This is a genomic window from Streptomyces sp. PTY087I2, assembly GCF_001687325.1.
Lineage (GTDB): Bacteria > Actinomycetota > Actinomycetes > Streptomycetales > Streptomycetaceae > Streptomyces.
The window spans coordinates 113,619-163,873 of record NZ_LZRD01000022.1 but is presented as its reverse complement, the minus strand read 5'-3'; the positions used below and the strand labels follow the sequence as shown (position 1 = coordinate 163,873).

General features: G+C 72.2%; 45 protein-coding genes, 1 tRNA gene and 3 pseudogenes (1 of these 49 only partly in view). 25 read left to right on the top strand and 24 right to left on the bottom strand.

The genetic code is table 11. From position 1 onward, the window contains the following. The 3 genes and pseudogenes from A3Q37_RS24610 to A3Q37_RS24600 all read right to left on the bottom strand — a co-directional run. Positions 1-369 (bottom strand): annotated as a pseudogene (locus A3Q37_RS24610) (cellulose-binding protein); the annotation flags it as partial. A gap of 225 nt (positions 370-594) precedes the next feature. Continuing rightward, the gene (locus A3Q37_RS24605; protein ID WP_065487809.1) at positions 595-3,222 is read right to left on the bottom strand and encodes an SUKH-4 family immunity protein; all 2,628 of its coding nucleotides are present in this window, start codon (positions 3,220-3,222) and stop codon (positions 595-597) included. Continuing rightward, on the bottom strand, positions 3,219-4,196 hold the full coding sequence (locus tag A3Q37_RS24600; protein WP_079137964.1) for an SMI1/KNR4 family protein: 978 nt from the start codon (positions 4,194-4,196) through the stop codon (positions 3,219-3,221). The genes A3Q37_RS24605 and A3Q37_RS24600 overlap by 4 nt, the downstream gene beginning before the upstream one ends. 235 nt (positions 4,197-4,431) lie before the next feature. Between A3Q37_RS24600 and A3Q37_RS24595 the strand changes: the two genes are divergently transcribed. Next, the gene (locus tag A3Q37_RS24595; protein WP_065487807.1) at positions 4,432-4,956 is read left to right on the top strand and encodes a YwqJ-related putative deaminase; all 525 of its coding nucleotides are present in this window, start codon (positions 4,432-4,434) and stop codon (positions 4,954-4,956) included. Positions 4,957-4,966: 10 nt separating this feature from the next. Continuing rightward, entirely contained in the window at positions 4,967-5,467 is a 501-nt protein-coding gene (locus A3Q37_RS24590) for an SUKH-3 domain-containing protein (protein ID WP_065487806.1), read from the top strand. Positions 5,468-5,616: 149 nt separating this feature from the next. Here A3Q37_RS24590 and A3Q37_RS24585 read toward each other — a convergent pair whose 3' ends face one another. After that, positions 5,617-6,951, bottom strand: coding sequence for a sensor histidine kinase (locus A3Q37_RS24585; protein WP_065487805.1), 1,335 nt, complete (start codon positions 6,949-6,951; stop codon positions 5,617-5,619). A 243-nt stretch (positions 6,952-7,194) separates the two neighbouring features. Here A3Q37_RS24585 and A3Q37_RS24580 point away from each other — a divergent pair. From A3Q37_RS24580 to A3Q37_RS24555, 6 genes are all read left to right on the top strand, one after another. Next, positions 7,195-7,267 (top strand) — tRNA-Gln (locus A3Q37_RS24580). Positions 7,268-7,376: 109 nt separating this feature from the next. Then, complete coding sequence (gene glmU / locus A3Q37_RS24575; RefSeq protein WP_079137963.1) at positions 7,377-8,825, top strand: bifunctional UDP-N-acetylglucosamine diphosphorylase/glucosamine-1-phosphate N-acetyltransferase GlmU; 1,449 nt, start codon at positions 7,377-7,379, stop codon at positions 8,823-8,825. A 120-nt stretch (positions 8,826-8,945) separates the two neighbouring features. Then, complete coding sequence (locus A3Q37_RS24570; RefSeq protein WP_006125162.1) at positions 8,946-9,923, top strand: ribose-phosphate diphosphokinase; 978 nt, start codon at positions 8,946-8,948, stop codon at positions 9,921-9,923. A 206-nt stretch (positions 9,924-10,129) separates the two neighbouring features. Beyond that, a complete protein-coding gene (locus A3Q37_RS24565; protein ID WP_065487803.1) occupies positions 10,130-10,723 on the top strand; it encodes a 50S ribosomal protein L25/general stress protein Ctc in 594 nt (197 codons plus the stop codon). Between the two features lie 133 nt (positions 10,724-10,856). Then, on the top strand, positions 10,857-11,450 hold the full coding sequence (pth, locus tag A3Q37_RS24560) for an aminoacyl-tRNA hydrolase (protein ID WP_065487802.1): 594 nt from the start codon (positions 10,857-10,859) through the stop codon (positions 11,448-11,450). A 197-nt stretch (positions 11,451-11,647) separates the two neighbouring features. Continuing rightward, positions 11,648-12,118, top strand: a complete 471-nt coding sequence (locus tag A3Q37_RS24555) for a hypothetical protein (protein WP_065487801.1) — start codon at positions 11,648-11,650, stop codon at positions 12,116-12,118. Positions 12,119-12,146: 28 nt separating this feature from the next. On the opposite strand, the gene ppc is transcribed toward A3Q37_RS24555, so the two are convergent. Beyond that, the gene (ppc, locus tag A3Q37_RS24550) at positions 12,147-14,876 is read right to left on the bottom strand and encodes a phosphoenolpyruvate carboxylase (protein ID WP_065487800.1); all 2,730 of its coding nucleotides are present in this window, start codon (positions 14,874-14,876) and stop codon (positions 12,147-12,149) included. 397 nt (positions 14,877-15,273) lie between these two features. On the opposite strand from ppc, the gene A3Q37_RS24545 reads away from it, so the two are divergent. Both A3Q37_RS24545 and A3Q37_RS24540 read left to right on the top strand, forming a co-directional pair. Next, a complete protein-coding gene (locus tag A3Q37_RS24545) occupies positions 15,274-16,257 on the top strand; it encodes a fatty acid desaturase (protein ID WP_065487799.1) in 984 nt (327 codons plus the stop codon). Next, complete coding sequence (locus A3Q37_RS24540) at positions 16,254-16,940, top strand: TetR/AcrR family transcriptional regulator (RefSeq protein ID WP_065487798.1); 687 nt, start codon at positions 16,254-16,256, stop codon at positions 16,938-16,940. The genes A3Q37_RS24545 and A3Q37_RS24540 overlap by 4 nt, the downstream gene beginning before the upstream one ends. 12 nt (positions 16,941-16,952) lie before the next feature. Here A3Q37_RS24540 and A3Q37_RS24535 read toward each other — a convergent pair whose 3' ends face one another. Further along, a complete protein-coding gene (locus A3Q37_RS24535; RefSeq protein WP_065487797.1) occupies positions 16,953-17,336 on the bottom strand; it encodes a VOC family protein in 384 nt (127 codons plus the stop codon). Further along, entirely contained in the window at positions 17,336-18,148 is an 813-nt protein-coding gene (locus A3Q37_RS24530) for a trans-aconitate 2-methyltransferase (RefSeq protein WP_065487796.1), read from the bottom strand. The genes A3Q37_RS24535 and A3Q37_RS24530 overlap by 1 nt, the downstream gene beginning before the upstream one ends. Before the next feature lie 88 nt (positions 18,149-18,236). Between A3Q37_RS24530 and A3Q37_RS24525 the strand changes: the two genes are divergently transcribed. Then, positions 18,237-18,734, top strand: a complete 498-nt coding sequence (locus A3Q37_RS24525; RefSeq protein WP_065487795.1) for a MarR family winged helix-turn-helix transcriptional regulator — start codon at positions 18,237-18,239, stop codon at positions 18,732-18,734. Here A3Q37_RS24525 and A3Q37_RS24520 read toward each other — a convergent pair. Beyond that, positions 18,690-19,478, bottom strand: coding sequence for a response regulator transcription factor (locus tag A3Q37_RS24520; RefSeq protein ID WP_065487794.1), 789 nt, complete (start codon positions 19,476-19,478; stop codon positions 18,690-18,692). The two genes, A3Q37_RS24525 and A3Q37_RS24520, sit on opposite strands and share 45 nt — an antisense overlap. Before the next feature lie 271 nt (positions 19,479-19,749). On the opposite strand from A3Q37_RS24520, the gene A3Q37_RS24515 reads away from it, so the two are divergent. Next, a complete protein-coding gene (locus A3Q37_RS24515; RefSeq protein ID WP_065487793.1) occupies positions 19,750-20,190 on the top strand; it encodes an N-acetyltransferase in 441 nt (146 codons plus the stop codon). A gap of 44 nt (positions 20,191-20,234) precedes the next feature. On the opposite strand, the gene galK is transcribed toward A3Q37_RS24515, so the two are convergent. The 3 genes from galK to galT are packed head-to-tail and all read right to left on the bottom strand — an operon-like array spanning position 20,235 to position 23,424. Then, positions 20,235-21,410 carry a galactokinase gene (gene galK, locus A3Q37_RS24510; protein ID WP_065487792.1) on the bottom strand — a complete coding sequence of 392 codons (1,176 nt, stop codon included), beginning with the start codon at positions 21,408-21,410 and terminating at the stop codon, positions 20,235-20,237. Further along, entirely contained in the window at positions 21,407-22,384 is a 978-nt protein-coding gene (galE, locus tag A3Q37_RS24505) for a UDP-glucose 4-epimerase GalE (protein ID WP_065487791.1), read from the bottom strand. Before galE ends, galK begins: the two co-directional genes overlap by 4 nt. Beyond that, complete coding sequence (gene galT / locus A3Q37_RS24500) at positions 22,381-23,424, bottom strand: galactose-1-phosphate uridylyltransferase (RefSeq protein ID WP_065487790.1); 1,044 nt, start codon at positions 23,422-23,424, stop codon at positions 22,381-22,383. Before galT ends, galE begins: the two co-directional genes overlap by 4 nt. A gap of 224 nt (positions 23,425-23,648) precedes the next feature. Between galT and A3Q37_RS24495 the strand changes: the two genes are divergently transcribed. Beyond that, positions 23,649-25,319: a sodium:solute symporter family protein gene (locus A3Q37_RS24495; protein WP_065487789.1), complete on the top strand. Its 1,671-nt coding sequence runs from the start codon at positions 23,649-23,651 to the stop codon at positions 25,317-25,319. Positions 25,320-25,334: 15 nt separating this feature from the next. After that, positions 25,335-25,643: a hypothetical protein gene (locus A3Q37_RS24490; protein ID WP_032787348.1), complete on the top strand. Its 309-nt coding sequence runs from the start codon at positions 25,335-25,337 to the stop codon at positions 25,641-25,643. Between the two features lie 29 nt (positions 25,644-25,672). Here A3Q37_RS24490 and A3Q37_RS24485 read toward each other — a convergent pair whose 3' ends face one another. The 5 genes from A3Q37_RS24485 to A3Q37_RS24465 form a co-directional block, all read right to left on the bottom strand. After that, positions 25,673-26,431 carry a response regulator transcription factor gene (locus A3Q37_RS24485; protein ID WP_065487788.1) on the bottom strand — a complete coding sequence of 253 codons (759 nt, stop codon included), beginning with the start codon at positions 26,429-26,431 and terminating at the stop codon, positions 25,673-25,675. A gap of 251 nt (positions 26,432-26,682) precedes the next feature. Further along, on the bottom strand, positions 26,683-28,650 hold the full coding sequence (locus tag A3Q37_RS24480) for a PQQ-binding-like beta-propeller repeat protein (protein WP_065487787.1): 1,968 nt from the start codon (positions 28,648-28,650) through the stop codon (positions 26,683-26,685). Between the two features lie 100 nt (positions 28,651-28,750). After that, on the bottom strand, positions 28,751-30,682 hold the full coding sequence (locus A3Q37_RS24475; RefSeq protein ID WP_065487786.1) for a PQQ-binding-like beta-propeller repeat protein: 1,932 nt from the start codon (positions 30,680-30,682) through the stop codon (positions 28,751-28,753). Positions 30,683-30,920: 238 nt separating this feature from the next. Beyond that, positions 30,921-32,576 (bottom strand): PQQ-binding-like beta-propeller repeat protein, encoded by a 1,656-nt coding sequence (locus A3Q37_RS24470; protein WP_065487785.1) that lies wholly within the window; start codon positions 32,574-32,576, stop codon positions 30,921-30,923. A gap of 75 nt (positions 32,577-32,651) precedes the next feature. Beyond that, entirely contained in the window at positions 32,652-34,472 is a 1,821-nt protein-coding gene (locus A3Q37_RS24465; protein WP_065487784.1) for an ABC-F family ATP-binding cassette domain-containing protein, read from the bottom strand. 165 nt (positions 34,473-34,637) lie between these two features. Here A3Q37_RS24465 and A3Q37_RS37975 point away from each other — a divergent pair, with 165 nt between their 5' ends. The 4 genes and pseudogenes from A3Q37_RS37975 to A3Q37_RS24450 form a co-directional block, all read left to right on the top strand. Continuing rightward, a complete protein-coding gene (locus A3Q37_RS37975) occupies positions 34,638-35,024 on the top strand; it encodes a response regulator transcription factor (RefSeq protein ID WP_255311925.1) in 387 nt (128 codons plus the stop codon). Continuing rightward, complete coding sequence (locus A3Q37_RS24455) at positions 35,021-35,434, top strand: hypothetical protein (RefSeq protein WP_065487783.1); 414 nt, start codon at positions 35,021-35,023, stop codon at positions 35,432-35,434. The genes A3Q37_RS37975 and A3Q37_RS24455 overlap by 4 nt, the downstream gene beginning before the upstream one ends. A 58-nt stretch (positions 35,435-35,492) precedes the next feature. Beyond that, positions 35,493-35,642, top strand: a pseudogene (locus tag A3Q37_RS35955) (type II toxin-antitoxin system prevent-host-death family antitoxin); the annotation flags it as partial. Continuing rightward, a pseudogene (locus A3Q37_RS24450) lies at positions 35,641-35,787 on the top strand (Txe/YoeB family addiction module toxin); the annotation flags it as partial. The pseudogenes A3Q37_RS35955 and A3Q37_RS24450, both read left to right, overlap by 2 nt. A 13-nt stretch (positions 35,788-35,800) precedes the next feature. Here A3Q37_RS24450 and A3Q37_RS24445 read toward each other — a convergent pair. The 6 genes from A3Q37_RS24445 to A3Q37_RS24420 all read right to left on the bottom strand — a co-directional run bounded on the left by A3Q37_RS24445 (position 35,801) and on the right by A3Q37_RS24420 (position 42,040). Next, entirely contained in the window at positions 35,801-37,144 is a 1,344-nt protein-coding gene (locus A3Q37_RS24445) for an acyltransferase (protein WP_065487782.1), read from the bottom strand. An 81-nt stretch (positions 37,145-37,225) separates the two neighbouring features. Beyond that, positions 37,226-38,125, bottom strand: a complete 900-nt coding sequence (locus A3Q37_RS24440) for a 4-(cytidine 5'-diphospho)-2-C-methyl-D-erythritol kinase (protein ID WP_107471586.1) — start codon at positions 38,123-38,125, stop codon at positions 37,226-37,228. Positions 38,126-38,205: 80 nt separating this feature from the next. Further along, a complete protein-coding gene (gene rsmA / locus A3Q37_RS24435) occupies positions 38,206-39,078 on the bottom strand; it encodes a 16S rRNA (adenine(1518)-N(6)/adenine(1519)-N(6))-dimethyltransferase RsmA (protein WP_065487780.1) in 873 nt (290 codons plus the stop codon). Continuing rightward, positions 39,075-40,370: a resuscitation-promoting factor gene (locus tag A3Q37_RS24430; RefSeq protein WP_255311928.1), complete on the bottom strand. Its 1,296-nt coding sequence runs from the start codon at positions 40,368-40,370 to the stop codon at positions 39,075-39,077. Before A3Q37_RS24430 ends, rsmA begins: the two co-directional genes overlap by 4 nt. 352 nt (positions 40,371-40,722) lie before the next feature. Further along, positions 40,723-41,589, bottom strand: coding sequence for a TatD family hydrolase (locus tag A3Q37_RS24425; protein WP_065487779.1), 867 nt, complete (start codon positions 41,587-41,589; stop codon positions 40,723-40,725). Between the two features lie 79 nt (positions 41,590-41,668). Beyond that, a complete protein-coding gene (locus tag A3Q37_RS24420; protein ID WP_065487778.1) occupies positions 41,669-42,040 on the bottom strand; it encodes a hypothetical protein in 372 nt (123 codons plus the stop codon). 464 nt (positions 42,041-42,504) lie between these two features. On the opposite strand from A3Q37_RS24420, the gene A3Q37_RS37345 reads away from it, so the two are divergent. The 5 genes from A3Q37_RS37345 to A3Q37_RS24400 are packed head-to-tail and all read left to right on the top strand — an operon-like array spanning position 42,505 to position 46,645. After that, positions 42,505-42,681 (top strand): hypothetical protein, encoded by a 177-nt coding sequence (locus tag A3Q37_RS37345; RefSeq protein WP_007455151.1) that lies wholly within the window; start codon positions 42,505-42,507, stop codon positions 42,679-42,681. Positions 42,682-42,691: 10 nt separating this feature from the next. Further along, positions 42,692-43,399, top strand: a complete 708-nt coding sequence (locus A3Q37_RS24415) for a hypothetical protein (protein ID WP_065487777.1) — start codon at positions 42,692-42,694, stop codon at positions 43,397-43,399. Beyond that, positions 43,396-44,589: a DUF6895 family protein gene (locus tag A3Q37_RS24410; protein WP_255311924.1), complete on the top strand. Its 1,194-nt coding sequence runs from the start codon at positions 43,396-43,398 to the stop codon at positions 44,587-44,589. The genes A3Q37_RS24415 and A3Q37_RS24410 overlap by 4 nt, the downstream gene beginning before the upstream one ends. Further along, on the top strand, positions 44,586-45,515 hold the full coding sequence (locus A3Q37_RS24405; protein ID WP_065487776.1) for a DUF6895 family protein: 930 nt from the start codon (positions 44,586-44,588) through the stop codon (positions 45,513-45,515). The genes A3Q37_RS24410 and A3Q37_RS24405 overlap by 4 nt, the downstream gene beginning before the upstream one ends. After that, positions 45,512-46,645, top strand: coding sequence for a serine hydrolase (locus A3Q37_RS24400; RefSeq protein ID WP_065487775.1), 1,134 nt, complete (start codon positions 45,512-45,514; stop codon positions 46,643-46,645). The genes A3Q37_RS24405 and A3Q37_RS24400 overlap by 4 nt, the downstream gene beginning before the upstream one ends. 28 nt (positions 46,646-46,673) lie before the next feature. On the opposite strand, the gene rsmI is transcribed toward A3Q37_RS24400, so the two are convergent. Continuing rightward, a complete protein-coding gene (gene rsmI, locus A3Q37_RS24395) occupies positions 46,674-47,552 on the bottom strand; it encodes a 16S rRNA (cytidine(1402)-2'-O)-methyltransferase (protein WP_218064570.1) in 879 nt (292 codons plus the stop codon). 53 nt (positions 47,553-47,605) lie between these two features. Here rsmI and A3Q37_RS24390 point away from each other — a divergent pair, with 53 nt between their 5' ends. Beyond that, a complete protein-coding gene (locus tag A3Q37_RS24390; protein WP_065487773.1) occupies positions 47,606-49,375 on the top strand; it encodes a dolichyl-phosphate-mannose--protein mannosyltransferase in 1,770 nt (589 codons plus the stop codon). A gap of 16 nt (positions 49,376-49,391) precedes the next feature. Here the strand turns inward: A3Q37_RS24390 and A3Q37_RS24385 are convergent, their stop codons facing one another. After that, positions 49,392-49,805 (bottom strand): DUF3592 domain-containing protein, encoded by a 414-nt coding sequence (locus tag A3Q37_RS24385; protein WP_065487821.1) that lies wholly within the window; start codon positions 49,803-49,805, stop codon positions 49,392-49,394. Between the two features lie 241 nt (positions 49,806-50,046). On the opposite strand from A3Q37_RS24385, the gene A3Q37_RS24380 reads away from it, so the two are divergent. Next, positions 50,047-50,255, top strand: the 5' portion of a protein-coding gene (locus A3Q37_RS24380) for a hypothetical protein (RefSeq protein ID WP_065487772.1). Its footprint extends 637 nt past the window's final position; 209 of the gene's 846 nt are visible here — the first part of the coding sequence; it begins with the start codon at positions 50,047-50,049; its stop codon lies beyond the right edge, outside the window.

The following is a 50,255-nucleotide window of genomic DNA, read 5'->3' as shown; positions in this document are numbered from 1 at the left end:
CTCGGCCGCCTCGCGCGCCGCGTCCCCGGCCGCCCGGCCCGCCGCCTCCGCCTCGTCCCGCAGGGCCCGGCCCGCCGCCACGGCCTCGGCCTCCAGCGCCTGCGCCTCGCTCTCGGCCAGGGCCAGGATCCGCTGCGCCCGCTCCCCCAGCTCGGCGTAGTCCTGCACGGGCAGCGTCGCGACGGTCTCCGCCAGCCGGGCCGCCTCGGCGCGCAGCTCCTCCACCCGGCGGTCCAGCCGTGCGATCTCGGCGAGCGCCCCGTCCCGCTCGGCCGTCAGGGCGGCCACCATGCGGTCCACCTGGTCCGGGCGGTACCCCTTCCCTCGGACACCGACGACGTCGAACGCGGACACCGGTCCAGCACGCATCCCTGAAACCTCTCTCCGACCCACCGATCCACCGCGATACGTCAAGGATGCGGCAATTGGTGCCGGAAGTCGGAATCGATCAGCGGCATTCAGGCCGGAAGCGACCGGCATCACAGATCCGGGCGAACCGGCACACAGCGAGGCGCCCGAACCCGGGAAGGGTTCGGGCGCCTCGGCCGGACCAGAAGGCCGGGCCGCCGGATCGGGCCGGCAGACCGGGTCAGATCAGATCAAGCCGTCCCACATCTGCTCCAGCAGCACCGACCACCAGCTCTCCGGCGACGCCAGCGCCGCCGGGTCCAGGGCCACCAGCTGTGCCTGGAAGTCGACGGTCCAACGGCCCGCCTGCTCCGGGTTCAGCCCGTACCGCAGCCGCCACATCCGGCCCAGCAGCGCCATCGACCGCACGAACTCGGGCAGCCCGGTGTTCACGAACTGCGGCGGCACCGGCTGCCCACCGGGACCCGCCTCCACCGGGACGGCCACGATGTTCGCCGTCCCGTACTGCACACAGATCGCCCGGCCGAAGTCCGTACCCATCACCAGGTACGACCCCGCGTCCGACGCCGGCTGCACCTGCCGCTGCGCGGCCAGCTCGGCCAGCGTCGGCACCACCGGCTGCCCCGGCTGCGCCCAGAAGAACGGCCCGAAATCGGCGGGCAGCCCCGCCCACACCAGGGTGCGCGCGACGACCTCGGGCACCCCCTGACGGGACACCGCCCGCTGGTCGAACCGGAGGATGCCCTGCGGACCGAACGCCTGTGCCAGCTCCTCGGCGATCGCCTCCGGCGGCAGCGCGGGCGCGGGCGGCATCTGCGGCAGCGGCGCCCGCACCGGCGCGGGCCGCGCCGGGCCGTCGGCGACCTGGTGCAGCTCGCCCTGGTGCGTCAGCAGATGCTGCATGCCCTGCTGGCGGCTGGCGTGATCCGTGCCGTACGGGGCGACGCTGGTGATCCGGACCTGCGGCCAGGTCTCCCGGATCATCCGCGCGCAGTACCCGCCCGGCAGCTCACAGGACTCCAGCTCCGTGTGGAGCTCGATGACCTGCTGCGGCGGTACGTTCATCGCCCGCAGCTCGTGCAGCATCTGCCACTCGGGGTGCGGGGTGCCCGGCGCCGAGCGGCGGATCAGCTGCTGCTCACTGCCGTCCGGGGCCCGGAACCGCAGCACGGCCTGGTAGCCGGGGCCCACGGTCGGCTGACCGGTGGGCTGCTGCGGATAGCCGTACGCCGCGGGCGGCGGGGTGTGCCCACCGGGCGGCGGACCGGGCGGGCCGGGCGGACCCGGCGGCTGCGGTACGGAACCGGGGGCTCCGCCCAGCGAACCGCCCGGTACTCCGGGCGGACCGGGCGGGCCGACCTGGCCCGGAGCCGCGAACATCGTCTCGGCGTGGTGCACCCCGGCACCCGGAGGCGGCGTGGCACCCGGCGGCGGGCCGGGGGGCCCGGGGGGCTGCGGAGCACCGGGGGCACCGGGCGGGCCGGGAGGCTGCGGGGCACCCGGGGCACCGGGCGGGCCCGGCGGCCTGGGGGCACCCGGGACGCCCGCGCCGATGCTGCTCCCGTCGGCGAGCATCGTCGCGGCATGGTGCACCCCGCCACCGGGAGGCGGCGTGGAACCGGGGGCCGCGGGCGGGCCGGGCGGAGCGGGAGGTCCGGGCGGCGGGGTGGAACCCTGCGGCGCACCGGGCGGGCCGAGCTGGGAGACCAGCTGCGTCGGTACGTACCCGCCCGCGGGGGCTCCGGGCGCACCCGGACCCGAAGGCGGCGGCGTCGCGCCGGGAGGCATGCCGGGAACCCCGGGCGCACCGGGCGGCGGCGGGGTCGACGGACCGCCCCCACGCGTTCCGCGCGGCGGCACCACGGCCTTGCTGGTGGCGGCGTCGGCGATGTCACCGGCCCCGTCCGACGCACCCTGCTCCGGCCGGAGCGCGGGCGCCACCTGCGTACGCGGCAGCTGACTGCCGCCCGACATCAGCGCGGTGGGCGCCTCCGCCGGAACGACCGGCGGCGGGGTCTCCTCGTCGTCCGTCCCCGACAGCGGCGGCGCGAACACGGTCGCGGGCAGCGGGACCGCCGCGTCGTCGGAGTCGGAGTTGGTGTCCGTACCGGCCCACGGGGTCGCCCCGGCGGGCACACCGTCGGAAGCCGTGGGCTCGTAGGCCGCGCCACCGTCGGCGGCGGGCCACGCCGGGGCGGAGCCTCCGGCGGAAGGAGGAGAGGGCGGCGTCGGCCCGGGGACGGGGGTCTGGCCCGACGCGGATACCGGCGGGGCCGGGGGCGCAGATGGTGCCTGGGCCGGGGGCGTGCCCTGCGACGGGGGCGGGAACGCCGACGCGGGGGCCGAGGCGTGCGACGCGGACGACGGGGCCGGGGGCGCGGCCTGCGACGAGGAGGGCGAGGCCTGCGCAGACGCCGGCGGCGACGGCTCGGCCGGCTCCGCGTCCCGGCGTTCCGCCCGGTGGTCCGGGATCCCCAGCTTGTCCGCCGCCTCCTGGAGCCACTCCGGCGGCGTCAGCAGGAACGACGTCTGGTTCAGGTCCACCCGCTGCGGCGGCTCCGGAGCGGCGGCCGGCGCACCCGCCGGAGCCCCGTACTCCTCCTCGTACCGCCGGATGACCTCACCCACCGGCAGCCCCGGCCACAGCGTCGCCTCACCGCTGTCCCGGGCGATCACCAGCCGCTGGCGGCCCCCGTCGGAGACAGGAGCCTCCGCCCGGTCCTCGGCCCACACCACGAAACCGAGGTCGAACTCACGGACGCGCACCTCACGGTGCTGGTACGCGGGTACGTCACCGTTGACCCACTCGTCCGCCCGCTCCTGTGCCTGCGCGAAAGTCACCACCGCGCTCACCCCTCCACCGGGACGGCGCGCGCGAAGCCGCCGTCCACCATCAGGTTCGCCACGGTCTCCAGCTCCGGCGGATTGCCCGCCAGCCGCTCGAGGAAGGCGTCGAAGTCCGTACCGCAGGGCAGCAGCAGCCGCTCCACACGCTCCTGGACGCTCCAGCCGTCCTGGTCCCGGGCATCGTCGTACGGGCAGAACCACACCGAACCGACATCCTGGCCGCGCACCTTCACGGCGAGAATCCCGCCCTGGACGAACGCGACGCCCAGGAAGTCCTTGGTGAAGTGATCCCGCAGACACTTGTTCACGTACACGAGGTCGTTCATCGCGGCTTCGTCACGCACCGTGAAGAACGGCTGGTCCACCAGCAGCCCCAGTTCGGCGTCGAGCGCCGCGCCCACGGGGGCGGCACCGCCCGCCGCCTTGAGGAAGGAGCGGTACGCGCCGGGCAGCCGGTAGCCGAGGTCCTCCTCGACGCCCTGAACCTGCTGCTCGGTCACCGCGCCCGCGCCCTTCGGGAGGCGGAAGTGCGCCGGGCGGGTCTCCTGCAACGGGCGCGTGCCGCGCCGGTTCTGGTCGACGTCCGTACCCGCGAGGCCACCGTGGTGACGCAGCAGCGCCTTCACCTCGACCGGCACCAGCTCCATCCGCCGGCCGCCGGGCACGTGGTGCCAGGTCCAGCCGTGCGGGGTCGCCACCGCGGGAATCGTGTCCCACAGGTCGTGCCCGCTCGCCGCCATCGCCGCGTTCGCCGACACGTAATCGGTCAGGCGCAGCTCGTCGATACCGAAGCCCGGAGGCGGGTCGGCGATCTCGGCCGCGGCGCGCGCGTACGGCGTAAGGACCGGGTGGCCGCTGCCGTCCATCCGCACCCCTCCGGGGTGCCGGGACGCCCGGACCGGATCCGGGAAATTCACGACCTGCCCGGCATAGGCGGCGTTCGGTGGCGCGGCTTGCTGCCCGAGCCGACCTGTCGTCATGGCTGATGCCCCCTGCTGCGTCCGGTGTTCCGCACAGCCTAAGCGGTGGGGCAACAGGGGGTCCCGTCCCGCCGGTTCCGTCACGAACGGTCACATCCGTGTGACGGTGAGGCGACGGTCCCGCACCTTCGGGCGACACGCAGACACGTTTCCCCGACCCAGCTTCCCCACCACCCGGCACATTTGGCAGGCTGTCCCCGCAACTCGGGGGATTGCAGGGAGGGACGTCAGCACGATGCATTCAGCACAAACCGTCACATCAGGGGATCCACGCCTCAGCTGGAGCAGTACCGGGACCAGCCGTACGCCCCGACTGATCCATCGCCGCGACGGGATCCTCCCCGCCGTGGCCGCCGCGCTGTCCGTCCGCGGCGAGACGCTGACCTGCACCGCGGGCAAGGGGGACCAGCCGCCGGTGCTGCACCCGCTCGTCCAGGACTTCCTCGACACCCTCACCAGCGGGCAGCGCGAACGCTTCACCGGGCGCTGCCCCGAAGCGATACTGCTCTCCCGTCAGCTCACCGCCGCCGAGACCGGGCGCTCCAAACGGGCGCAGCGAAAACCCCTGACCAACGGGGAGGCGCGGCGCGCGCTCAAGCACGCGCGGATCACCGCTCGGCGCATCCGCGAGGACGGTGACCCGCTGCACGGCAGTTACGCGCCGCCCTGCCGGTCCTGTTCCGCTCTCCTGTCCCACTTCGGCGTACGCCCCGTCGATCTGACCTCCACCGGCGCCGCGACCACCGCCGAGAAGGGCTGACCGCCCACCGATGCACGACCGCCAGCAGCACACCTCCACGACCCGTTTCTCCGTCGCCGTCGACGCCGCCCTGCGCGAGGCGGGCTGGCAGCCCGGGCGCTGGGACATCCGCCAGGCGGAGGAGTGGGCCGACGCCCTGCGCTCCCACGCCTCCCCGGCCGGCCACCGGCACGCGGTGTTCCCGGCCGCGGTCGAGGCGTGGGCCGAGTTCGGCGGCCTTCACATCAAGGCGTCCGCGCCGGGTCGGCAGATCGCGCCGACGGCGGTACGGATCGACCCGCTGAGCGGGCTGCACCTGGCCCGGACGCTGGGCGACCTCGGCCGGGCCCTGGAGACGGAGGTCAGTCCGCTGGGGGCGGAGGGGGAGGAGCAGGCGGTGCTGGCGATCGATACGGAGGGGCGGGTGTACAGCATCGATCACACCGGGGACTGGTTCCTGGGCCAGGACATCGACGAGGCGCTGGCCACGCTGGTAACAGGCACGCAACCGCCCCGCCTGACTTCGGCCTGAGCCACGCATCCAGCCCGTCCGGCGTTTGAGGACGGAACCGTTGCTCGGGACGAACCCGGCACCATCACTTCCCCGGACACGGAGGGGTCACCGGTCCCCACAGCCAGGGTTCCGTCCTCAATCGCCGGACGGGCTGAAAAGGCCGACCCTCAATCGCCGGACGGGCTTGAAACGCCCACCGGAAGCACCGCCGAGACGCGGAAGCCGCCCGCCTCCGTGGGGCCCGAGACGAATACGCCTCCCAGGCCCAGCACCCGCTCCCGCATCCCCACCAGCCCGTTCCCCCCGCTCGGCAGCCCCGCATCCGCCGCCGCCGCGTCCGAGGGCCCGTTCTCCACCTGCATCGCGACCTCGGCCTCCCGATGCGCGAGCCGTACCCACGTCTTCGCGCCCGCCGCATGCTTGTGCACGTTCGTCAGCGCCTCCTGGACCACCCGGTACGCCGTCTGCTCCACCTCCGGCGGATACGGCCGCAGCTCGCCGTGGACCGACAGCTCCACCACCATCCCCGCCTGCCGCGACTGCGCCACCAGCGCCTCCAGCTCGTGCAGCCGGGGCCCGTCCTCCGTCGCGGCGGAGGCGGCGGCCACCGCGGCCGCCTGCCGTACCGACGCCAGCGGAACCCCGCCCGCCGCGGCCGGCGCCGTCAGCGCCTCCCCCGTACGCAGCACCCCCAGCATCTCGCGCAGCTCCGTCAGCGCCTGCCGGCCCATGTCACCGACCAGCGCCGCGTTGCGCACGGCCTTCGCCGGGTCCTTCGGGGCGACGGCCTGGAGCGCGGCGGCGTGCACCACCATGAGGCTCACCCGGTGCGCGACCACGTCGTGCATCTCCCGGGCGATCCGGGTCCGCTCCTCCGTACGCGCCCACTCCGCCCGCTCCTCCGCCCGGTCCGCGAGCAGCGACAGCTCCCGCTCCAGCGAATCGGCCCGCTCCCGCAGGCTCTCCATCAGACGGCGTCTGGCCCCTATGTAGAGGCCGAGGAGGACGGACGGGGCCGTGAGCCCCACCGCCATGAAGACGGACATCAGCGGGACGTACCAGTCCCCCGGCCCGAAGTCGGTCTGCTCGGCCACGCTCTGCCGCAGCCGTACGTACGTGATGATGAACGTACCCACCAGCGCCATGCTCGCCAGCACGACGGTGATCCGGCGCGGCACCTCGGACGCGGCCAGCGTGTACAGGCCGACCAGGGCCATCAGGAAGCCCATCTCGGCGGGCGTCATCGCGATCGTCAGCAGCACCACGACGATCGGCCACCGTCGGCGCACCAGCAGCACCGAACCCGCGAGAAGCCCGAACACCACACCCACCGGCACCGGGATCCCGGTGTTCCGGGCGAACTCCACCCCTTCCAGTCCACACTCCAGCGCCGACACCAGCGCCAGTCCCACGTCCAGGGCGACACTCCGTCGCCGCTCCCACCACCAGTAGCCGCGGGTGGTCGATCCCGCCGCCTCCCGGTCTGCCCCCGTTGCGGTCATGGCATCCAGCCTACGGGCGGACGCATCCCAATTTCGGGCGACCGGCAACAGCACGTTCGGGGTGACCGGCGACAGCATGCTCGGGTGACCGGCGACAGCACGTTCCGCGGCCGGACGGGAGCGCCGGGCTCCGTCTCCCCTTTTCCGTCTCCCTTCTGTCGTCGCGTGGAAGGCGCTTGGTACGGCATAGTGTTGGGTGCCGATCCGGCGAACCGACCCAATGTCCGGTTCGATCGGAATTGATCCCCCATGGTGTAATCAGGCAGCACTGCGGTTTTTGGTACCGTCTGTTCAGGTTCGAATCCTGATGGGGGAGCTTCGACACGCGGGCCCCGACCACACCGGTCGGGGCCCGCCCCCGTTTCCAGCGGAAACGCCCCCGGTATCCTGCGGATGACCACCACCCGAAGCCGAAGGGCACATCCGTGAGCGCAACCAGCCCGGCAGCCGTCGTCGTCCTCGCAGCGGGTGAGGGCACCCGTATGAAGTCGAAGACCCCCAAGGTTCTGCACGAGATCTCCGGGCGCTCGCTCGTCGGACATGTCGTCGCCGCCGCCCGTGAGCTGGACCCCCAGCACCTCGTCGTGGTCGTCGGTCATGCCAGCGAGCAGGTCACCGCCCACCTGAACGCCGGCGACGCCCCCGTGCGCACCGCGTTCCAGGCCGAGCAGAACGGCACCGGGCACGCCGTCCGCATGGGGCTCGAAGAGCTCGGCGGGGCCGTCGACGGGACCGTGATCGTCGTGTGCGGCGACACCCCGCTGCTCTCCGGCGAGACGCTCGGCGCGCTCGCCGCCACCCACGCCGCCGACGCCAACGCGGTGACCGTCCTGACCGCCGAGGTCCCGGACTCCACCGGCTACGGACGCATCGTGCGCGACCCCGCCACCGGCGCGGTCACCGAGATCGTCGAGCACAAGGACGCCACCGACGAGCAGCGGGCGATCCGCGAGATCAACTCCGGGGTGTTCGCGTTCGACGGGCGGCTGCTGGGCGACGCGCTGGGCAAGGTGCGTACCGACAACAGCCAGGGCGAGGAGTACCTCACCGATGTGCTGTCGATCCTGCGTGAGGCGGGGCACCGGGTCGGGGCCTCCGTGGCCGGCGACCACCGCGAGATCCTCGGCATCAACAACCGGCTCCAGCTCGCCGAGGCGCGTCGGCTGCTCAACGAGCGGCTGCTGGAGCGGGCCATGCTCGCGGGTGTGACCGTCGTCGACCCGGCGTCCACGCTGATCGACGCGACCGTGACGTACGAGCGCGATGTGATCGTGCACCCCGGGACCCAGCTGCTCGGCTCCACGCATCTCGGGGAGGACTCCGAGGTCGGGCCCAACTCGCGGATCCAGGACACCCTCGTCGGCACCGGTGCTCGCGTCGACAACTCCGTGACGCTCTCCGCCGAGGTCGGCCCCGGGGCCTCCGTCGGGCCGTACGCCTACCTGCGGCCGGGGACCCGGCTGGGGACGAAGGCCAAGGCCGGTACGTACGTGGAGATGAAGAACGCCACGATCGGGGAAGGGACCAAGGTCCCGCACCTGAGTTATGTCGGCGACGCGACCATCGGCGACCACACCAACATCGGTGCGGCCAGCGTCTTCGTGAACTACGACGGTGTGGCCAAGCACCACACGACGATCGGCTCCCACTGCCGTACCGGATCGGACAATATGTTTGTGGCACCGGTCACGGTCGGGGACGGCGTCTACACCGCCGCCGGGTCGGTCATCACGAAGGACGTCCCCTCCGGTTCGCTGGCCGTCGCGCGGGGCCAGCAGCGGAATATCGAGGGTTGGGTGGCCCGGAAGCGTCCGGGCAGCGCCGCCGCGCAGGCCGCTCAGGCGTCGTCGCAGGAGCCCGACGGGCAAAGCTGACCGGAAACAGGTACGCCGGTGACGGCGTACCGTGATAGATGCTCACCCCATTTCGGCTGGCTCGTTGCACATCGGGACCTATGCGTGCAGCGCCAGATACACGTCTGAGGAGACTGTGCTGTGACCGGGATCAAGACGACCGGCGAGAAGAAACTGATGCTCTTCTCCGGCCGCGCCCACCCCGAGCTGGCCGAGGAGGTCGCCCATCAGCTGGGAGTCGGTCTCGTGCCGACGAAGGCCTTCGATTTCGCCAACGGTGAGATCTACGTGCGGTTCCAGGAGTCGGCACGTGGCGCGGACTGCTTCCTGATCCAGAGCCACACGGCCCCGATCAACAAGTGGATCATGGAGCAGCTGATCATGCTGGACGCGCTGAAGCGCGCGTCGGCCCGCTCCATCACGGTGATCGTGCCGTTCTACGGGTACGCCCGCCAGGACAAGAAGCACAAGGGCCGCGAGCCGATCTCGGCCCGCCTGGTGGCGGACCTGATGAAGACGGCGGGTGCGGACCGGATCCTCACCGTCGATCTGCACACCGACCAGATCCAGGGCTTCTTCGACGGCCCGGTGGACCACCTGTTCGCGCTGCCGATCCTGGCGGACTACGTGGGCGCGAAGGTCGACCGCTCCAAGCTGACGATCGTCTCCCCCGACGCGGGCCGCGTCCGGGTCGCCGACCGCTGGTGCGACCGGCTGGACGCGCCCCTGGCGATCGTCCACAAGCGCCGCGACAAGGACGTACCGAACCAGGTCTCCGTCCACGAGGTCGTCGGCAACGTCGAGGGCCGGGTCTGTGTGCTCGTCGACGACATGATCGACACCGGTGGCACGATCTGCGCCGCCGCGGACGCCCTGTTCGCGCACGGCGCCGAGGACGTCATCGTGACGGCGACGCACGGCGTGCTGTCGGGTCCGGCGGCCGACCGGCTGAAGAACTCGAAGGTGAGCGAGTTCGTCTTCACGGACACGCTGCCGACCCCGGGCGAGCTGGAGCTCGACAAGATCACGGTGCTCTCGATCGCGCCGACGATCGCGCGCGCGGTGCGCGAGGTGTTCGAGGACGGTTCGGTGACGAGCCTCTTCGAGGAGCAGGGCTGACAGCAGTGACGATCACCCTCGGGTGATCCACTTTGGGATGCGGCCTCCCCGCCGGGTAGACTCAGCGAGTTGCTCGGCGAGGGAGGCCGTACCCGTGTGTACGGCGGTCCGTTATCGACGCGCTCTTCGTAGCAGGCCTGTCGTGGGCCGGGTGACCGTCCGAGTTCCGTCATCCGACGGCTCACCCACCTGACGAGGAGTGCACCATGGCCGAGATCAAGCTCGCCACCGAGGTCCGTACCGAGTTCGGCAAGGGCGCCGCCCGCCGCGTCCGCCGTGCCGACCGTGTTCCCGGTGTCGTCTACGGCCACGGCGCCGAGCCCGTCCACATCACCCTGCCCGGCCACGAGCTGCTGCTCGCGCTGCGTACGGCCAACGTGCTGATCGGTCTGGAGATCGACGGCAAGGACGCGCTGGTCATCCCGAAGGCCGTCCAGCGTCACCCCCTCAAGGGCACCATCGAGCACGTCGACCTGCTCACCGTGAAGCGCGGCGAGAAGGTCCAGGTCGAGATCGCGGTGCACGCCGAGGGCGACCTGGCCCCGGGCGCCAACCTGCTGGAGTTCGTCCAGAACACGCTGCTGGTCGAGGCCGAGGCCACCCACATCCCCGAGTCCGTCACGGTCTCCGTCGCGGGCCTGGACGCCGGTGCCTCGATCGTCGCCAAGGACATCTCGCTGCCCAAGGGCGCCACGCTGGCCGGTGACGAGGACGCCATCGTGATCCAGGTCGTCGCCGCGCAGGCCGAGGAGCCGGCCGACGAGGCCGCCGAGGGCGAGGCCGAGGGCGCCGAGGCCTGAGCCTCTCCCCTCACCGTTCCACCTGCTTGACTGACGGGGTGGTGGTTCCCTTCCGGGAGCCGCCGCCCCGTTCGCCTGTGCCTCAAGCCGTATGTCCTGTGCCGTAAGCCCTATGTGAGGAGACCGAGCACTGATGTCCGACGCCACCGACCCCTGGCTCATCGTGGGCCTGGGCAACCCGGGTCCCGACTACGCGGCGAACCGGCACAACGTCGGGTTCATGGTCGCCGATCTGCTGGCGGCCCGGATCGGCGGGAAGTTCAAGCGGGCGCAGAAGGCACAGGCGCAGGTCGTGGAGGGGCGGATCGGTCCGCCCGGTCCGGCGAGCCGGCGGGTGATCCTGGTGAAGCCGATGTCGTACATGAATCTGTCGGGCGGGCCGGTGACGGCGCTGCGGGACTTCTACAAGGTGCCGACGGACCATGTCGTGGCGGTCCATGACGAGCTGGATGTCGACTACGGGTCGCTGCGGCTGAAACTGGGCGGCGGGGACAACGGGCACAACGGGCTGAAGTCGATGACGAAGGCGATGGGTCCGGACTATCACCGGGTGCGGTTCGGGATCGGGCGGCCGCCGGGGCGGATGCAGGTCGCGGACTTCGTGCTGAAGGACTTCTCGTCGACGGAGCGCAAGGAGCTGGAGTTCCTGGTGGACCGGTCGGCGGACGCGGTGGAGTGCCTGCTGGCGGAGGGCCTGGAGCGGGCGCAGAGCGCGTACAACTCCTGAGCCACGGGCGGCCTCCCGTGCCGCGTACGACTCCCTGAGGCCGTGCCCGGTCCGTCGCTCTCCCCCGCCGCTTACAACTCCTGAGCCACGGGTCGCCGTCCCCCGCCGCGTACAACTCCTGACATTCCCTTCCCTGCTGGGGCGTTTTTCGGCCATAGGTTGACCGGGGGTGCGGGTCTGGCCAAGGATCTGCCCCCATGAAGCGGAGCTCTTCCCACCGGGCGGCGGTAGCGGGGCGGCGGGTGGCCATGGGGCTGGTCGTCCTGGTGCTGCTGGTCGCGGGTGCGTGGTCGTCGTGGGACACCGCGCACCACATCCTTCTGCCCAAGGGCCGTGACCACGGGACCGTGACGGTCGCGGAGTGCGGCGAGGAGAAGTGCACCGGGTCGTTCGTGCCGGACTCGGTGTCGCGGGAGCGCCCGCGGGTGACCGTGGACCGGTCCGTGGCGGCGCGTGAGGGGGATCGTTTCCCCGTGGTGGTGAAGCCCGGTTCCGATGCGGTGGTCCGCACGGGGTTGCCGGGCTTTCTGCATGCCTGGGTGCCGCTCGCCGGGGCGCTGGTGCTGGCCGCGTTCGTGATCGGCGGCGGGCTGCGGATGGCGCGGACGGCGTGGGGTGTGGGAACGGCGGGGGCGGCCCTGCTGGTGGCGACGTTCGTCGCGCTGTAGCAGGACCGCCCCGGGGTGTTCCGTACGGTCAGCCGGTGTTGCGCAGACCTGCCGCGACGCCGTTGACGGTGAGCAGCAGGGCGCGGGAGAGCAGCGGGTCGGGCTCCTCGCCGCGTTCGGCGGCCTGGCGCTGGCGGGCGAGCAGGGAGACCTGGAGGTAGGAGATCGGGTCCAGGTAGGCGTCGCGGATGGAGAAGGTCTGCTGGAGCACCGGGTTGGTGTCGAGCAGCTTCTCGCCGCCGGTGATCCGCAGGACCTCCTGCACGGTGAGGGCGTGTTCGGCCTCGATGCCGTCGAAGACGTGCTTCAGCTCGTCGGGGACGAGCGTGTCGACGTAGTGGCGGGCGATGCGCAGGTCGGTCTTGGCGAGCGTCATCTCGACGTTGGAGATGAAGTTGCGGAAGAAGTGCCAGTGCTCGTGCATCTCGTCGAGGACGGTGTCGAGACCGGCTTCGCGCAGGGCCTTGAGGCCGGAGCCGACGCCGAACCAGCCGGGCACGATCTGCCGCGACTGGGTCCAGCCGAAGACCCACGGGATGGCCCGCAGGCCGTCCAGCGAGACGCCCGAGCCGGGGCGGCGGGAGGGCCGCGAGCCCAGGTGCAGGTCGGCGAGCTGGTCCACCGGGGTGGAGGCGAGGAAGTACGCGGGCAGGTCCGGGTCCTCGACGAGCTTGCGGTAGGCGCTGTGGGCGGCGTCGGAGACGGTGTCCATGGCCGCGTCCCAGCGGGCCAGGGCCTCGTCGGACTGGCGGGGCGCGGTGTGCAGGGCGGAGGCCTGGAGGGTGGCCGCGACGGTCAGTTCCAGGTTCTCGCGGGCGAGCGCGGGGATGAGGTACTTGTCGGAGATGACCTCGCCCTGCTCGGTCACCTTGATCTCGCCCTCCAGCGTTCCCCACGGCTGGGCGAGGATCGCGTCGTGGGAGGGGCCGCCGCCGCGGCCGACGGTGCCGCCGCGGCCGTGGAAGAGGCGCAGCCGTACGCCGTAGCGGTGGGCGACGTCGCGCAGCCGGCGCTGGGCGCGGTGGATCTCCCACTGGGAGGTGGTGATGCCGCCGAACTTGGAGGAGTCGCTGTAGCCGAGCATGACCTCCTGGACGTCGCCGCGCAGGGAGACGAGGCGCCGGTAGGAGGGGTCGGCCAGCATCTCGTCGAGGATCTGGTCGGCGGCCTTCAGCTCGTCGGTGGTCTCCAGGAGCGGCACGATGCCGATCTTGGCCCAGCCGGCGTGGAGGTCGATGAGTCCGGCCTCGCGGGCGAGGACGGCGGCGGCGAAGACGTCGTCGGCGCCCTGGCACATGGAGATGATGTAGGACTCGATGACTTCGGGGCCGAAGCGCTCGAAGGCCTGCTTGATGGTGTGGAAGACGCCGAGGGTCTTCTCGCCGGCCGCGTCGAGCGGGGCGGGCGTGGGGGCCAGCGGCCGGCGGGAGCGCAGCTCCTTGGCGAGCAGCTTCTGCCGGTAGTCGCGCGGCATGTCGGCGTAGCGCCAGGACTCCTCGCCGAGCCGGTCGAAGAGCTGGCCGAGGGTGTGGTGGTGGGCGTCGGCGTGTTCGCGTACGTCCATGGTGGCGAGCTGGAGGCCGAAGGCGGCCAGGGTGCGGATGGTGCGGTCCATCCGGCCGTCGGCGAAGAGGCCGCCGCGGTGCTCGCGCAGGGAGGTCTGGATGAGCTCCAGGTCGGCGATGAGCTCGGCGGTGCCGAGGTAGTCGCAGCCGGGGCGGTGGGGGGTGCCCTCGGCGAGGCGCTCGCGGGTGTTGACGAGCTTCTGCCGGATGCAGGTGGCCTTGAGGCGGTAGGGCTCCTCGGCGTTCAGCCGCTTGTAGCGGGGGCTGATGCCGGGGAGGCGTTCCAGGTCGGCCTGGAGGGAGGTGAGGAGTTCCTCGGTGGCTCCGGCGTAACGGATGGAGTTGGAGAGGAGGCCGCGGAGGTAGTCGATCATCTCCAGGGCGTCGGTGATGCCGTGCTCGTGCTGGAGGATCAGGACGTCCCAGGTGACGGCGGGCGTCACGTTGGGGTTGCCGTCGCGGTCGCCGCCGATCCAGGTGCCGAAGGTGAGCGGGCGGGTACCGGCGGGGAGTTCGACGCCGACGCGGTCCAGCTCGGCGGCGAGGTCCTCCAGGACGTCGCCCACCGCGTTGGCGTGCAGCTCGTCCAGGTAGTAGATGGCGTTGCGGGCCTCGTCGGCGGGCTCCGGGCGGACGACGCGGAGTTCGTCGGTCTGCCAGATGAGGTCGATGTTCTCGGCGAGGCGCAGGTCGAGGCGGCGGCGGTCGGCCTCGATGACCGGGGTCTCCAGCAGCTCGGCGATGCGGCGCAGCTTGTTGAGGACGGAGCGGCGGGCAGCCTCGGTGGGGTGGGCGGTGAAGACGGGCCGCACGTTGAGGTTCTTGACCGTCTCGCGCAGGTGCTCGGGGTCGGCGTCCTTGAGGCGGTCGGCGGTGCGGGCCAGGAGGCCGCCCTCGGCCGAGCGGCGGTCGCGCATCTCGTGGGCGCGGTGGACCTGCTCGGTGACGTTGGCGAGGTGGAAGTAGGTGGAGAAGGCGCGCACGAGCTGGGCGGCGGTCTCCAGCTCCGTCTCGCCGAGGAGCTCGGCGGCGGCCTCGCCGTCGGTGCGGGTCAGGGCGCGTACTCGTTCGACGAGGTCGAGGAGTTCCTGGCCCTCCTGGCGTACGAGGGTCTCGCCGAGGAGGTCGCCGAGGCGGCGGATGTCGGCGCGCAGCGCGGGGCTGGCGGCAGGGGTCTGGTCGGCACTGCTCACAGTGTGCGGCTCCTTGCAGTGAATGAGGAGGTGCGTTCGCTTCGCCGTCCCCCACCTGGATGGCGGTGGGAGCGGGTGGCGGGGTCCGGGGCCCTGCGGCTGGCAGCGGTGCTGTCGCCACGCCCCGACGAGCGGGTGCGGACCGCGCTGTCCGACCCTCCCAGGATAGGTGTCGTCGCAGGCGGCGCGTCCGTTGCCCCGAGGGGTCGCGGCGGCCGCCCGGGACACCCGGGCGGTTACCCCCTACCCCGGGGGCGGGCGGGCTACCGCGTGGGACGGGTTGGAGCGGCCTCTCGTGTTGTGGGGCCCGTCACTGCCATACTTACCAAGCCGTAGGTTACGGAACCGTAGCCACGGCCGTCCGAGCCTTCTCCCTCACCCTCAGAGGTATCCCCCTATGCCGAGCACTCCTCCTGTGATCGACGAGACCGAGCCGCCCGGGGCCGCGGCGGCGCAGCCCTCCGGCACGCTGGGCGGCGACAGCAAGCGGTCGATCGAGCAGTTCGCACTGCTGGCGTTCATCGTGGTGCCGTTCATCGCGCTGGTCGCGGCGGTGCCGCTGGCCTGGGGGTGGGGGGTGAGCTGGCTCGACATCGGTCTGCTGGTGGCGATGTACTTCATCGGCTGCCACGGGATCACGATCGGTTTCCACCGGTACTTCACGCACGGTTCGTTCAAGGCGAAGCGGCCGTTGCGGATCGCGCTGGCCGTGATGGGCTCGCTGGCGGTGGAGGGGCCGCTGGTGCGGTGGGTGGCCGATCACCGCAAGCACCACCGGTTCTCGGACGCCGAGGGCGACCCGCATTCGCCGTGGCGGTTCGGGGAGAGCCTGCCGGCCCTGATGAAGGGGCTGTGGTGGGCGCACATCGCGTGGATGTTCGACGAGGAGCAGACGCCGCAGCAGAAGTACGCCCCCGATCTGATCAAGGACCCGGCGATCCGGGCGGTCTCGCGCCACTTCCTGACCTTCACGATCGTCTCGCTGGCGATCCCGCCGCTGGTGGGCGGTCTGGTGACGATGTCGTGGTGGGGTGCGGCGACGGCGTTCTTCTGGGGTTCGCTGGTACGGGTGGCGCTGCTGCACCACGTGACCTGGTCGATCAACTCGATCTGCCACGCGGTGGGCAAGCGCCCCTTCAAGTCACGTGACCGGTCGGGGAACGTGTGGTGGCTGGCGGTGCTGTCGTGCGGCGAGTCCTGGCACAACCTGCACCACGCGGACCCGACGAGCGCCCGGCACGGGGTGATGCGGGGGCAGATCGACTCCAGCGCCCGGCTGATCCGCTGGTTCGAGAAGCTGGGCTGGGCCTATGACGTGCGGTGGCCGGATGCCGCGCGGATCGACTCCCGGCGCACGGCCGCCCCCGCCGACGCGGCATGATTGACGACGTGGCGACCGACTCCAGCACGAGCAGCGACAAGAGCAGGGCCTCCTCCTCCCGACGGGCCCGGCGGGTCCGGATGACGGGGAAGGAGCGCCGCGAACAGCTGCTGGACATCGGGCGCGCCCTGTTCGCCGACAAGGGCTTCGAGGGCACGTCGGTGGAGGAGATCGCGGCGCGCGCCGGGGTGTCCAAGCCGGTGGTGTACGAGCACTTCGGCGGCAAGGAGGGCCTGTACGCGGTGGTGGTCGACCGCGAGATGCGCCAGCTGCTGGACATGGTGACGGGGGCGCTCACGGCGGGCCATCCGCGCGAACTGCTGGAGCAGGCGGCGTTCGCGCTGCTGGACTACATCGAGTCGTACACGGACGGTTTCCGGATCCTGGTGCGGGATTCGCCGGTGGCGCAGTCGACGGGCACGTTCGCGTCGCTGATCAGCGACATCGCCACGCAGGTGGAGGACATCCTGGGCCTGGAGTTCAAGGCCCGCGGCTTCGACCCGAAGCTGGCCCCGCTGTACGCGCAGGCGCTGGTGGGGATGGTGGCGCTGACGGGCCAGTGGTGGCTGGACGTCCGCAAGCCCAAGAAGGCCGAGGTGGCCGCCCACCTGGTGAACCTGTGCTGGCACGGGCTGGAGAACCTGGAGTCGAAGCCGCGGCTGATAGGGCACCGGAAGAGCTGAGGAGCCCGCCTGTTACGCGTCCGGCTCCAGGAACTCCAGCCGGTTGCCGGCCGGGTCGTGGGCGTAGAAGCGGCGGTGGCCGGGGAGGTTGTCGTCCCAGGTGACGGGGACGCCGTGGGACTCCAGGCGGGCCGCGTACTCCACGATCCCCGTCACGCGCAGGCCCGGGTGGGCCTTCTTCGCGGGGCGGAAGTCCTCCTCGATGCCCAGGTGGAGCTGGACCGGTCCGGCGGCGAACCAGCAGCCACCGCGGGCGGCGAGCACCGGGGGTTTCGGGATCTCGGTCATGCCCAGGGCGTCGGCGTAGAAGGCGCGCAGGGCGTCCTCGGTGCCGGGCGGGGCGGCCAGCTGGACGTGGTCGACGGCGGCGAGGCCGACAGGGGCAGAGGCGGTCATCACTTCTCCTTGCGGGCTACGGCGAAGATGCGGCGGAACGGGAAGACCGTGCCGTACGGGCCCGGCGGGTAGGCCTCGCGGAGCAGGTCGCGGTATGCGGCGAGGAACGCGTCGCGGGCCTCGGGCTCGTCGGCCAGCGCGGTGAGGACGGGGCGCAGGGCGGTGCCCTTGACCCAGTCGAGGACCGCGTCGTCGCCGTGCAGGGTCTGGAGGTAGGTGGTCTCCCAGACGTCGGCCGTGCAGCCGAGGTCGCGGAGGCGGGTGAGGTAGTCGACGGGGTCCAGGACGGAGGCGGTGCGGTCGCCGACGCCGTGGAGCAGGGGGCGCCAGCGGTCGGACTCGCGGAGGGCGGCCAGGAGCGTGTGGCTGGGGGCGGTGAAGTTGCCGGGGACCTGGAAGGCGAGGGTGCCGCCGGGGGCCAGGGCGTCGAGCCAGCGGGGGAAGTGATCGGCGTGGCCGGGGATCCACTGGAGTGCGGAGGTGGAGACGATCAGGCCGTACGTCTCAGTGGGCTCCCAGGTCGCCGCGTCGGCCTCGGCGAAGTCGAGCAGCGGCGGCCGGGCGTGGGCGGCGGCCTCGGCGAGCATGTCGCGCGAGGTGTCGTAGCCGGTGATCCGGGCGTCCGGCCAGCGGTCGGCGAGGAGGGCGGTGACGTTGCCCGCGCCGCAGCCGAGGTCGGCGATCCGGGGCGCCGGCCGGCCGGGGAGGTCGTCGCCGATGCGGGCCAGCAGGTCGTGGAAGGGGCGGGTCCGGTGGTCCGCGTGACGCAGGTACTGCTGCGGATCCCAGGCAGGCTGGTCGCGTGAGGTCATGGAAACAGGATCCCGCCGCAACTATCTTGATGTCAAGACACTTGAATTCAAGAGACTTCATGTCGAGGGACCCTCTACACTGATCGACATGGAGGACGAGGTCGACCGACTGGTCGCTGCATGGCGCCGCGAGCGCCCCGACCTCGACGTGGAACCACTCGAGGTGCTCAGTCGCGTCTCCCGCCTGGCACGCCACCTCGACCGGGCCCGCCGCATAGCCTTCGCCGAGCACCATCTGGAGCCGTGGGAGTTCGACGTGCTCACGTCGCTGCGCCGGGCCGGCGCCCCGTACCAGCTCTCCCCCGGGCAACTCCTCACCCAGACCCTGGTCACCTCGGGCACGATGACCAACCGCATCGACCGGCTCACCAAGAAGAACCTGGTCGAGCGGCTGCCCGACCCGAACGACCGGCGCGGCGTCCTCGTCCGGCTCACGGCCGAGGGGCGCGACAAGGCCGACCAGTCGCTGGCCGGGCTGCTCGACCAGGAACGCGCCATCCTCGGCGAGCTGTCCCGCGCCCAGCGCGGTGAACTGGCCGGGCTACTGCGCCAGTTGACCGCCCCGTTCGACAACATCCCGACCTGACGCATCCGTTTCCGGGCCCACGGGACCGACCCCCGCCCGGCGCGCCAGCGCCACCGCGGCCAGCGTCGAGTGCACCCCGAGCTTGCCCAGCACGTTCTGCATATGGGTGCGCACCGTGTGCGGGGACAGGAACAGCCGCTCCGCGACCGCCTTGCGGCCCAGGCCCGCCACCATGCAGCGCAGCACCTCGCGCTCCCGGGGCGTCAGCGACTCCACCAGCCGCTCACTGTCGGTGCGGTGCTTACGGGCGGCCGTCAGCTCCCGCAGCACGCCGGTGAGCAGGGCGGGCGGCAGATGCGTCTCGTCGCGCAGCACACCCCGGATCACCGACAGCAGCCGTTGCAGCGAGCAGTCCTTGGCCACCCAGCCCGAGGCCCCCGCCTGGAGCGCCCGGGCGGCGGCGCGCGGGTCGTCCTTCTCGGCGAGCACCACCGACCGCACGCCCGGCCGGGCCGCGCGGACCCCGGCGACCAGCGCGATGCCGTCGACGGCGGCCGTCTCCTCCGGCCGGGGCGCGGGGACGGCGGGAAGCTCGCCGCCGCCCGTCCGGGCGCCCAGCTCGGCGTCGACCAGGAGCACGTCGTAACCGCGCCCCTCGGCGGCCGCGCGCTCCAGGGCGCGCAGCGCGGCCGGGCCGCTGCCCGCCGCGGAGACGTCGACGTCCGGTTCGGCCGCGAGGGCGGCCGCGAGCGACTCGGCGAAGATGCGGTGGTCGTCCACCACGAGAACCCGGATACGCGCCACAGAACCCCCATCGGTGGGGGCGGAAAGCTGCGGGTACGGCGCCCGGGGCTGTACTGCGGCCTGCCGCGCCCGACGACCGCCGTCGTCGAACCGCCTGCCACCCTGCCCCGGACGCCGTACCCGGCTTTCTCGCTCCCCTGAATCGACACCGGCCCCCACCGGTGCTGAGCATCAGCGTACGGGTGGGGGCCCCGGCGGGAAGGCGAATCGGTGAACTGGTCACCTCCGGTGTGCGGACCGCCCCTTGCCGGTGGGTCTTAGGGTGTGCTTCATGTTCCGTCTTGAGACAGAAGTAGACAAAGAACGTCGCATTCTGCTGAGCGGGCGTCTGCACGAGGACAACGTCGCCGCATCGGCTGGCCTGCGTGCACTGCTCTCCACCTCCGCTGAGCAGGAAGTCCCGCTGGAGGTCTGGGCGTTGGACGAGCACGGGGCCCTGGCGGGCGGGCTGACCGGGCGGACCTGGGCGTACTGGCTGCACGTCGATCTGCTCTGGGTCGACGCCCCGCACCGGGGCCTCGGCCTCGGCGCGCGCCTGCTCGCCGAGGCCGAACGGACCGCCCGCACCGAGCGCGCCTGCACCCGCTCGCGGCTGGAGACCTGGGACTTCCAGGCCCCTGGCTTCTACCGGGGACAGGGGTACGAGGAGATCGGCCGGGTCGCCGACTACCCGCCCGGCGTCACGGAGTTCATCCTGGTCAAGGAGTTGTGAGCGCGGGGACCCGGAGACGGATTCAAGGCCCCCGACGCCCCCTCTCAGCGCAGCCGACGCGCCCCCGCGGACGGGACGGCGTCGAAGATCCCCGGGGCCGCGTGTCCGGCCGCCGCGAACGCCTCGCCGACCGCCTTGGCCACCGTTCCGGCCGCCGCCTCCTCCACCAGGACGACCGCCGAGCCGCCGAAGCCGCCCCCGGTCATCCGCGCCCCCAGCGCCCCGGCCGCGTTCGCCGTCTCGACCACGAGGTCCAACTCGGGGCAGGAGACCCGCAGATCGTCGCGGAGCGAGACATGGCCCTCGTTCAGGACGGGACCCGCCGCGCGGACGTCGCCCGCGTCGAGCAGGGAAATGACCTGCTCGACCCGGCGGTTGTCGCTGACGACATGGCGTACGTAACGGATGACGGACGCGTCCGCCCCGGCGTCGGCGAGCGTGGTGAGCGCCGAGGCGAGGTTGTCGTACGGCAGATCGCGCAGCATCGGTATGCCGAGCAGCCGGGCGCCCTCCTCGCAGCCGGCCCGGCGCTCCGCGTACGCCCCGTCGCCGAGCGCGTGCTTGACCCGGGTGTCGACGACCAGGAGCGTCAGGCCCTGGGCGGCCAGGTCGAAGGGGACCTGGCGCAGCGAGAGGTCGCGGGTGTCCAGGTGGAGGGCGTGGCCCTCGGTGCAGCAGGCCGAGGCCATCTGGTCCATGATCCCGCAGGGCACGCCGACGAAGTCGTTCTCGGCACGGCGGCCGACGACGGCGAGTTCGGCGGCGCTCAGGCCGAGTGCGAAGAGGTCGTTCAGGGCGAGCGCGGTGACGACTTCGAGGGCGGCGGACGAGGAGAGCCCGGCGCCGGTGGGCACGGTGGAGGTCAGGGAGATGTCCGCCCCGGTGACCGGGTGCCCGGCTTCGCGCAGCGCCCAGAGGACCCCGGCGGGGTAGGCGGCCCAGCCGTGGCCGGAGTGCGGGGCGAGTTCGTCGACGCGGAGCGAGACGACGCCGCCGGGGACGTCGGTGGAGTACAGCCGCAGGACGCCGTCGTCGCGGCGGGAGACGGCGGCGACGGCGGTGTGCGGGAGGGCGAGCGGCATGACGAAGCCGTCGTTGAAGTCGGTGTACTCGCCGATCAGGTTCACTCGTCCGGGCGCGGCCCAGATGCCCTCGGGCTCGCTTCCGTACAGCTCGGCGAAGGTGGCGGCGGGTTCCGGCAGCGCGGTGGTTCCGGTCATGGGGCGGTCGTGTCCTCTCGGCGGGCGAACTGCCAGGCGTCGGCGATGATTCCGGCCAGATCGGCGCGGGACGGCTGCCAGCCGAGGCGCTCGATGGCGGTGGCGGCGGAGGCGACGAGGACGGCCGGGTCGCCGCCGCGGCGGGGGGCGGCGGTCTCGGGGACCGGGTGGCCGGTGACCTTGCGGACGGTCTCGATGACCTCGCGGACCGAGAAGCCGTTGCCGTTGCCGAGGTTGCAGATCAGGTGCTCGCCCGGGGCGGCGGCGGTGAGGGCCAGCAGATGGGCCTCGGCGAGGTCGGCGACGTGGATGTAGTCGCGGACGCAGGTGCCGTCGGGGGTGGGGTAGTCGTCGCCGTAGACGCTGATCGACTCGCGCCTGCCGAGGGCGACTTGGAGGACGAGCGGGATGAGGTGGGACTCGGGGTCGTGGCGCTCGCCGCACCTGCCGTATGCCCCGGCCACGTTGAAGTAGCGCAGCGAGACGGCGGCCAGTCCGTGGGCGGTGGCCTCGCCGCTGATCATGTGGTCGACGGCGAGCTTGGACGCGCCGTAGGGGCTGGTGGGGGCGGTGGGGTCGGTCTCGGTGATGGGGCTGGAGACCGGTTCGCCGTAGGTGGCGGCGGTGGAGGAGAAGACCAGGGTGCGGACGCCGTGTTCCCGCATGGCGGCGAGCAGGGCGGTGGTGCCGCCGACGTTGTTGACCCAGTACTTCTCGGGGTTCACGACGGACTCGCCGACCTGGGAGAAGGCGGCGAAGTGCAGGACGCCGTCGTAGGAGGGGTCCAGATGGCGGGCGGCGTCCTGGATGCGGCCCTCGATGAACGCGGCCCCGGCCGGGACGCCCTCGCGGAAGCCGGTGGACAGGTCGTCGAGGACGGTCACGGTGTGCCCGGCCTCCAGCAGATGCTGGGCGACGACGCTGCCGACGTATCCGGCGCCGCCGGTGACCAGGTACTTCTTCGGCTCGCTCATTCGCTCGCTACCTCTCGCAGTCGCTCGGCCGCGGCCTCCGGCGGCACGTCGTTGATGAACACGCTCATGCCGGACTCGGACCCCGCGAGGAACTTCAGCTTGCCGGAGGTCCGGCGAATGGTGAAAAGCTCCAGGTGCAGGGCGAAGTCCTCGCGGCCGTCGACCCCGAACGGCGCCTGGTGCCAGGCGGAGATGTACGGGGTCGGCGGCTCGCCGGGTCCGAAGATCCGGTCGAAGCGCCTCAAGAGTTCCAGATAGACCTGTGGGAACTCTGTCCGCGCGCCCTCGTCCAGCCCCCGCAGGTCGGGGACGCGGCGGCGGGGGTGGAGGTGGACCTCGTAGGGCCAGTGCGCCGCGTACGGGACGAAGGCGATCCAGTGGTCGGTGGCGAGGACGACGCGTGAGCCGTCCTTCTCCTCGCGGGCGACCACGTCGTCGAAGAGGTTGCCCCCGGTCTCCTCGCGGTGGCGGGCGGCCGAGCGGAGCATCAGCTCGGTGCGCGGGGTGACGAAGGGGTAGCCGTAGATCTGGCCGTGCGGATGGCCGAGGGTGACGCCGATCTCGGCGCCCCGGTTCTCGAAGCAGAAGACCTGGGTGACCTGGTCGAGGGCGGCGAGGGCGGCGGTGCGGTCGGTCCAGGCGGCGAGGACGAGCGCGGCCTGTTCCTCGGTGAGGTCGGCGAAGGACGCGTCGTGGTCGGAGGTGAAGCAGACGACCTCGCAGCGGCCGGAGTCACCGGCGAGCGAGGGGAAGCGGTTCTCGAAGACCGCGACGTCGTAGTGGTCGTCGGGGATCTCGCTGTGCCGGCCGTCCCGGGTGGGGCAGAGCGGGCAGGCGTCGGCCGGCGGGTGATAGGTGCGGGCCTGGCGGTGCGAGGCGATGGCGACCGCGTCGCCGAGCAGCGGGTCGTGGCGGATCTCGGACGAGGTCGAGACGGGGTCCAGGGGGCGCCGGTCGACGGCGTCGCGGACGGTGTCCTCCGCGGCGTCGTAGTAGATCAGCTCACGCCCGTCGGCGAGGGTCGTCACCGTCTTCTTCACCAGGGTCCTCCACCCGATCCCTCCAACATAATCGCACATAACAAATCACAAGCGCACACCTCCGTCAATGCCTGGGATCCCGGGAGTCTGGGGGCTACATACCCGGACATTCACCCGCACTCGATCACGATCGAACAAAGAACCCCAACGAGGCTGTTCATTTCTCGAACATGACGGCGTAAGTTCCGTCGGGTTAAGTTCGCGATACGAAGCGAGTACCCCCCATGCAGACACTGGCCGAAGGGCTTCGGCTCCCCACGAACGGGCTCGACTACGCCATCCTGGCGATCTACTTCGCCGTCGTACTCGGCATCGGCTTCATGGCCCGTGCGAGCGTGAAGACGAGCCTCGACTTCTTCCTCTCCGGACGGTCCCTGCCCGCCTGGGTGACCGGGCTCGCCTTCGTCGCGGCGAACCTCGGCGCCACCGAGATCCTCGGTATGGCGGCCACCGGCGCGCAGTACGGCGTCGCGGTGGTGCACTGGTACTGGATCGGCGCGATCCCCGCCATGGTCTTCCTCGGCCTGGTGATGATGCCGTTCTACTACCGCTCCAAGGTCCGTTCCGTACCGGAGTTCCTGCTCCAGCGGTTCGACACATCCGCCCACCTGCTGAGCTCCATACTCTTCGCCTTCGCGGCGATCCTCATCGCGGGCGTCAACCTCTACGCCCTGTCGATCGTCGTGGAGGCGCTCCTCGGCTGGCCGCAGTGGGTCGCGATCGTCGTCGCGGGCCTGTTCGTGCTGGTCTACATCACGATCGGCGGGCTCTCCTCGGCGATCTACAACGAGGTGCTCCAGTTCTTCGTCATCCTCGCCGCGCTGATCCCCCTCACCGTCCTCGGCCTGAAGCGGGTCGGCGGCTGGGACGCCATGAGCGACTCGCTGACGAAGCAGCACGGCGGGGACTTCATGACCGCCTGGGGCGGCACCGGCATCGGTGACGCCAACCCGCTGGGCGCCAACTGGCTGACGATCATCCTCGGCCTCGGCTTCGTGCTGTCCTTCGGCTACTGGACGACGAACTTCGCCGAGGTGCAGCGCGCCCTGTCCGCGAAGAACCTCTCCGCCGCCAAGCGCACCCCGCTGATCGCCGCCTTCCCGAAGATCTTCATCGTCTTCGCGGTGATGATCCCGGGCCTGGTCGCCGCCGTGATCGTGCCCAAGATCGGCACCCCGGGCTCCGACCTGACCTACAACGACGCGATTCCCCTGCTGATGCAGGAGCTGCTGCCCAACGGCGTCCTCGGCATCGCCGTGACCGGTCTGCTCGCCGCGTTCATGGCGGGCATGGCGGCCAACGTGTCCTCGTTCAACACGGTGTTCACGACCGACATCTGGCAGCGGTACGTGGTGAAGGACAAGCCGGACACGTACTACCTGAGGTTCGGGCGGCTGATCACGGCGATCGGCGTGCTGGCCTCGATCGGCACGGCCTTCATCGCCGCGAGCTTCTCGAACATCATGAGCTACTTGCAGACGCTGTTCTCGTTCTTCAATGTGCCCATGTTTGTCGTATTTATTATCGGAATGTTCTGGAAGCGCGCTTCCATGAAGTCCGGTGTCTGGGGCCTGGTGGCCGGTACCGCCGCCGCGATGGTCAACTACTTCTGGATCTACAAGGGCGGGGTCATCGACATCCCGTCCGACCAGGGCGCCAACTTCGTCTCCGCGATCGTCGGCTTCGTCGCCGGAGCCGTCGTCATGGTCGTCGTCACCCTCTTCACCGCGCCGAAGCCCGAGGCGGAGCTGGCCGGTCTGGTGTACGGGACCGAGTCGCCGAGCCCCGACGAGGAGCTGGAGGAGGCCGACAAGGCCTGGTACCGCAAGCCGGCGCTGCTCGGCTGGGGCGCGATCGTGCTCGCCGCCGCGTGCTACATCCCCTACTCGTTCTGATCGGAGGCACTCACCATGTCCGACCTGCACAAGGAAGTCTCCGAGCTGGAGCGCAAGTCCGCGACCGCGGCCCGTCTCTTCGACATCCGGCGGATCATCGGCGGCCTGTTCGTGGTCTACGGAGTGATCGTCACCATCGCCGGACTCAGCCCGTCCGACGCCGACCTGAAGAAGGCCGAGGGTGTCCACATCAACCTGTGGACGGGCCTCGCCATGCTGGCGCTCGGCCTGTTCTTCCTGGTCTGGATGAAGCTGCGCCCGGCCGAGGCCCCGGCGGCCCCGGAAGCGGAGCCGGAGCGGGAGCCGGGGTCCGACGCGGGCTGACAGGCCTCAAGGCCCTCGGGGGCCGTACGTCACCCGCGCTGACCGGGAACGTACGGCCCCTGCTGCGTCTGTTGCGATTGTTGCGTGCCGTCCGGGGCGTACGGGCCCTGCCGCGGGCCGCCGTTCGCCGCGGCGCGTTCCAGCAGTCCGGTGCGGGCGGCGAGGGCGGCGGCCTCCAGCCGGGAGCCGACCCCGAGCTTCATCAGGACCCGCTGGACGTGGGTGCGGGCGGTGCTCGGGGCGATGTCCATGCCGGCCGCGATCAGCCGGGTTCCCTCGCCCTCGGCGACCCGTACCAGCACCTCGGCCTCGCGCGGGGTGAGCATCCGCAGCAGCCGCCGCCCCTCGTCGTCGGGCTGGGCCGCCGGGTTGAGCAGCTCGGCGAAGGCCCCCCGCAGCAGCTGCGGGGCGATGGCGCTCTCCCCCGCCCGCGCCTTCAGCATGGCCCGCTCGACGCCCTCGATGCGCTCGTCGTGCCGGACGTACCCGGCGGCCCCGGCGGCGAACGCCGCGGCGATCCCGCGCGGGCTGGGCACCGGCCCGAGGACCACCACCGCCACCTGCGGGCGCTCCTGGCCGATGCGCGTGATCGGGTCGAAGACGCCGGGGGCGGCGGGCGAGGCCGTACCGAACAGACAGACCTCCGGGGCCCTGCTGACGACCAGTTCCGCAGCGCCGGAGGTCGGCGCGGCCGCCGCGAGCACCCGGTGCCCGCGGAGTTTCAGCGCCGAGGCGAGTGCCTCGGCGAGCAGACGGTGATCATCGACCACCATGAGCCGCACGCCCATCGGTCCTCAGCCCCCAAAGCCCTGTACGCCCGGCCCCCCGGACTCCTGCCCCGGCAAGGTACACGCTCGCCCGACGCGGCGCGGCGCATACACGGCAGAAGCCCCCGGGATTGCCGAATTCTGCGCCATTCGGGGCTCGTTGACCGGTAGTCGGTGATCACGTCGCGCGCAAGCGGGGCGGAAAACGATCGGCCCCGCCGGTCGGGAGATCGGCCGGCGGGGCCTGTGGTCGCCCGGCAGGGGCGGGGTGATCAGTCGGTGCGGTAGGCGACGACGAGGTAGACCTTCTCGTCGGGGGTGACGGTGCTCGGCTTGTGGACCGACCGGGCGGCCATGAAGAGCTGCCCCTCGGAGTAGTGGAGTTCGGCCGAGCCGATGCTGAAGCGCTTCTCCGCCTTGCGGACGGCCTCGTCGTCCGGGTTCTCCATCAGCGTGGTCTGCTTGAAGGTCTCGCCGTCGATGGAGACGACCTGGCCGCCCTTGTCGTAGGGGGCCTCCTTGTAGGCGATGATGCTGGTGCCGTCCATCCGGAGCGGGGTCAGGGTGTAGCGGTCGCCCGCGTCCGCCCGGCCGCCGAGGAGCTTGCCGGTGTCCAGGTCGAAGGCGACGATCTCGTTCGTGTCGCCGTACTCGCTGGTTCCGTCGTGGCGCTCGGTCGGCAGGTACAGCCGATTGTTGCCGACGGCCATCTTCTGGCACTTCTCGACGTCGGTGGAGTCGCAGTCGCCCGCGTACTTCTCCGCGTCGGCGGGGATACGGACCTTCAGCTTACCGGTCGCCGCGTCGATCGAGAAGAAGTCGGAGATGCCGCTGCCGTCGCCGGCGGTGTCACCGACGTCGGCCGCGACCACCAGCGGCTTGGTGGAGACGATGTGCGCGTACTCGACGCCCGCGGGCATCTGGAACGAGGACAGCGGGGCGCCGGTCGTCGGGTTCAGCGCCTGCACGGTGAGCTGCGGGCTGTCGTACGTACCGCACTTGCGGACCACGGCGAGGGCCTCGCCGCCCGCGTAGCCACGGTCGTAGCAGCCGTCCGCGCCGGTCTTCGGCTTCCAGAGTTCGGCGCCGGTGTCCAGCTTGAAGGCCGCGCCGCCCGAGGTGCCGCCCGCCGCGACGGTGGTCCCGCTGAGCGTGACCTCGTCGAAGTTGACCGGCCGGTCACCGCCGGTGGCGGAGGTGACGCTCTTGCTCCACAGGAGCTTCCCGGCGGCCAGGTCGATCACGCCGACCTGGTTGCACGCCGGGTACTTCTTCTCCTTGGTCGGCTTCGACTCCTTGAAGACGATGGGCGTCTTGTAGTCCTTGCTCACGTGGCGGGACGTGGTGCAGATCTCGCCGGCCAGCGGGAAGGACCAGAGCTTGGTGCCCTTGTCGCGGTCGTAGCCGTTGATCTCGTCGATGCCGGTCTTCACGTACGCCTTGTCGGTGAGCCAGGATCCCTCGACCTGCACGATGTCCTTGACGACCGGCTGCGGCACCTGGAAGGCGACCTTGGACTTCGTGTTGGCGGGCGCCTTCTCGCTGCCGCCGGCCAGGCCGCTGTCCTTGCCGCCCTTGCCCTCGCCGCCGGTGGAACCGGACGAGGAGGCCTCGTTCTTGCCGCCCTTGTCGTCACCGCTGGTGGCGGAGTAGACGATCCCGGCGCCGATGATCAGCACCACGGCGACGGCCGCGGCGACGATGATCTGCATCTGGGTGGAGAACTTCTTGCCGCCGCTGCCGTCGCCGCCCGGCTGCGGGGCCCCGTACTGCGGGTGCATGGGCTGGGTCGGGTAGCCGTACGCCTGCTGCGGCATCCCGGGCTGACCATGCTGGCCGGGCTGGCCGGCGGGCCCCTGCGGGTAGCCGTACCCCGGCTGCGGGGCCTGCGGGTAGCCGTATCCGTTGGGCTGCGGCGCGGGCGGGGTGGGGTAGCCGCCCTGTGCGGGGGGCGGCGGGGTGCCGTAGCCCCCGGCGGGCGCGTCCTGCGGCACGGTGGGCGGCTGCGGCGGGGCGGCGGGGGGCTGCTGGGGCTGCTGCGGCTGCTTGCCGAAGGGGTCCGCGGGCGGCAGGGTCGGCTGGCCGAAGCCACCGGCCGGCGGGTCCTGCGGCGCGCCGAACCCGCCCGAGGGCGGACCGGCGGGCGGCGCCGGGGGCGTGTTCGGCGTTCCGGGCGGCGTGTTCGACGGCTGCTCGTCGGGGTTGGGCGGCTGCTGCGGCGGCTGGGGCGGCTGGGTCATGGCGTGCGTACCTCGGGGGACGAGTGGGTGTGGGGGCGCGTGGGGCAGGAAGCGGCCGACGGCGTTCGGGTGCCGGGGCCGGAGGGGGTCCGGCGGACCGTCACTTCTCGAACACCAGCATCGTCGTCTGCTCCAGCTCTTCCTTGTCGTTGCTCGCGCTCACGCGCTGGCTGAAGATGAAGGAACGGCCGTCCTTGTAGAGGACCTTGGACGAGAAGAAGCCGTTCTCGATCCGGCCGGCCCCCGCCGGGTGCTGGAGCAGCGTCTTGGGGGTGCCGCCGGTCGGCGGGAGCGTCACGATGGCGCCTGCGGTGTCGTACTTCGGCCGCATGTAGAGCAGGACGTTGCCGCCCTCCATGCCCAGCGGCTTCAGGACGCGCTCGGCCGGGGCGGGCGCCTCCCACTTGGGCTTGCCGGTGTTCAGGTTGAAGGCGACGACCTTGTTCGTCCGGGCGGTCCCGCTGGTGTCGTCCTCGGTCGCGATGTAGAAGGTGTTGGCGTCGGCGGCGACACCGCTGCACCCTTCGAGCTTCTGGCCGAAGATCGCGAAGCTGTTGCCGCAGTCGGCGGTGAGCTTGTCACCCTTGGCGGGCATCAGCTGGGAGCGGAGCTTGCCGCTCTCGGTGATCGCGACGATGGTGTACTGCTTCTTCTCCCGGTGCTCCAGCCGGACGACGAGCGGGGTGGAGGAGTAGACCCGGGTGACTTCCCAGCCGCGCGGCGGCTCGTACGTCCAGCGGGGCTTGCCGGTGGCCGGGTTCAGCTCCTGGACCTGGTGCTGCGGGTTCTTGACGTCGTCGGTGCGGCAGCTGGCGGCGGCGATCAGCTTGTCGCCCCCGGAGAAGGCGAAGGGCTTGCAGTTGCCCTCGGGGTTGCCGAACAGCTCCTTGCCGTCGCTGACCCGGTAGGCGTTGGAGTTGCCGGTACGCCCGACGGCGACGGTGTCCCCGCTGATCGCCAGGCCGATGTCGGACAGGAAGTCCCAGGTCCCGTTCTTCTTGATCTCCTTCTTCCAGCCGGCCTTGCCGGTGTTGAGGTCGACCATCTGGAGGACGGAGCAGTTGGCGCGGTCCGTGGTGCCGTTCTTCACCCCGATGACGAGCTTGCCGTCGGGGGTCGGGGTGTTGGGCGCGGCGCACACGTCGGCGGGGAGATCGAGCTTCCACTTCTGCTTGCCGTCGGCGACGGAGTATCCGGACACGCTCCGGTACATGGCCTTGGCGACGACGTCGCCGGCGAACCAGGGGCCCTGGACGGACGCGCCGTTGCGCGGCAGGTCGACGTCGTTCTTCTGGAGCCAGGCGACCTTGGCCTCGCCCGGCTTGCGCCCGGCGTTGAGGTCGTCGCCGGCGTCACGCCCGTCGCCGCTGCCGTCGCCCTCGTCGACGGTCGGGGACTCGCTGGGGGCCTTGGGGTCGTTGCTGCCGGTGGCGACGGGCTTCTTCGGGTCCTCGTCACCGCTGTCGCTCACGAGGAACCAGGTGCCCGCCCCGGCCGCCAGGACCACGGCGAGCGCCGCCGCGACCACGATGCCGGTCTTCCCCTTGAGGAACCCGCCACCGGATCCGGATCCGCCGGGGGCGGGGGCGCCGGGGTACTGCTGCTGCGGGTAGCCGTAACCGGTCTGGGGCTGCTGACCGTACGGACCGGGAGCCTGCTGACCGTACGGCCCCGGGGCCTGCTGACCGTAGGGCCCGGGCTGCTGACCGTACGGCCCGGGCGCCTGCTGCCCGTACTGGCCGGGGGCCTGCTGGCCGTACGGCCCCGGGGCCTGGCCGGGCTGCTGCGGATAGCCGTAGCCGGGCTGGCCCGGGGGCTGCTGGGGGTAGCCGTACGCCGGGGCGCCCGGCGGGGGCGTCTGCGGCGGGCCGGCCGGGGGCGCGGGCGGCGGCGTCTGCGGCGGCTTGGCCAGATTCGGCTGGTCCTGTGGCGCCTGCGGCTGGCCCTGTGGCGGCTGAGGAGCTCCGTTCGGCGGCTCCTGCGGAGCCCCGAAGCCTCCCTGCGGCGGTTGCTGGCTGGGCGGCTGGCTCATATCAGCACGTCCCCCTTCGTGCGGCCCGGTGCGCGATCCGGTCTCCCCCGCATTCCCGAAGGGGCTGAATCCCCCTCGGAAAGGAGCGAATCGGGCATGGCTTCCGCAGTGTTACGACAGTCGGCGGGGCTTCTTTGTACCACCCACCGGGCGTCGGACACCGATTCGGGCCAACCGCTGTTCCCAAGGGAGAACCGCGTCGTGATGCCCTCGTTACGCCTTGGCCGGAGGTGAGGGTTCAGTCACCGAAGGCGATCATCGTGCGCATCTCCATCTCCTCCTCGTCGGTGTCCCCGGAGACGTGGGGCCGCATCAGGAGAGAACGTCCGTCGGCATAGAGGACGAGCGAACCGACGAGGGTGCGCTCGGTCGCCGCGGCCGACGCCGGGTGCCGAAGGACCGGTTCCAGTGCGCCGCCCTGCGGGCCGAGCGCCACGATGCCTCCGCCGACGCCCTTGGCCTTCGACCTGGGCGGGCTCAGGTATATCAGCGCCCTGCCGCCCTCGACCCGCAACGGCGTCAGGGTCTGCTCGGTGGGAGCCCGAACCTTCCACTTCTCCTTGCCGGTACTCATGTCGAAGGCGAGCACCTCGCTGGCCCACGACCCGTCCTCGACGGTGTACCTCGATGCGAGGTAGAGCGTGTCGGCATCGGCGGCCAAGCCGATGCAGGTGTCGAAGTTCGCACCCAGGTTCCGCTGTGTGAGGGTGCACTGAACCCCGAGTTTTTCCTCGTCGACGACGAGCTGGGAGCGGAAAGTCCCGTCGGTGTTCAGGACCACAATCTCCATATCGTCTTTCGGGTCCCTCACATTCTGCAAGAGGAGCACCAGAGGGTCGACGGAGTAGAACTGGCCGACCATCCAGCCCTCCTTGGGCTTGTACGTCCACACGGTCTTGCCGGTGACGGGGTCGATGCGCCGCACTTCGCTGTCGGCCTCGTCGATCGGCTGCTTGCCACAGGCGACAGCGGCGAACATGGCGGCACCACCCGTCATGGCGTACGAATAACAGGGGCCGGCCACTTTGCCCCACAGGTGCTTGCCGTCGCTGACCCGATAGGCGTCCGAACGGCCGATCCTCCCGATCGTCAGGACGTCACCGCTGATCGCCATGACGATGTTCCTGAGCCCGTCCTGCGTCGGCGCCTGCGGGAAGGTTTTGGACCAGCCCGCCTCACCGGTGGCCAGGTCGATCATCTGGAGCTTCTCGCAGGCCGCCTCCTCCTTCGAGGTGGCGGACATGAGCCCGATCACGAGCTTCCCGTCCACGGTCGGCTGGGTGGGTGCCGCGCAGACGTCGGCAGGCAGGGGCAGGCTCCACTTCTGCGATCCGTCCTCCAGGGAATAGCCGGACACCGTGCGGTACATGGCCTTGGCCACGATGCCGCCGGTGACCCAGGGGCCGAGGGCGGACGCACCACGCCCCGGCAGGTCCACGCCGTTCTTCTGGATCCAGCGGACCTTCGCCTCGCCTTCCTTGCGCCCCTTGTTGATCTCCGCGGCCTCGGCGGCGGGCGTCTTCTTCCGGTTCGACTCGGCGCCGGGCTGCTTCGGGGCGGTGCTCTCCTTCGCGACGGGCTTCTTGTCGTCGGAGCCGTCATCGCCACGGACCCCGAGCCAGACGCCCGCACCGATCACGAGGACCCCGGCGAGCACGGCGGCGACGAGCCCTACGACCCGCCCCCGGGAGCGCCCACCGGAAGGCCGGTTCGGAGGCTGGGGCTGGGGCTGCGGTCGGCCGTAGGGCACGGTGGGCGGCTGCGGCGGAGAGCCGTACGCGGGCTGGGGCGGCTGACCGTACGGGCCAGGCTGGGGCTGCCCCGGGTCCCCGTACACACCAGGCCGCGGTTCGTACGGAGCACCGAAGCCCTCCTGCGGCGGCGGCTGCGACATCGGTGTGGTCCCCCTCGAACGTACGGTCACTGCCGTCCCGTTCTACCACCCGTCACACCGGCCCCACCTGCCCGGTCAGGCGTCCTCGGCCAGTTCCAGCCAGCGCATTTCCAACTCGTCCCGCTCGGTGACGAGTTCGCGCAGTTCGGCGTCGAGCTTGGCGACCTTCTCGAAGTCGGTGGCGTTGTCCGCGATCTGCTGGTGCAGCGTGGTCTCGCGGGTGGAGAGCTTGTCGAGCTGCCGCTCGACCTTCTGGAGCTCCTTCTTCGCGGCGCGGGACGCCTGCGCGGAGACCGCCGGGGCGGCGGCGGGGGCTGAGGACGAGCGGGGCGCGGCAGCGGCGGAGGGGGTCGCCGCCTCCTCCAGCTTCTGCCGGCGCTCCAGGTACTCGTCGATCCCGCGCGGCAGCATCCGCAGGGCCCGGTCGCCGAGGAGCGCCATGACCTTGTCCGTGGTCCGCTCGATGAAGAACCGGTCGTGGGAGATCACGATCATCGATCCGGGCCAGCCGTCGAGGAGGTCCTCCAGCTGGGTCAGGGTCTCGATGTCGAGGTCGTTGGTGGGCTCGTCGAGGAAGAGGACGTTGGGCTCGTCCATCAGCAGCCGCAGGATCTGGAGCCGGCGGCGCTCACCGCCGGAGAGGTCGCCGACGGGCGTCCACTGCTTCTCCTTGGTGAAGCCGAACTGCTCACAGAGCTGACCGGCGGTCATCTCACGGCCCTTGCCGAGGTCGACCCGGTCGCGGACCTGCTGGACGGCCTCCAGGACGCGGAGGTTCGGGTTCAGCTCGTGGACCTCCTGGGAGAGGTAGGCGAGCTTGACGGTCTTGCCGACGACGATCTTCCCGGCGGCGGGCTGCTCCTCGCCCTGGGTGCGGGCGGCCTCGGCGAGGGCGCGCAGCAGGGAGGTCTTGCCCGCGCCGTTGACGCCGACGAGGCCGATGCGGTCGCCGGGGCCGAGCTGCCAGGTGAGGTGGGTGAGGAGGGTCTTGGGCCCGGCCTGGACGGTCACGTCCTCCAGGTCGAAGACGGTCTTGCCGAGGCGGGCGTTGGCGAACTTCATCAGCTCGCTGGTGTCGCGCGGCGGCGGCACGTCGGCGATGAGTTCGTTGGCGGCCTCGATGCGGTAGCGCGGCTTGGAGGTACGGGCGGGGGCGCCGCGGCGCAGCCAGGCCAGCTCCTTGCGCATCAGGTTCTGCCGCTTGGCCTCCTCGGTGGCCGCGATGCGTTCGCGCTCGGCGCGGGCGAACACGTAGTCGCTGTAGCCGCCCTCGTACTCGTGGACGACGCCGCGCTGGACGTCCCACATGCGGGTGCAGACCTGGTCGAGGAACCACCGGTCGTGGGTGACGCAGACGAGGGCGGAGCGGCGGGCGCGCAGATGTCCGGCGAGCCAGGAGATGCCCTCGACGTCGAGGTGGTTGGTGGGCTCGTCGAGGACGATCAGGTCCTGCTCCTCGATGAGCAGCTTCGCCAGCGCGATCCGGCGGCGCTCACCGCCGGAGAGCGGGGCGATGACGGTGTCGAGCCCGTGCTCGAAGCCGGGGAGGGCCAGACCGCCGAAGAGCCCGGTGAGCACGTCACGGATCTTGGCGCTGCCCGCCCACTCGTGGTCGGCCAGATCGCCGATGACCTCGTGGCGGATGGTCGCCTTCGGGTCGAGGGAGTCGTGCTGGGTGAGGACGCCGAGGCGCAGCCCGCCGTTGTGGGTGACGCGGCCGGTGTCCGCCTCCTCCAGCTTGGCGAGCATCCGGATGAGGGTGGTCTTGCCGTCGCCGTTGCGGCCCACGACACCGATCCGGTCGCCCTCGGACACCCCGAGGGACACACCGTCGAGCAGGGCACGGGTGCCGTACACCTTGCTGACCTGCTCGACATTGACCAGATTGACGGCCATTTCACTCCTGTCCGGGGGATCGATCGACCTTCCCAGGGTACGGCGCGGCGGAGGGGGCCCGGTCGGGCGGCCCAAAGGCGTCCTGCCGATCAGGGCCGGTCCGGGAGGGAGCGGATGCCGGGATAGCCTCGTGCGGGTGCTTTTGCCGATCGACGGGGGAAATCCATGGGTTCGGTCCCGGTGACCGTTCTGGTGGTGGACGACGACGCGCTGGTACGCGACGGCCTGAGGCGGATCCTGGAGTCGGCCGACGACATCCGGGTGCCGGCGGTCCGCGGCCCCGGGGAGGCGCTGGAGCCGGCACACCGGCACCGGCCGGACGTGGCGCTGGTGGATCTGCACATGCCCGGCACGGACGGCATCGAGGTGCTGCGCGGTCTGCGGAAGGAAACACCTCACGTGTCTGTCTCGATACTCAGCCGCACCTCCCTCCGCCGTACGGCCGTCGCCGTCGCGGGCCTGACCGCATCGCCGCCGAGATCCTCGGCATCGACGGCGTCGTCAAGAACTGCTGGTAGCCGGGGAATGGGGAGAGGGGTTTTTTGCCGATGACCGTCGTCGCGACCGCGCTGCGCTGGACCTTCCTTGTGGGCGGAGTGGCCGTCCTGGCCGCCTTCCTCGTCAGCGCCGCCCGGGCCCGTATCGCCGGCACCCGCTTCGGTGAGCTGGTCGACGCACTGGAGACCCGGTGGTTCGCCACGGGCCAGGTGTTCTTCGCCGTACTGGCGGGCCTCGCCGGGTCCTGGGCCGCGGGCTGGGCGGGCGGGACCCGTCCGCCGCTCCTGGAGTCGGTGCCGATGCTGTTCCCGCTGGGCATCGTCGCCGCGTTCGTCGTCCGCCGTACGGGCGGGGGCGCGGGCGGCAACGAGGACACGGACCGGGACGGCAGGACGTTCCTGGTGAAACTGCTCGCCCTGCTGGCCGCGCCGCTGCTCCTGGGCGGCGTGATGACGGGCTGGTGAGGGGGAGGCCGGGGGCCGATAAGCCGGGGACGGGCGGCGAGACGCACGGGCGGCTCGCCGCGCGAAGTACGCCGAGACCCTGAGCTCCGTCGTGGACGACCGCGAGGAGGTCGTGGTGACCCGCGCGGGCCACGAGCCGGTGGTGATCGTGGCCCTCGACGAGTACGAGTCCCTCAAGGAAACGGCGTACCAGCTCCGGAGTCCGGAACGAGGGGATGGGCAAGCCGGAACCGCTGAAGTACGGCATCCAGGGGTACTGGTCGCGGCGCATCACCGACGAACACCGGCTCATCTACAAGGTGGTCGACGACGAGGTCCGCACCGCCGCCTGCCGCTACCACTACGGCCGCTGATCCCCGCCGCCCCCTACAGCCCCCTCCGCCCCGCCCGCTCCACCAGCAGCCAGCCGCCCAGGGTCATCGCGACGGCGGTCGGGGCGCTGACCGGGATCGCGATCAGCAGGGCCGTGCGGCCGTCCAGCAGGTCGTTGAAGCCGACCATGGACAGGCCGAGGACGCCGAGCAGGCAGAGCGTCGCGCCGACGGCCGCGAGCGGGCCGTGGCCATGGACGGGGGCCGTTCCCGGCGCGGGCGTCGCCGGGCGTTCGAAGGTGCGGAAGGCGGCGACCAGGGCCGCGGTCAGGGCTCCCGCGAGGGCGAGCCGTAGCGGGACCTGGGCCCACCAGGCGGCCGACGCGGGCTCGGGCAGGTCGACGTCGAGGGCGAGCAGCGCACCGTACACGCCGAACATCGCCGTGAGGTGCCAGAGGAACGCGGTCATCGCCACCCCGTTGGCCGCCACCACCGTGCGCCAGACGCGGGGGCGCTCCAGCAGGCGGGCGGCCGGGGCGCGGAGGAGTTCGACCGCGCCGACGAGCCAGAGGCCGTGGGCCAGCAGGGCGAGGGTGGGCGGGGCCATGTTGCTGACCTTCTCGCCGGGCATTCCGACCATCGAGAGCGGGTACGGGCCGAACGCCACCAGCGCCGTGGCGGTGACCAGGCCGCCACCGGCGAGCAGGGCGGCGCGGCGCAGGTGGATGCGGCCGTCGGCGCGCAGGAAGCCCAGCTGGTGGACCGCCAGCCACACGAACGCGAAGTTCAGGAACTCGACGTACGGGACTCCGGCGGCGAACCGCAGGACGTCGACCGTGACCGCCGCGCCCGCAAGACCCGCGAACGCCCCCCAGCCGTACCGCTCGTGCAGCCTCAGCAGCGGCGGCGTGAACGCGACCATCGCCAGGTAGATCCCGATGAACCACAGCGGCTGGGTCACCATGCGCAGGGTCACGCCGGTCAGCCCGCCGCCCCCGCCGAGGAGTTGGACCAGCAGCGCCGCCGCACCCCAGACGAGGACGAAGACCATGGTCGGGCGCAGCAGCCGCTGGAGGCGGGCGCGCAGGAAGGCGGAGTAGACGGAGTCCGCGGCGGCCCCCGGAGCGGGCTCGGGGCGCTTGCGGAGCAGGGAGCGGTAGGACAGCGCGTGCGAGAAGCCGCCGACGAAGAAGAACACCGGCATGACCTGGAGCAGCCAGGTCAGCGGCTGGAGCGCCGGGACGACGGCGAGCAGGTTGCCCACCCCGTCCGGGGTGACGGCGGCCATCAGCCAGTGGCCGAGCACGACCGCGCCGAGCGAGGCGACCCGGAGGAGGTCGACGTAACGGTCCCGGGTGGCGGGCGTCGCCCCGGCCAGTTCACGAACACTTGATCCCATGGACGTACGGTCGCGCGAGGCGGGCGGGGCCCGGCAGCGCGACCGTACTCAGATCCGGGGTGAGTACGCCGGGCAGAAGGCTCAGATCACGTGCGCGCCCGGCGCCGGCGACACCGCCACGCGCGCGTTGCGGCAGGTCCCCGACGTCAGCAGCGCGGCCGCCACCTTCTCGGCCGTCTCCTCGTCCGGGACCAGGAACGCCGTCGTCGGACCGGAACCGGAGACCAGCGCGGCCAGCGCCCCCGCTTCCGTGCCCGCCGCCAGCGTGTCCGCGAGGGACGGGCGCAGGGAGAGGGCGGCGGGCTGGAGGTCGTTGCTCAGCGCGCCCGCGAGTGCGCCGGAGTCGCCGGAGCGCAGGGCGGCCGGCAGGGCGGGCGACGCGGTCGGTTCCGGGACCTCGGTGCCGGCCGTGAGGCGGTCGAACTCGCCGTAGACGGCGGGCGTCGAGAGGCCGCCGTCCGCCACCGCGAAGACCCAGTGGAACGTGCCGCCCACCTCGATCGGGGTCAGCTTCTCGCCGCGTCCCGTACCGAGCGCGGCCCCGCCCACCAGGCTGAACGGCACGTCGCTGCCCAGCTCCGCGCAGATCGCGAGGAGTTCGTCGCGGCTCGCGCCCGTCCCCCACAGCGCGTCGCAGGCGACCAGGGCGGCCGCCCCGTCGGCGCTGCCGCCCGCCATGCCGCCCGCGACCGGGATGTCCTTGGCGATGTGGAGGTGGACGGCGGGGTCAATGCCGTACCGCTCGGCCAGGGCCACGGCGGCGCGGGCGGCGAGGTTGGTGGCGTCCAGCGGGACCTGCGCGGCGTCCGGGCCCGAGCAGGTGATGCGCAGCTCGTCGGCGGGGGTCGCGGTGACCTCGTCGTACAGGCCGACGGCGAGGAAGACGTTGGCCAGGTCGTGGAAGCCGTCGGGGCGCGCGGCGCCCACGGCCAGCTGCACGTTGACCTTGGCGGGGACCCGGACGGTGACGCCCGTACGCACAGAACTCACAGGGCTCACAGAACTCACAGGGCTCACCGGGCTCACGGGGCTCACCGGGCCGTCTCCGGCTTGTGCGCGACTCATTCCGACACCTCCGGCTTGTGCTCCGCGATCGCCGCGAACTCCTCCACCGTCAGCGACTCCCCGCGCGCCTGCGGCGAGATCCCGGCGGCGACCAGCGCGGCCTCGGCGGCGGGTGCGGAACCCGCCCAGCCGGACAGCGCGGCGCGCAGCGTCTTGCGGCGCTGGGCGAAGGCCGCGTCCACGACCGCGAAGACCTCGGCGCGGGACGCCTTCGTGGCCAGCGGTTCGGCGCGGCGGACCAGCGAGACCAGGCCGGAGTCCACGTTCGGGGCGGGCCAGAAGACATTGCGGCCGATCGCCCCGGCGCGCTTGACCTCCGCGTACCAGTTGGCCTTCACCGACGGCACGCCGTAGACCTTGTTTCCCGGCCGGGCCGCGAGGCGGTCGGCGACCTCGGACTGGACCATGACGAGGGTCCGCTCGATGCTCGGGAACCGCTCCAGCATCGTGAGCAGGACGGGCACGGCCACGTTGTACGGGAGGTTCGCCACGAGCGCGGTCGGCGCGGGGCCCGGCAGCTCGGTGACCAGCATCGCGTCGGAGTGGACGAGGGCGAACCGGTCGGCACGCTCCGGCATCCGGGCCTGGACCGTGGCGGGCAGCGCGGCCGCGAGGGTGTCGTCGATCTCGACCGCGACCACCCGGTCCGCCGCCTCCAGCAGCGCCAGGGTCAGCGAGCCGAGCCCGGGGCCGACCTCGACGACCACGTCGTCCGGGCGGACCTCGGCCGTGCGCACGATGCGGCGGACGGTGTTGGCGTCGATGACGAAGTTCTGACCGCGCTGCTTGGTCGGGCGTACGCCCAGCTTGGCTGCCAGGTCGCGGATGTCTGCGGGGCCCAGGAGGGCGTCGGGCTCTGTGCTGCTCACCCGGTAAGCCTACGGCCGCAGTGCGGCCACGGACTCGCCCCCCGCTGCACGTACAGCTTCTTCGCCCGGTACGTCTGCTCGGCGGCGGGCGCGTCCTGGGGGCGTCCGCTGCCGCCGAGGGACTGCCAGGTCTGCGTGTCGAACTGGTACAGCCCGCCGTACGTGCCGCTCGGGTCGACCGCGTCGGGCCGCCCGCCGGACTCGCAGGCGGCGAGCGCGGACCAGTTCAGCCCGTCCGCCCCGGCGACGGATTCGGGCCGCTGCCGGGTGCCGGTGCGCACGACGCGGCTCACCGGCAGGTGCACCAGTTCCTCGGCCGCCCGCCGCGGCTTCTGCCGTACGCCGTTGACGGTCCGGACCGCGTACGTGACCCGGCGTACGCCGTTGCGCCCGGCCCGCTCGACGACCTCGGTGCCCCGGAACAGGGCGGGGTCCTCGCTGCGTTCGACGGCGTACGGGACCGTCTCCTCGCGCACCTCGCGGGTGTCGGTGATCCGCATGACGGAGATCGTCTGGCCGTCGCGGGGGAAGCTCGCCGGGGCGACGGAGGTGGTGTCCTGGCCGTGCAGGGTGATGCCCGCCTCGGCGAGGGCTTCGTGGACGGTCGCGGCGTTGGTGCGCAGGGTGCGTTCCTGGCCGTCGGCCATGAAGGTCACGGCGCGCTCGGTGCGGACGGTGAGGGTGAGGCCGGTGCGGGCGATCCGGGTGGAGCGGGCGGCGGAGAGGTGCGCCCCCTCGGCCCGGATCCCGAACTCGCGCAGCGCCCCGGCCACGGTGTCGGCGGTCGTCCAGACCCGGTGGCGGACGCCGTCGAGGGTGAGGGTGACGGGCCGCCCGTAGCGGACGACGACCTCGTCGCCGTGGTCGAGGCCGGCGCCGGGGTCCGGGGAGACACGGTCGTGCGCGCCGAGGGTGACGCCCTCCTGCTCCAGCAGCTCGGTGACGTCGTCGGCGAAGGTGTGCAGGGTGCGGGGCGCGCCGTCGACCTCCAGCCGGACGGCCTTGTCGTGGGCGACGAACGCGGTGGTGCCGCCGGCCAGGAAGGCGACGACCAGGGCCCGGGGGACGAGCCGGCTCAGCTTCAGGTTCTCGGGATCGGCGACGAGGGCGCGCCGCCGCTTGGCGGCCCGCCGGGCCTCGGCACGGGTGGGGCCCTGGCGGGGCACGGTGAGCGGGGTGTCGGCGAGCGGCGGCCCGGCGGGCGCGGGGGCGGCGAACGGCAGTCCGGCAACCGGCGGCCCGGCGGGCTCGGTGTCGACGAGCGGGGTGTCGGCGAGCGGGGTGTCGACCATGGTCGGGGCGTGGGCGGGGGCGACCGGGGCGACCGGGGCGACCGGGGCGACCGGCGGAACGTACGGGGCGGAACGTACGGGGCGGCCTGTGGGACGTACCCAACGGGTCCCGCCGGCCACGCCCCGCCCCCGACCCCGTCGCCACCCAGCGTCAGCTGCTCGTGGAACGCGCCGACGCGCCTGTCCTGCGAAGTGTTCACGCCGTTCACGCCGCTCCCGAAGATCCGCCCGCCGACACCCCGTCGTGCGCGGGGACGATAGCGGAGCTCCGGTCACTCTCCAAAGCGACACAGCTACGCAACGTGCGCATCAGGGTTCGGACCCGGGCTCAGGGCCGGGTTCGGAACCGGGCTCAGAAGTCGAACGCCCGTGCCGTGTTGTCGTAGACCGCGGCGGCGAGCGCGTCCTCCTCCAGCCCCTTCACCTCGGCCATCGCGCGGAGCGTGACGGGGATGAGGTAGGGCGCGTTGGGCCGCCCGCGGTACGGGGCCGGGGTGAGGAACGGGGCGTCCGTCTCGACGAGGACCAGCTCGGCCGGGGCGACGGCGAGGGCGTCCCGCAGCGGCTGGGCGTTCTTGAAGGTCACGTTGCCCGCGAACGACATGAAGTACCCGGCCCGCGCGCAGATCCGGGCCATCTCGGCGTCGCCGGAGTAGCAGTGGAACACCGTCCGCTCGGGCGCCCCCGCGTCCGCCAGCACCCGCAGCACGTCCGCGTGCGCGTCGCGGTCGTGGATGACCAGGGCCTTGCCGTGCCGCTTGGCGATCTCGATGTGGGCCCGGAAGGACTCCTCCTGGGCCGCGATGCCCTCGGGGCCCGTACGGAAGAAGTCGAGGCCCGTCTCGCCGACCCCGCGTACGTGGTCCAGGGCGGCCAGCGCGTCGATCTCGGCCAGCGCCTCGTCCAGCGCCGCCCTGCCGCCGGGCTCCCGCGCCCCCTGCCGCGCCGTGCCGTCCGGATCACCGTGGACGATGCGCGGGGCCTCGTTGGGGTGCAGGGCGACCGAGGCGTGGACGGCGGGGTGGGCGGCCGCGGTCTCGGCGGCCCAGCGGGAGCCGGCCACGTCGCAGCCCACCTGGACGACGGTGGTCACGTTCACCGCGGCGGCCCGGGCGAGGGCCTCCTCGACGGTGGCGTCCTGCATGTCCAGGTGGGTGTGGGAATCGGCGACCGGAACCCGCAGGGGCTCGGGCAGCGGCGGGGCTTCGGTACGGCTCATGCCGACGATCGTACGAGGACCCCGCCCCCGTACGACGTCGGCATGAGGCCCTACGACGCAGGCACGAGGCCCGAAGACGTCACCTGCGCTGGAACGGGTGCAGCAGGTCGGACAGCCGCCAGTGCCGGTCCGGGGTGGCGGCCGTCGACACCGTACGGTCCTTCGCGCCGGTCTCCGCGGTCTGCGGCATCTGCTGCTTCCGCAGCAGCTCCTGAACGCCCGCGACCCGCCCCGCACGCATGATGCGCACCACATGTCCGCCGCAGTTGGCACAGGTGGGCGTGGAGAGCGGCGACGGCACCCGCTCACCGTCCGCCGTGTAGACGACGAACGCATGGCCGTGGACGTCGACGTGGTGCTCTATCTCGTAAGACTGCTCCCAGCCGTACCCGCACTTCATGCAGGCGAAGGCGTACGCCTCATGGACAGTGGTCGCTGCGATCTCGCTCATGCCTGCTCCTCTTGTCCGCCGGTCACACACTCCGGGGACGGCCGGCCCGCCCGAGGGGTTCGAACAGGTGGCCCGTCCCTTCCAGTGGACACCTGCACCCGGATGGACGCACCAGCTCAAAGGCATTGTTGATGCGTTCTTGGCCTCCTTTGGCCGCCCTTTGCCGACGCATGGCGCGGGAGAGGAGCGAGGCAGGACAGCGCGTGACCGCCGGGCCACCGAGCGCCCCCGAGCGCGCCGCGCGCCGGTCGTGAACGCGCCCGCGCACCACCCCCGCCCGCCGCCGCCCCCTTCCTTGAATTACCAGGGATTTCGCCCCTCCCACACCCCATCCGCACCCCATGAATTCACCATTCAATTGAATGCATGATTTTCCCCGGATGCCGCCCCCGATTTGCGACGCCCCCATTCGTCCTTTTCACTCATTACGTCCACCCCATTTCCCACAGGACGGGGAACAACCCATGTTCACCACGGACACCACTGCCACCGACATCGAGCTCGACCTCGACGCCGCTCTCAACCCCGGTGAGGTCGAAGGTCTGTACCGCGACTCCCGCGAGTGCGCCTACCTGGCGCTCCTCGCAGGCGGCGGAGCCCTGCTGCTCTCGCCTCCGACCCCGCGCCCGAAGAAGGGCTAGTCGCCGGCACATGGACCAGACACATGCTTCGTCGCCCCTGGCGGGTGCCGTGCATGACCTGGCAACAGAGGTGGTCCTCGCTCTTCGGAGCGGGGACCACCTCGCCACGGTGTGCGGCGCGGCGGGAATCGACGAGGAGAATCGGACCGGAATCGCGGCGGTACGGGTCATCGGGGCCGACCTGTTGCTGCCGAGTGTTCTTTACGGACGTCATCCGCATCCGGGGGACGTCGCCGTACTCGACCGGGCGGTGCGGGAATTCCCGCCCAAGCCCGACGCTCCGGCCGCCACGGCCTGGAGCCACTGGCACATGATCTCCACGCTCCAGCGGATGGCGCCGCCCGCACCGGGTGCCGCCGCCCCCGGCACATACGCGGAGCCGGACGCCGCCTGGCTGGAGGAGGCCCCCTGGCAGGCGTTCACCCACCAGCTCTCGGTCCTCGCGCCGCTCGCCGTCCCGGCCGCCCCCTCGGCGGTGCGGCGGGCCGCGGCGAACCGGGCCGTCGACCTGTCGCGCGGCTTCGTCCGCGCGGTGCGGCGGCGCGACTGGCTCCAGGCGGCGGGCGCGGGCCGCTGGCTCGCGGCGATCGGCGGCGAACCGGCCACCCTGGGCCTGGAACGCGGCCTGGACTTCGTCGAGCAGATGGGCGGGCACGACCCCCGGGTGACGCTCCACGTACGGGCCGCCCGGCTGATGGCCGAGGCGAGGGCCCGGTGACGACGACCGCGACCGAGGACCCGCGGGAGAGACCGGGTGCGGGCCGCGCGGCCCAGGAACGCGCCTCCACGTCCGAGGCCGCCGGGGCCTCCGGGGCCTCCGGGGCCTCCGGGGCCTCCGGGGCCTCCGGGGCCTCCGAAGCTTCCAGGACCGCCGGGGCCCCCGAGGCCGCCGAAGCTTCCAGGGCCGCCGGGGCCGCCAGGGCCTCCGACGCTTCCGAGGCCTCCGGGGCCGCGCTCGCCGTCCTCCCCGGCGTCCTGGCCTCCGCCCTCGCCTGGACCGACGCGCACCGCGCCCGCTTCGCGCTCCCCGACGACGTCCTGGAACCCCACACCCAGGTCAACGCCACGCTGAAGCCGCTGGGCGAGCTGGCCCAGCTCGGCTCGACGATCCGCCGCACGACCGCCCCCGGCACCCCGGAGCACGAGCTGGCCGGGGACCTCGTCACGTACGCCTGGGAACAGGTGCACGAGGGCGCGCTGCTCCTGGAGCTGCTGCGCGCCGAGCCGTTCGCCGCGTACCCGTACGAGATCTACGCCGCCTTCGCCGGGTACGGGCTGCGCCACGAGGGCTTCGAGGCGCTGGCCCGCCCGCTCACCGCGACCCGCGCCTGGGCCCACACCGAGCAGCACGCCAACCGCCAGCTGGGGCTGGTCAACTCCGAGCGGCGGGTGGGCGTGCTGACCCACACGGACGCGGGCGGGGTGCTGTCGCGGACCTGGCTGGGCGGGCTCTCCGAGCCGTGGATGTTCGAGGGCCCGTCCGGCTACGCGCTGACCCACACCGTCTTCCACCTCACGGACTGGGGCCGGATGCCCGACCGGGTGCCGGAGAAGATCGACGGCTATCTGCGGACCTGGCTGCCCGCGTGGGCGGACGGCTGTCTGGAGAGCGGCCAGTGGGACCTGACCGGCGAGCTGCTGGCGGTGGGCGCGTCGCTGCCGGGCCCGGCGCCCGTGGAGCTGCTGGACGCGGTCTGGCCGGTGCTGGCCGACGTACAGCATCCGACCGGCTGCGTCCCGGAGACCGGCGTACCGGTCCAGGACCCCGCGCCCGACCCGTACCCCTTCATCGACTGCTACCACTCCACGCTCGTGACGGCCTTCGCGGCGGCCCTGTCCCTGAGGTCGCTGCGGTCGCCGGGACAGACGGACGGGTCCGCGCCCGGCCGGGAAAGGCGCACCGCATGAGCAGCGGCATCCAGCAGATCCACGACGTCGGGGCGAAGGCCCTGGGCTGGCTGTACGAACACCGCGAGGGCTTCCGGCTGGAGACGGACCCGTCCCCGGAGGCGGGGATGCTGGACCGGTTCAAGCCGCTGGGCGAGCTGGCGCTGATCGGGAAGGTCATCTTCCGCGAGGGGGTGGCCGGATCCCAGCAGTCCTCCCTCGCCCACAAGCTGCTGGACCACGCCTGGCACGAGCTGCTGGGTTCCGGGGAACGGCTGCTGGAGGGCCAGCGGCGCGAACCGCTCTCGCCGGTGCCGCTGGAGGTCTACGTACCGTTCCGGGAGCTCGGCTACCGGCAGCCGGACCTGGAGTCCGCGATCCGGCTCAACCACCGCCTGGCCAGCTGGGCGGCGCTGGAGGTGCTGCCGGTGCGGCGGCTCGGCCTCAGCGCCATCGAGCGGCGGTTCGGGGCGGAGCCGAGCGTTCCGGAGACGGCGGCACTGGCCCACACCTGGCTGGCGCGTCGGCCCGAGCCGTGGACGGTCGAGGGCCATATCGGCTACGACATCACGCACACGGTGTTCCACCTCACCGACTGGGGCGAGAAGCCGGCCGGGCTCCCCACCGACATCGCGGAGTACCTGGCGCTCTGGCTGCCGGTCTGGCTGGACGACTGGCTGGACCTGAAGCGCTGGGACCTGCTGGGCGAGCTGCTGGTGGTCGACGCCTGTCTGCCGGAACCGACCCTGGACCCGGCGGCCTGGGCCGGGTTCGCGCAGGCGCAGGAGCCGGACGGGGCGATGCCGGTGGTGGGCGGGATGCCGGAGGGGGACGAGGAGGCGGTGTTCGACCTGGTCTACCACCCGACGCTGGTCGCCGCGTTCGCCTCGGCGCTGGCGATGTCCCGGGCCCTGTCCGACCTCTCCGCCGCCCCGGCCCCGGCATGACGGACGCGACCGCGGTCCGCGTGACCGCCCCCGGCTCCCGGGACGCCACCGCCCGCCTCCTGGCCGAGGCCGCGCGGGCCGTCGACGCGCCCGACCTGGTGCTCGCGGTCAGCCGGGACGGGGTGCGCACGGTCCACACCGGCGGGAGCGCGGAGCCGGGCCCGGTCCCCCGCGAGCTGATGGCGTACGAGCTGGGCTCGGCGTCGAAGCCGTACGCGGGGCTGCTGCTGGCCCGGCTGGTGGCACAGGGCCGGGTGCGGTACGAGGACCGGGCGGCGGACCTGCTGGCCCCGGGCTTCCCGGTGCACCCGGCGGTACGCCGGATCACCCTGCGCCATCTGGTCACCCACACCTCGGGGCTGCCGGGCCTGCCCGCCGACTTCTACCCGCAGGCGGTGCCCCGCTGGTCGACCGACCCGTACGGCGGCTACCCGGCCGACCGGGTGGTCCGGGCCTTCCTGCGGGCCCGCCCGCGCCACCGGCCCGGTACCCGCTGGCACTACTCGAACTTCGCCGTCTCGGTCCTGGGCCACACCCTGGCGGCGGCCACCGGGACCCCGTGGGAGGTCCTGCTCCACCAGCAGGTGCTGGCCCCGCTGGGCCTGGACGCGACCCGGGTGCGCCCGGGCCCCGACGGCACGGACGCGGTGGGCCACCGCCGCGACGGCACGCCGGTGCCCGCGCTGGACACCGGGGGCTTCGCGGCGGCGGGTGCGGTCCGGGCGACTCCGCTGGACCTGTTGACGTTCCTGGAGGCGCATGTGGGCGGGCGGGAGGCGGTGGCCTCGCGGCCGGGCGGGCCGGCTGTGACGGACTCACGACCGGACGGGCCCGGACCCCGGGGCGCGGCGCCGACGGACCCCGCGCTGGCCGGGCCGCTGGCGGAGGTCCGGCGTCCGGTGCTGCGACGCGGCTGGCGGCACGCGCACACCCACACGCTCACGTGGTTCCACCACCCGTCCCCGTACGGCCCGGTCCTCTTCCACGCCGGGGCGACCCTCGGCCAGCAGGCGTTCCTGGGCTTCCGCCCGGGGACGGGGCTCGCGGTGGCGGCGACGGCGACGCGGCGGGTGCACCGGGCGGACACGTTCGTGGCGACGGCGTACGGCGTACTGACGGAAACGCCGTAGACACCGCCGTACGCGTACGCACCAAGGCTTAAGGCTTCGGGGCCTTCTCCGCGTTCTTGGCGGCCACCACCGCGTCGAACACCTCCCGCTTGGGCAGCCCGGCCGCGGCGGCGACGGCGGCGATGGCCTCCTTGCGCCGCTCCCCCGCCTCCTCGCGCACCCGCACGCGCCGTACCAGCTCCTCGGCGTCCAGCTCCTCGGGCCCGGAGTCGGCCGCCCCCTCCACCACGACGGTGATCTCGCCGCGCACCCCGTCGGCGGCCCACACGGCCAGCTCGCCGAGGGGCCCGCGCTTGACCTCCTCGTACGTCTTGGTCAGCTCGCGGCAGACGGCGGCGCGGCGGTCGGCGCCGAAGACCTCGGCCATGGCGGCGAGGGTGTCGTCGAGCCGGTGGGGGGCTTCGAAGAAGACCATGGTGCGGCGCTCGTCGGCGTTCTCGCGGAGCCGGGAGAGCCGTTCACCGGCCTTGCGCGGCAGAAACCCCTCGAAGCAGAACCGGTCGACGGGCAACCCGGAGAGGGCAAGGGCGGTCAGAACCGCACTCGGCCCCGGCACGGCGGTGACGCGAATATCCCGCTCCACAGCGGCGGCGACGAGCCGATACCCCGGGTCGGAGACGGAGGGCATCCCGGCATCCGTAACGAGAAGCACCCGAGCACCGCCGCTCAACGCTTCGACCAGCTCGGGCGTCCGGGCGGACTCGTTCCCCTCGAAGTAGGAGACGACACGCCCCGAGGTGTGGATGCCGAGCGCCTGAGTGAGCCGACGCAGCCGCCGGGTGTCCTCGGCGGCGACGACATCGGCCCGCTCCAGTTCGGCGGCGAGGCGGGGCGGGGCGTCCGCCACATCGCCGATGGGGGTCCCTGCGAGCACGAGCGTTCCAGTCGTTCCAGTCACATCAGCCATCCTCGCAGCACGGGCAGCACCCTTCGCACAGATGCGTTCCCTACGATGGCGCGGTGACGAGTACCGCACCCGAGACCCAGCGGGGCCACGACGCCGGGGACCCGCTCGGCGAACAGCCGACCTCCTGGCAACGGCGGCTGCGCCGCTTCGGCCATGTCCCCCGCCCGGACACCTCGCTCCGCGACCGGCTGGACCCGCCGTACGCCCGGCCCGGCCGGCAGGTGTGGTCGGTGCTCGCGATCCCGCCGCATGTGGCGGACCGCCTGGTGCGCTGGTCCGGCTGGGGCGGCCCGCTGCTCGTGACGCTCGTCGCGGGCCTGCTGCGGTTCTGGAAGCTGGACCGGCCGCACGCGGTGATATTCGACGAGACGTACTACGCGAAGGACGCGTGGGCGCTGGTCAACCAGGGGTACGAGGGTTCCTGGCCCAAGGACGTCGACAAGCAGATCCTCAACGACCCCTCCTCCGTCCCGATCCCGACCGACCCGGGCTATGTGGTGCACCCGCCGGTCGGCAAGTGGGTCATCGGCTTCGGTGAGCAGCTGTTCGGCTTCACGCCGTTCGGCTGGCGGTTCATGGTGGCGGTACTGGGCACGCTCTCCGTCCTGCTCCTCTGCCGGATCGGCCGACGCCTGTTCCGCTCGACGTTCCTGGGCTGCCTGGCGGGGCTGCTGCTGGCGGTGGACGGCCTGCACTTCGTGATGAGCCGGACCGCGCTGCTGGACCTGATCGTGATGTTCTTCGTGCTGGCCGCGTTCGGCTGCCTGGTGGTGGACCGGGACCACGCCCGCCGCAGACTGGCGGCCGCGCTGCCCGTCGACGAGGAGGGCGTACTGCGCCCGAACGCCCAAGTGGCGGAGACTCTGCGCCTGGGGTGGCGGCCGTGGCGGCTGGCGGCGGGCGTGATGCTGGGCCTGGCGTTCGCGACGAAGTGGAACGGCCTGTACGTGCTGGCCGCGTTCGGCCTGATGACGGTGTTGTGGGACGTAGGCGCCCGCCGCACGGCAGGGGCAGTCCACCCCTACCAGGCGGTGCTGCGCCGCGACCTGATCCCGGCCTTCGTCTCGACGGTGCCGGTCGCGATCGTCACATACCTCGTGTCCTGGACCGGCTGGATCGTCACGGACAAGGGCTACTACCGCAACTGGGCGGCGACCGAGGGCAAGGACTCCTCCTGGAGCTGGCTGTTCCCGGACTGGCTGCGCAGCCTGTGGCACTACGAGAACCAGGTGTACGACTTCCACGTCGGCCTCACCTCGGGCCACACGTACGAGTCCAACCCCTGGAGCTGGCTGGTCCTGGGCCGCCCGGTCTCGTACTTCTACGAGGAGCAGACGGGCTGCGCGGAGTCCTCCACGGGCAAGTGCGCCGCCGAGGTCCTGGCCATCGGCACCCCGCTCCTGTGGTGGCTGGCGTGCTTCGCCCTGGCGTACGTGGTGTGGCGCTGGTTCTTCCGCCGCGACTGGCGGGCCGGCGCGATCGCCTGCGGTGTGGCGGCGGGCTGGCTGCCCTGGTTCTTCTACCAGGAGCGGACGATCTTCCTCTTCTACGCGGTGGTGTTCGTCCCGTTCCTCTGCCTGGCGGTCACGATGATGCTGGGCGCGATCGTGGGCCCGGCAGCCGGCACAGGCGCCCGCGCCGAACTGGGCCTCACCCCCCACGACCCCACCGGCGAACGCCGCCGCACCCTGGGCGCGATCGCGGTGGGCGTGCTGGTGCTCCTGATCATCTGGAACTTCATCTACTTCTGGCCGCTGTACACGGGGACGTCGATCCCGGAGGACCTGTGGCGGGACCGGATGTGGCTGGATACGTGGGTGTAGGCGGTCCCGCCGGGCATCAGGCGGGCGTCGGGGCCGCCCGCCGCTGCCGTACCAGGAAGACCGCCGCCACGGCCGACACCAGCAGGAAGAGCAGCGCGGTTCCGCCCGAGATCCAGGCGAGCAGGGCCGCGCCGCCGCCCCCGACGTCCGCCTCGCGGGCGACCAGCTGGGGGTCGTCGGCCTGGTAGCGGACGGTGAGGGTGGCGCCCACGGACTGTTTGCCGCCGCCGCTGCCCGTCGGCAGGTCCGCCACCACGGTCCGGCCGTCGGCCTCGAACTCGACCCGGCAGTGGCCGATCATGCACGACCCGCTCGTGTGCAGCGTGGCCTCGGCCCGCTCGCCGCCCCGGAGGGAGCGCAGATGCTCGGCCGCCGGGAACATCACGAGCAGCGACAGCATCCCCAGCAGCAGCGCGAGCGTCAGCGACATCACCAGGGATCCACGGGGGCCCAGTCCGCTCTGCCCGTTCCCGGTCGCGGTCCCGTTCGCTGTGCTGCTGTCCACCTGTCCCGCCTCCCCGTCCGTCGGCGCCGGGCCGACGTTCCCCGTTCTGGTGTCCGAGCAGACTAGTTCGGGGCCCGAGCAGACCGGGCGAGAACGACGGGGGCTGTCGGAGGCCTCGCGTAGGTTGAGCGGCGTCGCAGTCGAACGGGAGGAACGGGGAAACACGGTGAAGGCGTACGACCTGGGGTTCGGAGAGGCCGCAGACGCGCTGTCGGTCCGGCCCGGCCAGAGCATCGGGATCGATCTGCCCGGGGCCCGCGTCGCCGGCTGGTGCGGCGGTCGCGCACCCGGTATCGGGACGGCCTCCTGGCCCCGGAGTCCGGTCACGGGGCTGCCGATGATCCATGTCATCACCCTCGAACTGCCGGAGGACTA

Bases quoted from the DNA above. Each gene is read 5' to 3' on its own strand.
- A3Q37_RS24400 (WP_065487775.1), top strand. From the start codon at position 45,512: ATGACGGACGCGACCGCGGTCCGCGTGACCGCCCCCGGCTCCCGGGAC.
- A3Q37_RS24485 (WP_065487788.1), bottom strand. From the start codon at position 26,431: ATGGGCGTGCGGCTCATGGTGGTCGATGATCACCGTCTGCTCGCCGAG.
- A3Q37_RS24420 (WP_065487778.1), bottom strand. From the start codon at position 42,040: ATGAGCGAGATCGCAGCGACCACTGTCCATGAGGCGTACGCCTTCGCC.
- A3Q37_RS24555 (WP_065487801.1), top strand. From the start codon at position 11,648: ATGAAGCGGAGCTCTTCCCACCGGGCGGCGGTAGCGGGGCGGCGGGTG.
- A3Q37_RS24565 (WP_065487803.1), top strand. From the start codon at position 10,130: ATGGCCGAGATCAAGCTCGCCACCGAGGTCCGTACCGAGTTCGGCAAG.
- A3Q37_RS37975 (WP_255311925.1), top strand. From the start codon at position 34,638: ATGGGTTCGGTCCCGGTGACCGTTCTGGTGGTGGACGACGACGCGCTG.
- A3Q37_RS24455 (WP_065487783.1), top strand. From the start codon at position 35,021: ATGACCGTCGTCGCGACCGCGCTGCGCTGGACCTTCCTTGTGGGCGGA.
- pth (WP_065487802.1), top strand. From the start codon at position 10,857: ATGTCCGACGCCACCGACCCCTGGCTCATCGTGGGCCTGGGCAACCCG.
- A3Q37_RS24495 (WP_065487789.1), top strand. From the start codon at position 23,649: ATGCAGACACTGGCCGAAGGGCTTCGGCTCCCCACGAACGGGCTCGAC.
- A3Q37_RS24445 (WP_065487782.1), bottom strand. From the start codon at position 37,144: ATGGGATCAAGTGTTCGTGAACTGGCCGGGGCGACGCCCGCCACCCGG.
- A3Q37_RS24595 (WP_065487807.1), top strand. From the start codon at position 4,432: ATGCATTCAGCACAAACCGTCACATCAGGGGATCCACGCCTCAGCTGG.
- A3Q37_RS37345 (WP_007455151.1), top strand. From the start codon at position 42,505: ATGTTCACCACGGACACCACTGCCACCGACATCGAGCTCGACCTCGAC.
- A3Q37_RS24490 (WP_032787348.1), top strand. From the start codon at position 25,335: ATGTCCGACCTGCACAAGGAAGTCTCCGAGCTGGAGCGCAAGTCCGCG.
- A3Q37_RS24470 (WP_065487785.1), bottom strand. From the start codon at position 32,576: ATGTCGCAGCCGCCGCCGCAGGAGGGCTTCGGTGCTCCGTACGAACCG.
- A3Q37_RS24405 (WP_065487776.1), top strand. From the start codon at position 44,586: ATGAGCAGCGGCATCCAGCAGATCCACGACGTCGGGGCGAAGGCCCTG.
- A3Q37_RS24415 (WP_065487777.1), top strand. From the start codon at position 42,692: ATGGACCAGACACATGCTTCGTCGCCCCTGGCGGGTGCCGTGCATGAC.
- A3Q37_RS24515 (WP_065487793.1), top strand. From the start codon at position 19,750: ATGTTCCGTCTTGAGACAGAAGTAGACAAAGAACGTCGCATTCTGCTG.
- A3Q37_RS24480 (WP_065487787.1), bottom strand. From the start codon at position 28,650: ATGACCCAGCCGCCCCAGCCGCCGCAGCAGCCGCCCAACCCCGACGAG.
- galE (WP_065487791.1), bottom strand. From the start codon at position 22,384: ATGAGCGAGCCGAAGAAGTACCTGGTCACCGGCGGCGCCGGATACGTC.
- A3Q37_RS24430 (WP_255311928.1), bottom strand. From the start codon at position 40,370: ATGGTCGACACCCCGCTCGCCGACACCCCGCTCGTCGACACCGAGCCC.
- A3Q37_RS24590 (WP_065487806.1), top strand. From the start codon at position 4,967: ATGCACGACCGCCAGCAGCACACCTCCACGACCCGTTTCTCCGTCGCC.
- A3Q37_RS24530 (WP_065487796.1), bottom strand. From the start codon at position 18,148: ATGACCTCACGCGACCAGCCTGCCTGGGATCCGCAGCAGTACCTGCGT.
- A3Q37_RS24385 (WP_065487821.1), bottom strand. From the start codon at position 49,805: ATGTCGCTGACGCTCGCGCTGCTGCTGGGGATGCTGTCGCTGCTCGTG.
- A3Q37_RS24545 (WP_065487799.1), top strand. From the start codon at position 15,274: ATGCCGAGCACTCCTCCTGTGATCGACGAGACCGAGCCGCCCGGGGCC.
- A3Q37_RS24475 (WP_065487786.1), bottom strand. From the start codon at position 30,682: ATGAGCCAGCCGCCCAGCCAGCAACCGCCGCAGGGAGGCTTCGGGGCT.
- A3Q37_RS24525 (WP_065487795.1), top strand. From the start codon at position 18,237: ATGGAGGACGAGGTCGACCGACTGGTCGCTGCATGGCGCCGCGAGCGC.
- A3Q37_RS24465 (WP_065487784.1), bottom strand. From the start codon at position 34,472: ATGGCCGTCAATCTGGTCAATGTCGAGCAGGTCAGCAAGGTGTACGGC.
- A3Q37_RS24535 (WP_065487797.1), bottom strand. From the start codon at position 17,336: ATGACCGCCTCTGCCCCTGTCGGCCTCGCCGCCGTCGACCACGTCCAG.
- A3Q37_RS24600 (WP_079137964.1), bottom strand. From the start codon at position 4,196: ATGACGACAGGTCGGCTCGGGCAGCAAGCCGCGCCACCGAACGCCGCC.
- rsmI (WP_218064570.1), bottom strand. From the start codon at position 47,552: ATGGCTGATGTGACTGGAACGACTGGAACGCTCGTGCTCGCAGGGACC.
- A3Q37_RS24540 (WP_065487798.1), top strand. From the start codon at position 16,254: ATGATTGACGACGTGGCGACCGACTCCAGCACGAGCAGCGACAAGAGC.
- A3Q37_RS24585 (WP_065487805.1), bottom strand. From the start codon at position 6,951: ATGACCGCAACGGGGGCAGACCGGGAGGCGGCGGGATCGACCACCCGC.
- A3Q37_RS24425 (WP_065487779.1), bottom strand. From the start codon at position 41,589: ATGAGCCGTACCGAAGCCCCGCCGCTGCCCGAGCCCCTGCGGGTTCCG.
- galK (WP_065487792.1), bottom strand. From the start codon at position 21,410: ATGACCGGAACCACCGCGCTGCCGGAACCCGCCGCCACCTTCGCCGAG.